The following is a 55,711-nucleotide window of genomic DNA, read 5'->3' as shown; positions in this document are numbered from 1 at the left end:
TGATGAACGAGATCCTCGAGGCCGTGGGCCCCACCGAGTTCCTCGGCTACACGAAGAACGACGCCGATGCGCGCGTGCTGGCGCTCGTGAAGGACGGCCAGCAGGTCGACGCGCTGGAGGCCGGCGACGAGGGTCGCATCGTGCTGGACGCCACGCCGTTCTACGCCGAGAAGGGCGGCCAGATCGGCGACACGGGCGCCATGACGAAGGACGACGCCGCCGTGCGCGTGCTGGACACGAAGGAGCCCGAGAAGGGCCTGATCGCCCATACCGTGCAGGTGGAGAACGGGCGCGTGAGCGTGGGCGACACCGTGCACGCCGCCATCGACGTGCCGCGCCGCGAGCGCATCCGCCGCAACCACACGGCCACGCACATCCTGCACTGGGCGCTGCGCCAGGTGCTGGGCGACCACGTGAAGCAGGCCGGCAGCTACGTCGCCGACAGCCGTCTGCGCTTCGACTTCACGCACTTCGAGGCCATGACGGCCGAGCAGATCGCCGAGGTGGAGCGCCTGGCGAACGAGAAGATCATGGAGAACCATCCCGTGCGCGCCTACGAGACGTCGCTCGCGTCGGCGCGCGAAGCCGGCGTCATGGCGCTGTTCGGCGAGAAGTACGGCGAGTTCGTGCGCGTGCTCGACATCGAAGGGTTCTCGCAGGAGCTGTGCGGCGGCACCCACGTGTCGGCCACGAGCGAGATCGGCTTCGTGAAGATCACGTCCGAGACGAGCGTGGGCGCGAACCTGCGCCGCGTGGAGGCGGTGACCAGCTTCGACGCGCTGGCGTACATGAACCGCGTGGAAGCGGAGCTCAAGGAGACGGCCGAGGAGCTGCGCGTGCCGCTGTTCGACGTGAGCGAGCGCACCGGTGCGAACGTGAAGCAGCTCAAGGAGCTGCAGACGAAGATGAAGCGCAACCGCCAGACCATCGCCGACGACGGCATCAGCACGCTGCTCGAGGGCGCCGCGACGAGTGCAGCGGGCTACCCGGTGGTGTTCGGCCGTCTGCCCGAGGCCGACGCGGGGCAGATGCGCAACGCGTGGGACGTGCTGCGCGCGCGTCTCGACAAGCCGGGCGCGGCCGTGCTGGCCACCGAGAAGGAAGGCAAGCCCACGCTGCTCGCTGCCGGCACGCCGGAAGCGGTGGAGGCGGGCTTCGACGCCGGCGCCATCATCAAGGCGATCTCCCCGAACATCAAGGGCGGCGGCGGCGGAAAGGCCGCCATGGCGCAGGCCGGCGGCAAGGACGCCTCGGGCATCGACGCGGCGCTTCAGGCCGCGCGCGAACTGCTGCTGTAGGGCTGCCGGCTGGACCCGGGCGAAGGGGGTCCGCTGCTCAGACAGTCCTGGCTCGCACAAACAGCCCGCTGGGCTGTTTGGCTCGTGCGGAACTCGCCTCGGACCCCCTTCGCCCGGGTCCGAGGCGCGTCTTCCGCGGGTTGCGCCGGCTCTGCGAGCGGCGCTTCAACCTGCGGGGGCGTCCTTTTCGACGGCTTCCCCGTGAATCGGAGAAGCCCTTTTTTTCATCCTGGGGGAGTGATCGTACTGCCGCGCCTGCCGCCTCGGGACGTGTGTGGCCGTCTTGTCGTCTTCGTCAACCTGGGGTGTGCGAAACGGGTCGAGAAATCCTATTCGGTCGTTTGGCGAGCTGATTTTGGCAAGAATTTCGAGGTAGGTAAAAATTACATACATCTAACTTGACCAAAAGCGAGCGTGTGAGAAAACCGACCAGGTGTTTTGCGTGCAAGCTACGATGCAAAGACGGTCTTCTAGCGTTCCGCATTTACCTAGCTCAAAATTTTTGCCGTATTCTCGCACCTCGACGACAAGCCGCTGTGTATCGACCATGCGATTTCCTCAAAAGAGGTTGCGAGCATGCTTGCGCTCTTCGCCAGGTTGCCGCACTGACGTACAATAGGCTGAAAGCGGAAAGCCGCGTGTATCCGCCGGTAACATGAAAGGGCTCATCATGCGAATCATGGCTTTGGACATTGGCGAGACGCGCGTGGGGGTGGCGGTGAGCGACCCGGGCGAGCGGGTGGCGTCGCCGGTGGTGGTGCTCCCTTCTGCGGAAGTGCTCTCGTGCGCGAAGCCGTTTCAGCGTGTGCTCGAGGATTGGGAGCCGGAATTGCTGCTGTGCGGGCTTCCCTACACGATGGCGGGCGCGGAGGGGCCGCAGGCCGTGCGCATACGAGCTGCGGCGAAGACCATTTCCGACGCGTGCGGCATCCCCCACGAGTTCGTCGACGAGCGCCTGAGCTCGCAGGAGGCCAAACGGAGTTTGCGTGAAAAGGGCCTGAACGAGCGGGCCATGCGGGGCAAAATAGATATGATAGCCGCGAGTTTGTTTTTACAGGCGTGGCTTGATGCGCGCCGCGAGGCTTGGTGAAAGAAGAGGACAGTCCATGCCCCAGCACAGGAAGCAAGTCACCTATTCCCAGCGTCCGAACCACGCAGCACGCTCGGTTCACGCTCGCGGTGAGCGTCAGTTCCGCACGTACGATACCAGCTACATCCGCCCCAAGAAGAGCAAGGGGCCGGTCATCTTCGCGGCCATCCTGGCCGTCGTCGTGCTCGGAGGCCTGGCGTGGGGCGCGCTCACCCTGTTCAACAGCTGCTCCGCGCAGCCGGTCGAGCTTCTGGCCGAGGGCCAGGAAGCCACCATCGTGGTGGCCGAAGGCGCCGGCGCCAAGGCCATCGGCGAGGACTTGCAGGAGGCCCGTCTGGTCACCAGCGCATCCGACTTCACGAAACGCGTGAACGAGATGGGCGTCGACTCCCAGCTCAAGCCCGGCACCTACACCTTCGCGGGCGGCATCACGCTCGACCAGATCATCAACGAGCTGCAGGCCGGCCCCGCATCGAACGCGCTCACCATCCCCGAGGGCAGCACGCTCGCGGCTACCGCCCAAAGCGTCGCGAACTTCACCGAGAACCGCATCACGGCCGACGCGTTCACCGCCGCCGCGTCCGACGCCAGCGTGTACGCGGCCGACTACGCGTTTTTGGCCGACGCGGGCACGAACAGCCTCGAGGGCTTCCTGTTCCCGAAGACGTACGAGATCGGCGAGGACGCCACGGTCGACTCGGTCGTGCGCATGATGCTCGACCAGTTCCAAACCGAGACGGCGGGCCTCGACTGGTCCTACCCGCAGAGCCAGGGCCTCACCATCTACGACGCGGTGAACCTCGCGTCCATCGTGGAGCGCGAGTCGTCGGGCGACGAGCAGATCCGCGCCCAGGTGGCGTCCGTGTTCTACAACCGCCTGAACAACTTCGGCGATCCGAACTACGGTTTCCTGCAAAGCGATGCGACCACGGCCTACGAGCTGGGCAAAGACCCCACTCCCGAGGACATCCAGAACGACACGCCGTTCAACACGTACACGAAACAGGGCTTGCCGCCCACGCCCATCTGCTCGCCGGGCCTCGACTGCCTGCAGGCCGTGTGCAGCCCTGCGCAGACGAACTACTACTTCTTCTACTTCGCGCCCGACGAGAGCGGTACGATGCAGTACTACTTCAGCGAGACGTACGAAGAGCACCAGCAGACGTTCTCGTAGGACGCAAGCGACAACGACATGGCCTTTCTCGAACCCGACCGCTATTTCGCGCGCATCTCGCGCATCGACATCGACCGCGACCTGCTGGCGCTGGGCTACCGCAACGTGCTTTTGGACGTTGACAACACCATCCTCACGCGCGACACCCACGAGGTGCCCCGCGACGTGGGGTTCTGGCTGGCGAAAGCGCGCGATGCGGGCATCTCGTTCTGCCTCGTGTCCAACAACTGGCACGAGGGCGTGTACCAGCTGGCGAACCGGCTGTCGCTGCCCATCGTGGCGAAGGCCGTCAAACCGCTGCCGCCCGCATTCCTCATGGCGCTGAGCAAGCTGGGCGCGAAGCGCGCCGAGACGGTGGTGGTGGGCGACCAGCTGGTCACCGACGTCATGGGCGCGCACTTCCTCGGCATGAAGGCCTACCTGCTGGCGCCGCTCGTGGAGCAGGACCTGCCCCACACGCTGCTGCTGCGCAACTTCGAGCGCGCCGTCATGGGCGAGCGGAAGCCGGAAGGCGCCACCACGGCGTCGCAGAACGCGGTTCCCTGCGAGGAGGACGAAGCCGAATCGCACATCGCGTCCGATCTGAACGAGCGAGCGGAAGGATCATCATGACGGAGCACCTCTACCTGCTGGGCCATCCCATCGCGCACTCGCTGTCGCCGGCGATGTACAACGCCGTGTACGAGCGCCTTGGGCTGCCGTGGCGCTACGACCTGGCCGACTGCGCAACCGAGGAGGAGGCGCAGTCGTTCGTCGACGCGCGCGACTTCCTGTCCATCAACATCACCACGCCCTACAAGCCGCTCGCGTATCAAGCGGCCACGGCGAAGGCGGCCACGGCGAAGCTCGCCCAGGGCGCCAACGTGCTGGTGAAGAAGGGCGAGGCGCTCATCGGCTTCAACACCGACGGCCAAGGCTGCGTGACGTACCTGGAGCGCACGGGCTTCAGCTTCGCGGGCAAGCGCGTGGCCGTGTGCGGAACGGGCCCCACGGCGCTGTCCATCCTGCACGCGTGCGCCATCGCGGGCGCCGACGTGGTCATGCTCGTCGGTCGCGACAAAGAGCGCTCGCGCAAGGTGCTCGAAGGCTACGTCGAGCGGTTCGGCCTGCTGGCGAACGCCACGGTCGATCTGCCGGCCGCGCAGGCGCACCATCGCAGCTTCCGCACGGCCTACGAGCGCACCACCTTCAAGTTCGGCAGCTACACCACGTCCACGAAAGCCTTGGCGGCGGCCGACCTCGTGGTGAACGCGACGCCGCTCGGCATGAACGAGGGCGACGCCGCGCCGCTCGACGCCGCGCTGCTGCGTGCGGGGCAAACCGTGTTCGACGCGGTGTACGGCCACGGCGAGACGGCGCTCGTGCGCGCGGCGCGCGAGGCGGGATGCGCGGCGTACGACGGTGCCGGCATGCTCGTGGCGCAGGCGGTGGCCACGGTGCGCATCGTGGCCGACCTCGCCGAGGCGGACGTCGCCCTCTCGGACGACGAGCTGTTCGATCTCATGGCCGAGGCTGCGGGGTTCGACTGCTAGCGTGATCTGGATGCGCCGCTTCTCGTGATGCTTCTCGCGATCTGCAGGGGAGCGGTGGGGTACAATACCGTATGAACATGCTCGGGATTGTCTCGGAAAGCGACGGACTATGCGATACCTCACAGCAGGCGAAAGCCACGGCCCGTGCCTCACGGCCATCGTTGATGGCGTCCCCGCGGGCTTGAAGATCTCCGAATCGCAGATCAACACCGATCTCGCGCGCCGCCAGTCCGGTTACGGGCGCGGCGGGCGCCAGCGCATCGAGCGCGACACCGTGGAGGTCACCTCCGGCGTGCGCTTCGGCCGCACGCTGGGAACCCCCATCGCGCTCGTGGTGCGCAATCGCGACTGGGAGAACTGGACCGACCGCATGGCCGCGTTCGGCGATGCCCCGTCCGACCTCGTACGGGAGGTCACGCCGCGCCCCGGCCACGCCGACCTCGTGGGCGCGCTCAAAACCGATACGTCCGACTGCCGCAACATCCTCGAGCGCGCGAGCGCCCGCGAGACGGCGGCGCGCGTGGCGGCGGCCGGCATCGCGCGCGAGTTCCTGGCCGACCTGGGCGTGGAGGTGTTCTCGTACGTCACGTCCATCGGCGGCGCCTCCTTCGACGAGGACGACGCGCTCATGAACGCTCCCGACTACAAGCCGCTCGCCATCGAGACGAGCGAGGTGCGCTGCCCCGACGAGCAGGCCACGGAGGCTATGAAGGCCGAGATCGACCGCGCGAAAGACGCGGGCGAGAGCCTGGGCGGCACGTTCCGCGTCGTGGTGACGGGGCTCGTGCCCGGCGTGGGCGGCTACGCTTCGGCGGGCGATCGCCTGACCTCGCGCTTGGGTGCGGCGCTGTTCTCCATCCCCGCCATCAAGGGCGTCGAGTTCGGCATGGGCTTCGAGGCGGCGCGCCGTCCGGGATCCGAGGTGCACGACCCCATCGCGCTCGACAAGAAGGTCGGCTTCGTGCGCGCGTCGAACAACGCGGGCGGCCTCGAAGGCGGCATGACCACGGGCATGCCCCTCATCGTGAGCGCGGCCATGAAGCCCATCCCCACGCTCATGACGCCGCTCGAGACGGTGAACCTCGACACGCTCGAGGTGGAGGAGGCGTCCAAGGAGCGCAGCGACACGTGCGCCGTGCCCGCCTGCGCCGTGGTGGCCGAGAGCGAGGTGGCGTTCGTGCTGGCCGAGGCGTACCTCGAGAAGTTCGGGCGCGACAACATGGCCGACATCAAAGCGGCCGTGAAGGCCTACCGCCAACGGCTCAGGACGATGGCGCGATGAGGCATGAGGCTTCGAGGCGACCCCGCGTGGTGGGGGAGCTTGCGCGCCCCGTGTTCTTCGTGGGATTCATGGGCGCCGGGAAAACCTCGGTCGCGCGCCGGCTGGCGCGTACCTGCGGCGTGGCCTCGGTGGACATGGACACGTACCTCGAGCGCCGCGAGGGCAAGCGCGTGAAGGAGATCTTCGCGCAGGCGGGCGAGGACGGCTTCCGCGCCATCGAGACGGACGTGCTGCGCGAGCTGGCCGGCAAGGAGCCGCTGCTCGTGTCGTGCGGTGGCGGCGTGGTGAAGCGCGACGAGAACCGCGCCATCCTGCGCGAGGCCGGGTTCGTCGTGTACCTGCAGGTGACGGCCGACGAGGCGAAGTCGCGCATCAGCGACACCTCCACGCGCCCCCTGTTCCAGGATCTCGACGCCGCGCGCAAGACGTCCGAGGAGCGCCTGCCCCTGTACGCCGAGGTGGCCGATCTCACCGTCGACACCGCCGGCAAGAACGTGGCAACCATCGCGCGCGAGGTGCAAAGCGCGCTTGAGAAGGAGGGCATCCTGTGCCTGCAACGAAAGTAGTCGTCACCATCCCGGGCGAGGAAACCTACGACGTGCGCATCGGCGGCGGCGTGCTGGCGAACCTGGGCGCGCACCTGCGCCGTGTGCCCGCGCTTGCCGCGACCGAACGCGCCCTCGTCATCACCGACGAGCACGTGGCGCCGCTCTATCGCGCCGACGCGAAGGACGCGCTGGCGCAGGCCGGGTTCCGCGTGAGCGACATCGCCGTGCCCGCGGGCGAGGGGTCGAAGTCCATCGAGGTGGCCGGCGAGATTTGGGAAGCCATGGCCGGCCTCGCGCTCGGGCGCGACTGCGTGGTGGTGGCGCTCGGCGGCGGCGTGGTGGGCGACCTCGCCGGGTTCGTGGCCGCGTGCTACATGCGCGGCGTGCCGGTGGTACAGGTGCCCACGACGCTGCTGTCGATGGTGGACTCGTCGGTGGGCGGCAAGACCGGCGTCAACTTGGCGGCCGGCAAGAACCTCGTGGGCGCGTTCAAGCAGCCGTCGTACGTGTGCGCCGACACGGCCACGCTCGCCACGCTCGATGCGCGCGAATGGGCGTGCGGCTGCGCGGAAATCGCGAAGTCCGCGGTCATCGACTCCGACGAGTTCTTCTTCTGGCTCGTCGACGCGGCCGGCGCGCTGGCCGCGCGCGACGAAGTGGTGGTCGAGGAGGCCATCGCGCGCTCGGTGGTGTTCAAAGCCGACGTGGTGGCCGCCGACAAGTCCGAGAGCAAGGGCGTGCGCGAGTGCCTGAACTACGGTCACACGCTGGGGCACGCCGTGGAGTCGCTGGCGGGGTACGGCACGTTCTCGCACGGCGCGGCCGTGGCCGAGGGCATGCGGTTCGCCGCGCGCATGGCCGTGTCGCTGGTCGACGCGCCGCTCGATCTGGTGGAAGCGCAGGACCGCCTGCTCGACGAGCTGGGCCTGCCTGCGCTCGACTGGTCGGCCGAGCCGGAGGCCATGCTGGAGGCGATGAAGCGCGACAAGAAGGCCCGCCACGGCCAGGTGCGCTTCGTGCTGCCGCGCGACGTGGGCTCCTGGCAGCTGGCCGACGTCGACGACGACACCATCCTCGAGCACCTCGCCGCCTGGCGCCGCTCGAAGGAATAGACGAACGTGCGAGGGAAGCGGAGCATGATGAAGAACATCCTGGTGCTGAACGGGCCGAACCTCAATCTGCTGGGGGTGCGCGAGCCCGACGTGTACGGCACGGTGACGCTCGCCGACATCGAGCGCGAAGTGGCGGCGTACGCGGCCGAGCGCGGCGTGCGCGTCGACTGCTTCCAGAGCAACCACGAAGGCGCGCTCATCGACAAGCTGCACGAGGCGCGCGGCATGTACGACGGGATTGTCTACAACCCCGGCGCGCACACGCATTACTCCTACGCGCTGCGCGACGCCGTCTCGTCCATCGACGTCCCCACGGTGGAGGTGCACCTGTCCGACATCTCCACGCGCGAGGAGTTCCGCCATCTCTCGGTCATCGAGCCGGTGTGCGTGGCCCAGATCAAGGGGAAGGGCAAGGAAGGGTACAAGGAGGCCGTGGACGTGCTCTTGTCCCTCGCGCCGGCCGAGCGCCTCGTGGGCTCCGTTCCCCCAGCGCCCGCGCAAGAGGTGGAGCCCTCGGTTCGCGCGCTCGCTGCCCCGCGCCTCAACCGCCTGCGCGCCGCCTGCGCCGAGGCGGGCATCCGCTCGTTCTTTGCGCGCGACACGTCGAACATCACCTGGCTCACCGCGTTCGACGGCGTGTTCGACGACGAGGACGCCCATGCGCTGCTGGTCACCCCGCACGACGCCGTGCTGCACACCGACTCGCGCTACAGCGAGGCCGCGCGCGCGGCAGCCGCCGATGAGGGCGCCATCGCGGTCGACGACGCCCGCGTCACGCACGCCGCGTTCGTGGCTTCTGCGTTCGGCGCGCGCCACGGCGAGCAGGCGGCGACCGAGGCCGAAGCCGTCGTGCTCGGCATCGAGGACTCCCTGACGCTCGGATCCTACCGCGCGCTCGAAGCGGCTTTCGCCGACGCGCCCGCGCGGCCGCAGCTGCGCGAGACGTCCGACTTCGTCCTCGACCTGCGCGCCGTGAAGGAGCCGCAGGAGATCGCCCGCATGAAGGCGGCCCAGGCCATCACCGACGCCGCGTTCGCGCACATCGTCGCGTTCATGCGTCCCGGTATGACCGAGCGCGCGGTGCAGATCGAGCTCGAGGATTTCATGCGCCGCCACGGCGCCGACGGCCTCGCGTTCCCCTCCATCGTCGCGACGGGCGCGAACGGCGCGAGCCCCCACGCCATCCCCGGGCAGACGGTGCTCGAGGCGGGGCAGTGCGTCGTGCTCGACTTCGGCGCGCGGGCGCTCGGCTACTGCTCGGACATGACGCGCACCGTGTTCCTCGGCGCGCCGTCCCCGCGGATGCGCGACGCCTACGCGGCCATCCGCAATGCGAACGAGCAGGTGGAGGCCGCGCTCAGGCCCGGCGTCACCGGCAAGGCCATGCACGAGCTGGCCGAGCGGGCGCTTGCGGACGGCGGCTTCGCCGGCAAGATGGGCCACAGCCTGGGCCACGGCGTGGGCATCGACATCCACGAGCAGCCCGTGCTGTCGCCGCGCAACGAGTCTGTGCTGGTGGCGGGCAACGTGGTGACGGTCGAGCCGGGCGTGTACCTGTCGGGCGAGTTCGGCATGCGCCTGGAGGACTGCGGCGTGATCACGGCCGACGGCTTCGAGGTGTTCACCCAGTCGACCCACGACCTGGTGGTGCTGTAGCGGGCAGGCTCGCATCGCCGTTCTTACGCGCGTGCGCCTTCCCAGAGGTTCTCTAACAACTGCTCGCGCAGCTCAAGGTGCTTGCGGGTGAACGCGGGGTCGTGGTAGCGCAGCCGCTTGCCTGTGAGCTTCGCCACCTGCCGCGCAAGGCGATTGAAGGTGCCGCTATCCGTGATGTGGCCGGGGAAAACCGTTACCACGGTGAATCCGAGCGCGATGAGCGTGCTGCGCCGTCGCGCATCGCTGCTTTGGCGGCCCGACTCGGAATGATGGAGTCGCGAGTCGTATTCTACTGCGAGGTTTGCTTCCGGCCAGCAGAGGTCGCAGAGGCAATAGCTGCGGTCGGCAAGTTCGCGCAAGCTGGCCGGTACGTCGACGCGGTAGTTGAGCTTCGGCTTCTTCAACCCGTAACCGCCCAGGTTGTTCGGCAAATACAGCAGCAGGGCGAGCAAGGTTTCCATAGCAGAGGCCGAGCCGTCCAACAGGTAACGCGTTGCGCGCAACGCCGTGGCTCGCCCGGGTGCGCCCGCTGCGGCTTCGATGAAGGCTCTCAGCTTGGCGGCTGTCGTGAGCGGGGCCTCGCGCGAGATCGCGGGTCCGTTTTCGGCCAATGCGTACGTTCCGCATAGTTCGAGTCCAAGCTGCACGAGTTGGGCGACGGTCATCTCGCGGGCCATTTGCAGGAAGCAGAACTCCGGCGTGCTGACAAGAAATCCCTGTCCTGCATCGACAAAGGAGCTTGCCGGCAGGCTCGTCCACTTATGGCTGACCAGGCTCGCTGTTGTCGTTCTGGCTTCGGTTGTGCCGACGATCGCGCGAACGGGAAGCTTGCATCCGGCCGGTCGGCGGTTTCCTTGCGCGAGCCGCGGCTTTGAGGGGCACGACAACGCTTTCGTCGCGCGGCGCGTTGCAGTCCTGCGTTCTTGATATCCGCACAGGAAACCAGGACCGACCAATCGCCAGTATTCAAGAGCGGAGCGATATCCGATAAGTATATCCATGTCGGCCACTATAGAAGAATCTGGCAGAAAAATCGAGGTAGGTAAATGGAACAGCAAGGAATGACCCTTCGCGTATCGGGGGCAAGGGCAAAATGCCAGGTCGCGACTTCAACAAGCTGTCTTTGAGAGCGGTTGCCCGTATGGAAATTTACCTACCTCGATTTTTTTGCCGTAATCGGGGATGCCGGCGACCGCGTGCGCAGGTTGGCGACCGCGTGAACAGGTGGGAGACGGCGTGCGCGTGCATCGTCGAGGTCGCCCTGCCCTGATTTTTTTCTGATACCCTTGATGTGCGAGGATCGCGCCTGCCCTTCATGAGTATAATGGAACGGTTTGAACGCTGATCGGGCCCCGCGGCACGCAGCGGACCGCCCGTGAACGAAAGGATTACCCAGTATGGCTATCTCTACCGCCGATTTCAAGAACGGCATGTGCATCGAGTTTAACGGCAAACTGTGCACCATCGTCGAGTTCCAGCATGTGAAGCCCGGCAAGGGCAGCGCCTTCGTCCGCACGAAGCTGCGCGACATCAAGACGGGCCGCGTCATCGACAACACGTTCAACGCCGGTGTCAAGGTCGAGTCCGTGCGTCTCGAGACGAAGAAGCTGCAGTACCTCTACAACGACGGTGCCGACTTCAACTTCATGGACAACGACACCTTCGAGCAGATGGCCATCCCGGCCGACACCGTGGGCGAGGCGGCGAAGTGGCTCAAGGAGAACGACGAGGCGTCGCTGCTGTACGCCGGCGACGAGCTGATCAGCATCGAGCCCCAGATGTTCGTCGAGCTCGAGGTCACGCACACCGAGCCCGGCTTCAAGGGCGACACGGCCACCAACACGACGAAGCCCGCCACGCTGGAAACCGGCGTCGAGGTGCAGGTTCCCACGTTCGTCGAAATGGGCGACATCCTGCAGATCGACACCCGCGACGGCCGCTTCATCAAGCGCGTCTAACGCGTCGCACCAAGCGAGCACGTACGTAACGAGGGCGCCCTGCAGGGCGCCCTCGTTCGTTCGGCTACAATCGCGCGTGGTTGTCGGGCGGGGGGAGGGGGTAGTCCTCCAGCTTGTAGGCGGCGAGGTCGAGCAGCGTGCCGGGGTCCACGTCGAGCGCGCGGGCCAGCTTGACGATGTCGGAGATCCGCACGTCCACGAGGCCGCCTTCGAGGTTGCTGATACGCGGGTGTTTCGTGCCCACCATCTCGGCCAGCTTGGTCTGGGGGAGCCCTTCGGAGGTGCGCACGTCGAGAAGCCGGCTGCCCAAGTCAGCGGACAGGCGCTGGACAAGGGGATCCTTGCGCGCCATCTTCTCGTTTTTGCTCATCTCGCTCATGCAGAAAGCGTAACGGCGCGCAAAACCCAACCCGTCATCCAGCGGTTACAATGCTGCGTCTTTTTGATGAGCGCACCGCACACGTATGCGCGCATGAACCTCCCGCCGCTCAAAATCTGTTGCTTGTCGGTGAATTTGTCCCGTTGTGGCTCATGCGGCGTGGGGTTACTCTATAATTCTTGTTTCGATCTTTGACTAACTGCAAACCGAAGGGGGTGTGAGTTCATGCCAAGGCTTCAGATCATGGATACCACCATCCGTGACGGCCAGCAAAGCCTCTGGGCCACGCGTATGCAGATCGGCGATATGCTGCCGATCCTGCCTAAAATGGACCGTGTCGGGTACTGGGCCATCGAGGCGTGGGGCGGTGCAACGTTCGACACGTGCATGCGCTTCCTCGACGAGAACCCGTGGGAGCGACTGCGATCCATCAAGGCGCAAACGCCGAACACGCCGCTCGCTATGCTGTCCCGCGGTCAGAACCTGGTGGGATACAAGCACTATTCGCGTGACATCTGCAATCACTTCATCAAGGCTTCCAAGCGCAACGGCATTCATGTCTTCCGCGTATTCGACGCGCTCAACGACATCCGCAACGTCGTCGACAACGCCGAAGCCATCAAGGAATGCGGCGGCCACTTCGAGGGCGCCATCTCCTACACGATGTCGCCGGTGCACACGCTCGACAGCTTCCTCGACTACGGTCAGAAGCTCAAGGACCTCGGTGCCGACTCCATCTGCATCAAGGACATGGCGGGCATGCTCACGCCGTACCGCACCGAGCGCATGGTGAAGGCCTTCAACGCCGAAATCGGTTTGCCGCTGCACATCCACTGCCACTACGTCGGCGGCATGGCGCCCGCCAACATCCTCAAGGCCGCCGAAGCCGGCGCCGCCATCGCCGACACGGCCCACGCGCCGCTGGCGTTCGGCAACTCGCATCCGGCCGTCGAGATGATCGTCGCCGCCCTCCAGGAGAGCCGTTACGACACCGGCCTCGACCTCGACCTGCTGTTCGAGATCGCCGAATACTGGGAGGGCGTGCGCAAGCGCGGCCACTACAAGCGCGGCGTCTCGTCGCTCACGCACATGCAGGTGTACTCGCACCAGGTGCCGGGCGGCATGATGTCGAACCTCGTGTCGCAGCTGGAAATCCAGAACGCGGCCGACCGCCTGCCCGAGGTCATGAAGGAGATCCCGAAGGTGCGCGCCGAGGTGGGCTATCCGCCGCTCGTGACGCCGATGTCGCAGATCGTGGGCACGCAGGCCGTGTTCAACGTGCTCACCGGCAAGCGCTGGAGCGTCGTGTCCAAGGAGATGAAGGACTACATCTGCGGTTACTACGGCAAGGCGCCGGGTCGCATGGACAAGGACATCGTGGCGAAGGTCGTGGGCAACTCCGAGATGCTGCCGCCCGATGTGGCGCCCGGCTCGCTCGTCACCACCACCTACGCGCAGGTCGAAGAAGAGATCGGCGACCTCGCGAAGAGCGAGGAAGACGTGCTCATGTACGCCTTGTTCCCGAACGAGGCGCGCACGTTCCTCAGCAAGCACCGCACATCGGAGAAGGTCGACTTCCTCATGGAGCAGGAGTCGAGCCACACCAAGGAGGACGATTACGTGGACATCAATCAGATTCGCGAGTTGGTTCGCGTCGCCGAGGAAAGCGGCGTCGGCGAGATCGTAGTTGAGGAAGAGGGCACCCGCATCGCCGTGCGCATGCCGGGCACCCTGTCCTCCGAAGCCGCCGCCGTCGCTGCGGCCGCCGCTCCGGTTGCCGCCGTGGCCCCGGCCCCTGCCGCCGCCGCTCCGGCCGCCGCTGACGACGACGTCGAGCGCCCCTCCGACTGGTATGCCGTCACGGCTCCCATGGTGGGCACGTTCTACTCGTCCCCCGCGCCGGGCGAGCCTCCGTTCGTGCAGGTGGGCGATGAGGTTGCCGCCAACCAGACGCTGTGCATCGTCGAGGCCATGAAGCTGATGAACGAGATCACCGCCGAGGAGATGGGCACCGTCCGCGAGGTGTGCCTCGAGGACGCGTCCCCCGTCGAGTTCGGCACGGTGCTGTTCTACGTCGAGCCGCACGGCGCGCCGGCCCCGGCCCCGGAGACGGCGTAATGTTTAAGAAGATCCTGATCGCCAACCGTGGCGAGGTCGCCCTGCGCGTGATGCGCGCCTGCAAGGAGCTGGGCGTGAAGACGGTCGCGGTCTACTCGACCGAGGACGCCAACACCTATCCCGTGCAGTACGCCGACGAGGCCGTGTGCATCGGCCCTGCTCAGGCGAACAAGAGCTACCTCATCATACCGAACATCATCGCGGCGGCGAAGACCACCGGTGCGGAGGCCGTGCATCCCGGCTACGGCTTCCTCGCCGAGAACGCCGACTTCGCCCGCGCCTGCGCCGACAACGACCTCGTGTTCATCGGGCCCAGCCCCGAGTGCATCGAGCGCATGGGCGACAAGAGCTCCGCGCGCGAGACCATGAAGGCGTGCGGCGTGCCCACCGTTCCGGGCTCCGACGGCTGCATCGACACGGCGGCCGAGGCCAAGGCGTTCGCCGACACCGTCGGCTACCCCGTGCTCATCAAGGCCACGGCGGGCGGCGGCGGCAAGGGCATGCGCGAAGTGCACGACCCGGCCGACCTCGAGGCGCAGTACGCGGCGGCCCGCAACGAGGCCGGCGCCGCGTTCGGCAACGACGGCGTGTACCTGGAGAAGCTCGTGCTGCGCCCGCGCCACGTGGAGATCCAGGTGCTGGCCGACGACTTCGGCAACAACATCGCCCTGTGCGAGCGCGACTGCTCCGTGCAGCGGCGCCACCAGAAGCTCATCGAGGAAGCGCCCTCGCCGGCGCTGACCGAGGACCTGCGCCGCGCCATGGGCGTGGCGGCCATCAAGGCCGTGCGCGCCACGAACTACAAGAACGCCGGCACCATCGAGTTCCTGCTCGACGAGCGCGGGTCGTTCTACTTCATGGAGATGAACACGCGCGTGCAGGTGGAGCACCCGGTGACCGAGCAGATCACCGGCACCGATATCATCAAGGAGCAGCTGCGCATCGCCTCCGGCGAGCCCATGAGCTGCGCCGATCGCGCGCCGTTCTCGCCTGCGGGCCATGCGATGGAATTCCGCATCAACGCGGAGGACCCCCAGCACGGCTTCCGCCCGTGCCCCGGCACCATCACGAAGTTCGAGGCCCCGGCCGGCCCCGGCGTGCGCGTGGAAAGCTACGTGCGCACGGGCTCGCGCATCTCGCCGTACTATGACTCGCTCGTGGCGAAGCTCGTGGTGTACGGCCAGGATCGCGAAGAGGTGCTCGCGCGCGGTCGCCGCGCCCTCGACGAGTTCGTGATCGAGGGCATCGAAACCACGATCGCGTTCCATCGCCGCGTGCTCGACAACGCGGTGTTCTGCTCGGGCGACGTGACCACCGACTTCATCGAAACCCAGATGGGAGACGTACTATGACAGAGCTCAACGTCGACGGCATGGCGCTTGCGCCGGGCGTCGTCGAAACCATCGTGTCCATTGCGGCCAACGACGTGGAGGGCGTGGCCTGCATCGGCCCGTCCAGCACGAGCGGCCTGCGCTCCGTGTTCGGCAGCAAGCCGACCACGCAGGGCATCGAGATCACCGTGGGAGAGGACGACAAGCTGCAGATTTCCATTCGCGTGGACGTGTACTACGGCTTCGTGCTCCCCGACCTCGCCGCCAGCATTCGCCAGGCTATCTCCGATGCGGTGACCAGCCAGGTGGGCATTCCCGTGGGTGCCGTGGACGTGTACATCGACGGCATGCAGTTCGCCCGCTAAACGCCTGGAGGCTTTAAGAATCTATATGGCTGCCAAACGACATGAACGAACCAGTGCGCGCCGTGCCGCGCTCCAAGTGCTCTACACGAGCGAGATAACCGACGAGTCGCCTGCGGCGATCGCCGAGGGCAACAGCCGCCTCGATGAGGAAGGTCCGCTGCCCGAATACGCGCTCAAGCTCGTGCTGGGCGTGGAATCCCATCGCTGCGCCATCGACAACCACCTTGCGGCCACGTCCGAGAACTGGTCGCTGGCCCGCATGCCCATCGTCGACCGCTCCATCCTGCGGTTGGCCACGTTCGAGATGATGTACATCGACGACGTGCCCACCTCGGTCACCATCAACGAGGCGGTGGAGCTGGCGAAGGACTTCGGCGGCGAAGACGAGTCGCACCGTTTCGTCAACGGCATCCTCGGCCGCATCGCCAAGATGCTGGAGGGGGAGGAAGACGAAGGGACGGCATCGGAGGGCGACCCCGAGATGCCCGCCGATGGCGACGCCGCTTCCGACGACCCCTCCCAGGGCGCTGCGGATAACGAGCGCGACCAGGAGAAGCCCCTCGCGGCGCAGAACGACGAGTCGCCGGAAGGAGAGCCTTCCCATGGCGCTTGAGTCGTATGATAGCTTCGAGGCGGTGAAAACCCGCCTCGACGAGATCGTCGACGCGGTGAGCGACGACGAGCTGGCGCTCGACGATGCGCTCGCCCTGTACGAAGAGGCGGTAGGACTCGGGCTGCGCGCCAGCGACCTGCTCGAGGAGAATATCGAAACGCAACAGAGCGTCGAGGAAGCGGACGGGGAGTCGGACGAGCCGTCCGACGACGCGCCCGCACAGGAGACGGGTGCGCCGGTTTCGGCGTAGCCCCTGGTAAGGATGCATATGGATAAGCGTATTCTCGATATGGTGTCGTCCCCTGCCGACCTGAAGCTGCTCACGAACGAGGAGCTGTCCATCCTGGCGCAGGAGGTGCGCGAGGAGATCGTCACGACGGCGTCCCAAACCGGCGGCCACGTGGCCTCGTCGCTCGGCGCGGTGGAGATCATCCTCGCCACGCACAGCATGCTCGACTGCCCCCATGACAAGATCGTGTTCGACGTGGGCCACCAGGCCTACGCGCACAAGCTGATCACCGGTCGCCTCGACGATTTCAGCACGCTGCGCACGTACGGCGGCCTGTCCGGGTTCCCGAAGCCCGACGAGAGCCCCTACGACGTGCACCCGTCCGGCCACGCGTCCGACTCGCTGTCGGTGGCGCTCGGCCTGGCGCAGGCGCGCGAGCTGTCGGGCGGCGACGAGAAGATCGTGGCCGTCATCGGCGACGCGGCGCTGTCGGGCGGCATGGCGTTCGAGGCGCTCAACCACATCGGCCAGGCGCAGACGCCCATGGTGATCATCCTCAACGACAACGAGATGTCCATCTCGCGCAACGTCGGCGCGCTCATGAAGCACCTCGGCTACATGCGCGCCACCCCGCAGTACCGCCAGACGCGCGATTCTCTGCAGGAGGCGCTCGAGAGCAGCGGAGCGCTCGGCAACGCGCTCGCGAACTTCGGGCGCAACATGAAGGAGTCGATGAAGCAGTTCGTCATCCCGCGCTCGATGATCTTCGAGCAGCTGGGCATCCTGTGCACGGCGCCCATCGACGGACACGACATCGGCCTGCTCAAGGAAACGCTGGCCACCGTGCTGCACACCGACGTGCCCGTGCTCGTGCACGTGGTCACGCGCAAGGGTGCCGGCTACGCGCCGGCGGTTCAGAACCCCGAGAAGTTCCACGGCGTCGCGCCGTTCGACATCGCCACGGGCGACGTGAAGAAGAAGCCCGCGTCGGCGCCGTCGTACACAAGCGTGTTCGGCAAGGCGCTTGCCGCCGAGGCGCGTCGCGACGAGCGCATCGTGGCCATCACGGCCGCCATGAAGGGCGGCACGGGCCTCGACGCGTACGCCGAGGAGTTCCCCGACCGCTTCGTGGACGCCGGCATCGCCGAGGAACACGCGGTGGGCCTGGCCAGCGGCTTGGCGTTGGGCGGCAAGAAGCCGGTCGTGGCGATCTACTCAACGTTCCTCCAGCGCGCCATCGACCAGGTCATTATCAACAACGCCCTGCCGAATCTCGACGTGGTGTTCGCCATCGACCGTGCCGGCATCGTGGGCGAGGACGGCCCCACGCACCACGGCATGTTCGATCTCGCGTACATGCGCATGATCCCGCACATGCGGGTGCTGGCCCCCTCCGACGAGGCCGAACTCGTGCATGCGCTGCACACGGCGCTCGAGCTGGGCGGCCCCTTCGCCATCCGCTACCCGCGCGGGGCGGCTGAAGGCGTCGCGCTGCCCGACGAGCCGCAGGTGCTGGAGGAGGGGAAGGCGCGCGTGGTTCGCGAGGGCGACGACGTGGCCATCCTCGCGTTCGGGCGCATGGTGTCGCGGGCCAAGGCGGCAGCGGCCCTGCTGGCCGTGCGCGGCATCGACGCGCGCGTGGTGGACATGCGTTGGGCCAAGCCCCTCGACGTGGACGAAATCGCCCGCGCGGCGAAGACGAAGCTCGTCGTGACGGTGGAGGGCGGCATCATCTCCGGAGGCGTGGGCGAGGGCGTGCTGAACGAGCTGGCCCGCCAAGGCGCCGCCGTCCCCGCGCTGACGCTGGGCATCCCCGACACGTTCGTGCCCCAGGGTTCGTCGAACCAGCTGCTGCACGATCTGGGCCTCGATGCCGAGGGCATCGCCGAGTCCGTGGAGCAGCGTCTCGCTCGTTGAGGCTGCATTCCGCTCGACCTTCGAGCGCCGCCCGCACCGCGCGGGCGGCGCTTTTCTTTACATTCACCCAGGAGGTTTTGGGCGTTCGACGAGCGATTTTACCTAAACTTGATCTTTCCGTTGCCCAATCCTGACAATTTATCACTATCATTGCTCCGAGTGCTTTGTCCTGAACGATCGGGTGTGGAGGAAACCGGCATGAGCTATGATTTAGGGGCGTTCGTCGGGGCGCTCATGGGCGATCCGGTACTCGCCCTCATCGTTGTTCTGACGCTCGGCGCGACCGTGGTGAACGGCGCGACCGACGCTCCCAACGCGATCGCCACCGTGGTGGGGACGAAGGCCATGAGGCCGGGTCCCGCCATCGCGATGGCGGCGGTGTGCAACTTCGTGGGACTCGCCGCCATCACCGCCGTGTCGTCGGCCGTGGCGCTGACCATCTTCAAGATGGTCGATTTCGGCGGCGATAACCATGCGGCGCTCATCGCGCTGGGCGCCGCCATGGTTGCCATCATCGTCTGGGGCGTTACGGCATGGTATTTCGGCATCCCCACGTCGCAGAGCCATTCGCTCATCGCCGGTATCACCGGAGCGGCCATCGCCTTGCAGGGCGGCCTGGCCGGCGTGAACGGCGACGAGTGGGTGAAGGTCATCTACGGCCTGGTCATCTCCACGTTTTTGGGCTTCGGCACCGGATGGCTGTTCACCCGGCTCATCAAGAAGCTCTGCTGGCAAGCAAACCGTGCGAAGGCGAACTCGTTCTTCAAGTGGGCGCAGATCATCTCGGGTGCGGGCGTGGCCGTGCTCCACGGCGCGCAGGACGGCCAAAAGTTCCTGTCGCTGTGCATGCTGGGCATCATGATCGGCATGAGCGGCGCGGTGGACTCGAACGTGGAATTCCCGTTCTGGCTGATCATCCTCGTGTCGGCCACGATGGCGCTGGGCACGGCCGTGGGCGGCAAGAAGATCATCAAGTCCGTGGGCATGAACATGGTGAAGATGGAGCAGTACCAGGGCTTCGCGGCGTGCCTGTCGGCCTGCTTCTGCATCGGCCTGGCCACGTTCACCGGCATGCCCGTGTCCACCACGCACACGAAGACCACGGCCATCATGGGCGTGGGCGCCGAGAAGAGCATCCGCACGGTGAAATGGGGGCTGGCCGGCAGGATGGTGCTCACCTGGATCCTCACGTTCCCCGGCTGCGGCCTCCTGGCCTTCGCGTTCACACACTTGTTCCTGATGCTGTTCTAGAACGGGCGCGCCCGAAAACGCGCACGCCGCGCCCGTTCGCGACGGACGCGGCGTGCGAAGTGCGCGGCCGACGACGCTCGTATCCTCGAGCCTCTGCCGCGCCAAGCGATCTCGGACGTGCTCGCTAGTCCTCTTCTACCACGTTGGCTTCGGGGGCGTTCTTCTTGACGCTCTCGATGCCCTTCTTGCAAGATTCCTTCGTCGTGTACACCTGCGACGTGGCGATGATCTCGCCGTTGTCGGCCTTCAGCACGAAGTGGCATCCTGCATCGGTGGTCCTGATCACGAACTTTCCCATACGACTGCACCTTTCTCGAATGTTGAGCGGGTGCGTCGATCATACACCGCTCGGCGAGCGCGGTTCGACCTGCTCAGGCGATTAAACCAAGGGTTGAGGTTTGAGGCGTTTTTCCATGATGAAGTCGTCCATGACGAAGCCGTTGCCGATGTCGGTCTCAACCGCGTCGACGGTTTCGAATCCCTTGCCGAGATAGGCGCGAATACCCAGGTCGTTCTGCTTGTTCACCGTGAGGTACATCGCCTCGAGGCCGCGCTCGCCGCAGAGCCGTTCGTAGAACGCGATGGCCTGCGAGGCGAAGCCCTTGCCGCGTTCCTCGGCCCGCAGGTACACCTTCGAGATGAAGTAGCGGTTCGTCTCGGGCTCCACGCGGCCCCCCGTGTACCCCACGATGCGCCCGTCGTCCTCGGCGCGCAGGAACCAGTACTCGTAGGCGTGCTCGCGCATGTCGCGCTCGATGGCGCCGAGGCTTTGGAAGTTCTCCACCATGTAGTCGGTTTGCGCGTCGCCGATGAGGGCGGGCCAGTACTCGTGCCAGATCTCGTCGGCCAGCGCGGCGAGGCGCTGTCGATCGTCGGCGGTTCGAACGGCGTCGAATGCGATGCTCATGGAAGGCAACCTTTCGCGGGTGGGGCGGTCGTGCATGTTTCCCTATTGTAACGCGGCCGCTTCGTGTTTGTTACAAGACGTTTCCCGGCGTGTTAACAGTGGCAGATGCGGCTCAACACCAGGTCAAAGCGTGGGATCATCGAGGCGTAACCGATGGGACGTGCGATTTTCAAGGAGGTAGATGCATATGTTCGACACAGGGTCGACGGGCTTCATGATCGTTTGCGCGATGCTCGTCCTGCTGATGACGCCGGGTTTGGCGTTCTTCTACGGGGGCTTGAGCCGCCGCAAGAACGTCGTGAACACGATGATCATGTCGTTCGCGGTGCTCGGCATCGTCGGCATCACGTGGACGGTGTGCGGCTGGTCGTTCGCGTACGGCGGCGACGGCTCGATTCCGTTCTTCGGGGGCTTCGATCAGATCGGTCTGCAAGGGCTCGTGGCCGACATCACGAGCGAGGCGCCCGAAGCGCTGAGTCACGACGCGTATCCCGCGATGGCCGACGTGGTGTTTCAGCTGGCGTTCTGCATGATCACCACGGCCATCATCACGGGCGCGGTGGCCGGTCGCGTGAAGTTCGGCGCGGTGTGCGCGTTCGTGGTCGTGTGGACCGTGGTGGTGTACCCGCCGCTCGCGCACATGGTGTGGGGCGGCGAGGGCAGCCTCGTGGGCGACACCATCGGGGCGCTCGATTTCGCGGGCGGCGACGTGGTGCACATCTCGTCCGGCCTCACGGGCCTCATCCTCTGCCTGATCGCAGGCAAGCGGCGCGGGTTCGGCATGGTGAGCTACCGTCCCCACAACGTGCCGTTCGTCGCGTTGGGCGCCACGCTGCTGTGGTTCGGCTGGTTCGGCTTCAACGCAGGTTCCGAGTTCGCCCCCGACGGCGTGGCGGCGCTTGCGCTGGTGAACACCGTGGTGGCGTCGGGCGCGGCGCTCGTGTCGTGGATGCTCATCGAACGTGTGCGCGCGGGCAAGCCCACGCTCGTGGGCGCGGCGACGGGGCTGGTGGCCGGCCTCGTGGTCATCACGCCGGCGGCGGGCTTCGTGGAGCTGTGGGCCGCGGTGGTCATGGGCCTCGTCGTGTCGCCCGTGTGCTACTTCGCCGTCTCGTTCCTCAAGCGGAAGCTCGGCTACGACGACGCGCTCGACGCGTTCGGCATCCATGCCATCGGCGGCGTCACGGGTGGCGTGCTGACCGGGCTGTTCTGCGTGCCCGAGCTTTCGTGGACCGAATTCGGCGGTCTGTTCTACACGGGCGATCCCTCGCTGCTGGGCGCGCAGGTGCTCGGCATCCTCGTGACGGTCGTGTTCGTGGGCGTGCTCGACGTGGTGTTGGGCTTCATCATCAAGGCGTGCTTCAGGGGCAGCCTGCGCGTGAGCGAGGCCGAGGAAGCGCAGGGCCTCGACGTGGCCGCCCACGGCGAGAGCGCCTACCCGGCCTACGTGGGCCTCGATTAGGAAAGGAGCGCGAACATGAAGAAGATCACGGCTATCGTGCGGCCCGAGAAGCTCGAATCGCTCAAGGAGGCGCTGTTCGCCGCGCAGGTGTCGGGCATGACCATCTCACAGGTGCAGGGCTGCGGCAAGCAGCACGGCTGGAAGGAGTACTACCGCGGCACCGAGGTCATGTTGAACATGATTCCCAAGGTGAAATTCGAGCTCGTGGTGGACGACGCGGAGGTGGGCCCGCTCGTCGACCTCATCCGCGCCACGGCGCGCACCGGCGAGGTGGGGGACGGCAAGATCTTCATCTTCCCGGTGGAAGACGTCGTTCGCATCCGCACCGGCGAGCACGGCCCGGAAGCGCTGTAAGCGACGCGGGGGAGGGGGCGTCCTCGGCGTCGCCCTCTCCCGCGCGTCCCTCTCGTGCGCGGGAGCGCATGTGAAGGGCGCGTTTCGCAACGCGCGTGCGGGGCTGTTGGTTGTGGTCGTTCGCGGGAGGGTGGGGGCCGTTTATCCTGGGCGCTTTCCATCGCCATGCTAATGATATATAATCCTAATTGATCAATAGTATGGTTAGGTATGCGAACGACAGGATTACCATGGCTACGGAAACTGCAGAGCGCGCGACCACGCGCAACACCATTCAGCGAGCGCTCGTCCTGGAGGCGGTGCAATCGCTGCACAACCACCCGACCTCGGCCGACGTGTACGAAGTGGTGCGCGAGCGCCACCCCAACATCTCGCGCGCCACGGTGTACCGCAACCTCGGCGTGCTGGCGAATCGCGGCGAGGTCCTGCGCGTGGAGGTTCCCAACGGCGCCGACCGCTACGACTTCCTCAACAAGCCGCACTATCACGCAAAGTGCCGCGTGTGCGGCGGCGTGTTCGACATCGACATGCCCTATCAGGACGACATCGTGTCGCACGTGTCCGACGCGCACGGCTTCACCATCGAGCACCACGAGATCATCTTCGACGGCGTGTGCGCTGCATGCCAGGCGAAGGGGTAGCGCCTCGGAAATTATCGTGAGGGTTCGCTAAAAAGAGCGCAGACCTCAGGTGCCGCTGTGCTATACTACTATGGCTTATAATGCACAAGCTGTAAGCGTATAGTAATGTAGGCCCCCGAGACATGTTTGTTACACCGCTGCACGGGCAAGTTTCTTGCACAAGCGAACATGGTGAAGTAGCAAGTAATCATGACGAAGGGTCCCCGATTGGCAGGAATTTGAAAGGGGTCCGTTTTGACCGAAATCAAAAACACGTCCGTCATCGACTTCGAGGACATCTCCGATGAGCAGATGAACGCGATGATCGACGGCACGCTGACCGAGTTCGACGAGGGCGACCTGGTCGACGGTACGGTCGTCAAGATCGAGCACGACGAGGTGCTCGTCGACATCGGCTTCAAGAGCGAGGGCGTCATCCCGTCGCGCGAGCTGTCCATCCGCAAGGATGCCGACCCGTCCGACATCGTCGAGCTGGGCGAGAAGATCGAAGCCCTCGTGCTCCAGAAGGAAGACAAGGACGGTCGCCTGATCCTCTCCAAGAAGCGTGCCGAGTACGAGCGTGCTTGGATTCGCGTCGAAGAGAAGTTCAAGGCCGGCGAAGTGGTTACGGGCGAGGTCATCGAAGTCGTCAAGGGCGGCCTCATCCTCGACATCGGCCTGCGCGGCTTCCTGCCGGCGTCGCTGGTCGACCTCCGTCGCGTCAAGGACCTCGACATGTACCTGGGCACCGAGATCGAAGCCCGCGTCATCGAGATGGACCGCAACCGCAACAACGTCGTGCTGTCCCGCCGCGTGCTGCTCGAGGAAGGCCGCAAGAACGAGCGTGCCGAGATCCTCGCGAAGCTCTCGAAGGGCATGCGCCTCAAGGGCACCGTTTCCTCGATCGTCGACTTCGGCGCGTTCGTCGACCTCGGCGGCATCGACGGCCTGGTGCACATCTCCGAGCTGTCTTGGAACCACGTCAACCATCCGTCCGAGGTCGTCAAGGTGGGCGACGAGGTCGAGGTCGAGGTTCTGGATGTCGATCTGCAGCGCGAGCGCATCTCGCTCGGCCTCAAGCAGACGACGGAGGATCCGTGGGTCAAGCTCGTCGAGAGCTACCCGGTGGGCACCATCGTCGACGGCAAGGTGACGAAGATCGTGCCGTTCGGCGCGTTCATCGAGCTCGGCCAGTCCATCGAGGGCCTCGTGCACATCTCCGAGATGGCCATGCGCCACATCGACACCCCGGCTCAGGTCGTGAAGGCCGGCGACGAGGTGAAGGTGAAGGTCATGGAGATCAACCCCGAGCGTCGCCGCATCTCCCTGTCCATGAAGGCCGCCGCGGCCGACCTGGGCTTCGAGATCGAAGTGGACGAGTCCATCCAGGTTGAGGAGAAGCCGGCCAAGAAGAAGGTCGAGAAGGCCGACGCTCCCGCCGAGGAAGCTGCCGCTCCCGAGGCTGCGGAGTAACTTCTCGCTTCATACCACGCACGAATAAGAGGGCCGGTCGTAAGACCGGCCCTCTTTGCGTTGCCGGGCCGTCGCGTTCGCGCGCGACGGCCCCTGTTTTGCGTGCGTTGCCCCTACGCGAAGACGAACGAGGCGAGGAAGGCGAGCGCAGCCACCCACATGAGGGGCTTCACGTCGCGAACCTTGCCCTGCGCGGTCTTGATGATGCAGTAGGAGATGAAGCCGAGGCCGATGCCGTTGGCGATGGAGTACGTCATGGGGATGCCGACGATGGTGAGGAACGCCGGGAACGCCGACGAGATGTCGCTCCAGTCGATCTCGCCGATCTCGGTCATCATGAGGTAGCCCACCACGACGAGCGCGCCGCAGGTGGCCGAGCTCGTCACCATGCCGATGACGGGCGCGAGGAACGCGCATACGACGAACGCGATGCCGATGACGATGTTCGACAGGCCGGTGCGCGCACCCGCCGCCGCGCCGGAGACGGACTCCACGAACGACGTGATGGAGCTCGCGCCGATGAAGCCGCCGGCGGCCGCTGCGGCTGAGTCGACGATGAGGATGGGCTGCACGTCCTCGACGTCGCCCTTCTTGTCCACGAAGCCTGCGCGGCTGCCCACGGCCACCACGGTGCCCATCGTGTCGAAGAAGTCGCTCATGAGCAGGCTGAACACGAACAACAGCAGCACGGGCTGCACGATGACCTGCGCGATGGCCAGCATGCCGTCGGGCGTAGTCTGGAACGGCGCCGCGAAGGCGGAGAAGTCGGGCGCGAACGAGAAATCGGTGATGGGAGGCGTCACGCCCATCGGGATGCCGACGATGGTGGCCGCCACGATGGAGATGAGCAGCGCGCCTTTGAGGTTGATGGCGGTGAGCACCACGGCCACGATGATGGAGATGGCGGCCACGATGGCGGCCGGGCTCGTGAGGTCGCCCAGTGCGAGGAACGTCGACTCGTCCGCGGCGATGAACCCGCCGCCCTTCAACCCGATGAACGCGATGAACAGGCCGATGCCGATGCCGATGGCGCGCCTGAGCGATACGGGGATCGCGTCCATGACGGCCTTGCGCAGGCCGCACAGCACGAGCAGCAGGATCAGGATGCCCTCGAGGAAGACGACGGCCATGGCCACGCGCCAATCGACGCCCAGGCCAAGGCACAGCGAGTACGCGACGATGGCGTTGATGCCCATTCCTGAAGCGAGCGCGATGGGACGGTTTGCGAACAGGCCCATCGCGACCGTCATGATGGCGGCGCCGAAGCAGGTCGCGGTCAGCGCGGCGTTGAACGGGATGCCCGCCGCCTCCATCATCGCCGGGTTGACCGCGATGATGTACGACATGGCGAGAAACGTCGTCAAGCCGCCGATGATCTCAGTGGAGACGGTGCTCCCTCTCGCTGAAATCTTGAAGAACTTGTCCAGCATGAATAAACCCCCTCGTGATTCGTGTGGGCCTGCTTAGCAGGAAATCCCCCTTTGTACACTGCCACTTTCGCATTGTACAGGGCCGATTACGAAACGGAAAGGGTTTCCGCATTCTATTGGGGAGGTTGGACGGGTCGGACGGTCGTCGCCGTTGCGCTACTGCTGGGGTTGGGGTGCCATGCCCTTCGCCGCGCTGGCGACGAGGGCATGCACGGCGTCGGACGCGGCCTTCTGCGCGTCTTCGGAGGCCAGCTCCAGCGGCGACTTGACCACCGCGGCCTCGTCGCTTTCGGCGTGTTCGGGCAGCAGCGGCTCCACGGTGTCGTGGATGAGCCCGATGTAGGCCTGCGCGCCCTCCTCGGTGAGGTGTGTGCCGTCGCCGTCGAAGTATTCGTCGTGATCGGCGCTTGCGGTGTACCAGTCGATCACGTGCACGTTGTCGTGGCGGTCGGTCGCATCGAACATGGCGCCGTTGGTCTGCCCGACCCACGATTGCGGGCTGCGCGTGTTCACGAAGAACACCTGACGATCGGGGCCGGCCGCCGCGATGAGCTCGTCGAGCTGCTCGTCGCTCGCCGCGCCGTTCGTGCCGAGGGCGAACACCACCACGCCGCCCACGATGTTCTGCTCGTTGTAGAAGTCGAACGTTTCCTGGCCGGCGTACAGCTGGCGGTTCACGGCGGCATCGAGGGCGCCGTAGGGGAACGCCTCCTCGAACTGCGGGATGGCGCGCACCGATACCGAGTCGCCGATCATGAGCACGTCGAGCTTGGGCGGCTCGGCCGCCGTGTCGTCGACGGGCAGCTCGGGCATCTGCGAAGTGTGGGCCTGGTCGTCCTTCAGCAGGTCGGCGGCACCGATGGCCGAGGTGGGAGGCACGACGATAAGGCCGACGACGGCCACGATGACGACCAGGGCGCCGGCACCGTACAGCAGCGCATGGCGGGTCATCCAGTCTCGCAGGTCGATGGTGTGCTCGCGCACGCCCTTCACGAACGTGCCGATGGCGCCCTTGCGCAGGGGGTTCTCCACGAAGCGGTACGAGAATGCGGCGCAGGCGAACACGACGGCCACCTGCACGAGGTACATCCACCACGGCGTTTCGCCCGTGAAGTTGCGCGGGTTCATGAGCAGGAACAACGGGAAGTGCCACAGGTAGATGCCGTACGAGCGCAGGCCGATCCACACGAGCGGCTTCACTCCGGCGATGCGTCCGAGGAGGCTGGCGGGATGCACCATCACCGCGATGACGATGGCGGTGAGGATGGAGGCCAGCAGGATGCCGCCGCGGTAGAGGAACGGCGAGAAGCCGTCCACGAACACGATGAGGCCCAGAAGCGCCACGAGCGCGGCGAGCCCCACGCCGTCGAGGATGCTGCGCACCTGCTTCGTGAGGTGCACGCCCTCCTGAGCGCCCAGCAGGTGCGAAGGCCACACGAATGCGAGCCATGCGCCGATGAGCAGCGAGAACGCGCGCGTGTCGGTGCCGTAGTACACGCGGCTCGGGTCGTCCAGCGGGTTGTACAGCAGCGCCATCTCGAGCGCGGACAGCAAGGCCACCGCGAGGGTGACGTTGCGCATGGTGGTGCGCTTCACGCCCAGCTTGTGGGCGACGAGCAGCACGACGGGCCAGATGAGGTAGAACTGCTCCTCGATGGCGAGCGACCAGAAGTGGGTGAGCGGCGACGGGGCGCCCAGCGCGTCGAAGTACGACACGTCCTGGAAGATGTACCACCAGTTCGTCACCCAGAGCAGCGCGGCCCACATGTCCTCGCGCAGTTTCGTGAGCAGGCTGTGATCGAGCAGCACGCACAGCGCGGCCGTGCACACGATGACCAGCACGATGGCCGGCATAAGCCGCCGCACGCGACGCAGCCAGAACTGCGGCAGGTTGATGGTGTCGGTGTTGTCCCATTCGATGAGCAGCAGGCTGGTGATGAGATAGCCCGACAGCACGAAGAACACCGTGACGCCCAACAGGCCGCCCGGGGCCCATTGCATGCCCAGGTGGTAGGCGATGACGGCGAGGACGGCGAATGCGCGCAATCCGTCGAGCGCAGGAATGTAGCGTGATTTCGTCCCCGGCATCTTTAGTATGACCCTCCTGCATAGCAGCTCTCAGCGCGTAAGGCGCAAGTTTTCAGTATAGCAATGTTTGCACAACGGGACGGCGCTGTAGCGGTAATGGATCGCGAAGACAGGTCTTTCCACGAAATATTGAAACATCGGTTTCGCCGTCGGCTTTTCGGCTCGGCAACGGCGTGCGAGTTTGCGCGTCTCCCTTCGCGCCGGGCGCGTGGCGCGCCTGTGCCAAAGGGAGGCTTCGTCCCCAAGAACTCCCCGCTTCCTTTATACTGGGGGCGAACCAGGCGAACGCGGGCGCGTGCGAGGCGTCCGCGCGACGGGAAAGGACGTGCCGCGTGTCGGACGATCGAGGGAACGGGCGCATCGCGCTCGGGATGAGCGGCGGGGTGGACAGCGCGGTGTCGGCGGCGCTGCTCATGCGCGCCGGGTACGAAGTGGTGGGCGTCACGTGCCGCTTCCGCGACAACGCCGCCACCGAGCGCGCGGTGGCCGACGCGGCAACCGTGTGCTCCCAACTGGGCATTCCCCACGTGGTGCCGTCGTGCGTCGACGCCTTCGAGCGTTGCGTGGTGGAGCCTTTCGTCTCGTCGTATGCGGACGGCCTCACGCCCAGCCCGTGCGTGGGCTGCAACGCGCGCTGCAAGATGCCCACGCTGCTGCGCGCCGCTGACGAGTGCGGATGCGAGCGCATCGCCACCGGCCACTATGCGCGCATTGCCCGCCTTGCCGACTCGGGCCGATTCGTGGTGAAGACGGCCCTCGACGCCCGTAAGGATCAAAGCTACATGCTGTCGTTGCTGAGCCAGGAGCAGCTGGCGCGCCTCGTGCTGCCGCTTGGCGCCATGACGAAGGCGGAGGTGCGCGTGATCGCGGCCGACCTGGGCCTCGTCGTGGCTGAGAAGGCCGAGAGCCAGGACAACTGCTTCATCGAGGGCGACTACCGGCCGTTCTTGCGCGCGCATGGCGTGGAAGACGCGCCTGGCGCGATCGTGGACCGCGCGGGGACGGTGCTCGGCCGCCACGACGGTTTGTCGAATTACACGGTGGGGCAGCGCAAGGGCATCGGCGTGGCCGGTCCCGAGCCGTATTACGTGGTGGAGAAGCGTCCCTCGACCGGCGAGCTCGTGGTGGGGTTCGTCGACGACACGCTCATCGACGGCGTGGTGGTGGGCGCCATGAACTGGCAGGCTTTTCCAACGCTCGGCGACCCGTATGACGCGATGGTGAAACTTCGCTACCGGAGCCGTCCCTGTGCGTGTATCATAGAGCCGGAAGACAACCAGCGCGTATCGATCGCGCTGCGGAGTCCGCAGCCAACCACGGCGCCGGGCCAATACGCCGTACTCTACGACGGCGATACCGTATTGGGAGGCGGCATGATTGAGGAGGTAGTGCACGCATGAAGAAGCTGTTCATCATCGGCGGCATGGGAGCCGGCAAGTCCACGGCCCGCAAGGTGCTCGTCGAGCAGGGTTTGCCGAACATTGATCTCGACCAGGTAGGCCACGACGTCCTCACGTGGGATACGGTGAAGGCCGAGCTCGTCGAGACGTTCGGCGAGGATATCCTGGGAGCCGACGGCGAGATCGATCGCCGCGCGTTGGCCGCCAAGGCGTTCGTGAGCCCCGCGGAAACGCGCAAGCTCAACCGCATCACGCTGCCGCGCATCGAAGAAGCGTTCACCGACCGCATCGCCGAGCTGGAGACCGAGGGCCACAAGGCCGTGGTGGTGGAGCACTCGGTGTTCAAGAACCGCCAAACTTCGCTCGCCTACGATGCCGACGTGGTGATCGCCGTGCTCGCGCCCATCGACCTGCGCATCGAGCGCGCCGTGAAGAGCGGCTGGGACGAGACCGACGTGCGTCGCCGCATCGCCCAGCAGATCACCGACGCCGACCGCATCGAGGCGTCCGACGTGGTGTTCAACAACGACGGCACCCCCGACGAGATGCGCAACAAGGTGCTCGCCTGGTGGGGAGACTACTCGAAGGACCTGTAAGAGCGTAGCGCTACGTGTGGGAGGGGCCCCGGTTCGGACGAACCGGGGCCCTTTTTTGTCTGGGCCGTGCCGCGACCCTCCCGGCTTTCCGGCGGGTTACCAGAGGCCCAGGACGTGCTGCATGCCGAGGCTGACGGCGGTGATGGCGATCCAGCAGCACAGGCCCATGAGGATGGGCTTACCGCCCGTCTTCACGAGGTGCACGATGTCGGTGTTCAGGCCGATGGCGGCCATGGCCATGACGATGCAGAACTTCGACAGCGTCTTGAGCGGCTCGAACAGCGCGACGTCGATGCCTGCGGCCACGGCGACGGTGGTGATCACGGACGCGGCCAGGAACAGCACGATGAACACGGGCAGCGCGCGGCGCAGGCTGAAGCCGCCGAGCTTGCCGGTGGGTTTGACCACGCTGCGGGCCTGCGCTTCGAGCGCAGCGGGATCGCGGCTCTCGCGGCGCGCCACCCAGATACCCAGCACGAGCGTGATGGGGATGATGGCCAGCGTGCGGGTGAGCTTGACGATGGTGGCCTGGTCGAGCGCGTTCGAGCCGGGGTGCATGCCGTCCCACGCCGCTGCTGCGGCCGTCACCGAGGACGTGTCGTTCACGGCGGTGCCGGCGAACAGGCCGAAGCCCTCGTTGGACATGCCCAGCGCGTTGCCGAGCGACGGGAAGATGAGGGCGGCCAGCACGTTGAACAGGAAGATGACCGAGATGGCCTGAGCCACATCCTTGTCGTGCGCTTTGATGACGGGCGCGGTGGCGGCGATGGCCGAGCCGCCGCAGATGGACGATCCGACGCCGATGAGCGTCGAGATCTCGGAGGGCATGTGCAACACCTTGTGCAGCACGAACGCCGTGATGAGCGCCGTGGCGATGGTGGATCCGATGATGGGCAGCGACATCATGCCCACCTGAGCGATCTGCGCGAGGTTCAACCCGAAGCCCAGCAGCACGACGGCGGCCTGCAGCACCTTCTTGCCCGCGAACGCGATGCCCGTCTGCACGGGTCCGCGCGTGGGCTGCTTCCAGAACACGGCGATGGCCATGCCGGCCAGGATGGCGAACACGGGCCCGCCGATGATGGGGAGCAGCTGTCCGACGAACCAGCACGGAACGGCGATGGCCACGCATACCGCCAGCCCGGGAAGATTCTTCAGCGCGTTGGTCACGATCAGTCCTTCTATCACGAACGGGGCTCGCGCCCCGTATCCGTCATTAACGGCGAGAGAGTATATCACTGCCGCCATAGCGCCGCCAATTCTGAGTCCACCTCGTTTTCTTTTATTCACGAACAAATGTATGTATTTATGTGCTATACTGCTAGTACAAGAAAAAGAGCCAGTGCAAGCGCCTTCGAATCACTTGAATGGTCGGATGTCCATAGATGGCGACGGTGTTCCGCGTCGCCCGTACCACGCTTGCAAGATCCGCGAGATCCTCTCAGATTTCGGAACGCCTTAGAGAGGTGCATGCTCCATGCCTGATCGCGAGAAGATCAATGCTCGAGGTATCGAAGTTACGTTCTACACGAGGGAATCTCATGCCGACTATGTGTCGCTTACCGATATCGCACGATATAAAAGTGCCGTACCGAAGGACGTTATTAAGAACTGGTTGAGGACGCATGACGTCATCGAATTCCTCGGTCTTTGGGAAAAGCTGCACAACCCGCGTTTTAAAGGGGTCGAATTCGATTCCTTTAAAGATCGGTCGGGAAGCAATTCTTTCACACTCTCTCCAAGCCAGTGGATCGAACGGACCGATGCCGTCGGCATAGTGCCGCGCCCAGGGCGTGGAGGAGAACCTCGTTCCCAGCGAGGTAGACGAAGCTCAGCTCATCGTCCTGTCGAACCTGGAAAGCTACAACGCCGAGATGGTCAAGAGAGGGCTCGACCAGGGGTGTCGGCTGGAAGCGCTCAACCGAGCAGCTCTCGCTGTTGCTCCGCTCCGGTGCGGCCGAGGGGCTGGAAAGCGGCAGGATGAGTTCGGAGCACGGACTACCTCCTGTTTCGTAACCATTTACTAACGAACATATGTTCATATCGAAGGGGCTGTGCTACACTGGTTCCCTTGTGAGATTTTTCGTCGCGCGGCCCGACACGTCGGCGCTCCGCTGTTATTCGGAAGGAGCAGCATGGCTCATCTTTCCAATATCGAAGGCATCGAAATGGAGGGCAAGCTGCCCGAGGTTCGCCTTGCCGCCACGCCCTTCGAGGTGGTTTCGCCGTACGAGCCAGCAGGCGACCAGCCGCAGGCTATCGAGAAGCTGGCGAAGGGCATCGAGGATGGCCTGCGCTATCAGAACCTGCTGGGCGTCACCGGCTCCGGCAAGACGTTCACGATGGCGAAGGTGATCGAGGCCGTGCAGAAGCCCACGCTCGTCATGGCGCCGAACAAGACGCTTGCGGCGCAGCTGGCAAGCGAGCTCAAGGAATTCTTCCCCGAAAACGCCGTGGTGTACTTCGTGTCGTACTACGATTACTACCAGCCTGAGGCGTACGTGCCCTCGTCCGACACGTTCATCGAGAAGGACGCGTCCATCAACGAAGAGGTGGAGAAGCTGCGTCATGCGGCCACGTCGGCGCTGCTGTCGCGGCGCGACTGTATCGTGGTGGCGTCGGTGTCGTGCATCTACGGCATCGGCTCGCCGATGGACTACGCCGGCATGGCCGTGTTCGTGGACAAGCAGAAGGACATGGATCGCGACCAGGTCATCCACGAGCTCATCGACATCCAATACGACCGCAATGACTACGAGCAGAAGCGCGGCACGTTCCGCGTGCGCGGCGATGCGCTCGACGTGTTCCCGCCTTATGCCGACCATCCTATCCGCATCGAGTTCTGGGGCGACGAGATCGAGTCCATCACCGAGATCGACAACGTGACGGGCGAGGTGCTCAACGAGTTCGAAGCGCTGCCCATCTGGCCTGCCTCGCACTACGTGACCGCGCGTCCGAAGATGGACCGCGCGCTGGGCACCATCCGCGACGAGCTGCGCGAGCGTTTGCAGCAGTTCAAGGAGGAAGGCAAGCTGCTGGAAGCGCAGCGCCTCGAGATGCGCGTGAACTACGACCTGGAGATGCTGGAGACGATGAACTTCTGCTCCGGCATCGAGAACTACTCGCGCCACATGGACGGACGCGAGCCGGGCGAGCCGCCCTACACGCTGATCGACTACTTCCCGAAGGACTTCTTCTGCATCATCGACGAGAGCCATGTGACGGTGCCGCAGATCCGCGGCATGCACGAAGGCGACCGCTCGCGCAAGATCACGCTGGCGGAGCACGGGTTCCGCCTGCCCAGCTGCCTGGACAACCGCCCGCTGCGCTTCGACGAGTTCGAGGATCGCATCCCCCAGTTCGTGTACGTCTCGGCCACGCCGGGCGATTACGAGCAGAAGGTGTCGCAGCAGCAGGTGGAGCAGATCATCCGCCCGACCGGCTTGCTGGATCCCGAGATCATCGTGCGCGGCTCGGCGTCGCAGATCGACGACATCATCGACGAGTCGAAGGAGCGTGCTGCGCGCAACGAGCGCGTGCTCATCACCACGCTCACGAAGAAGATGGCCGAGGACCTGACCGACCACCTGCTGGACCAAGGCGTGAAGGCGCGCTACATGCACTCCGACATCGCGACGCTCGAGCGCGTGGAGATCCTGCGCGACCTGCGCCGTGGCGAGTTCGACGTGCTCGTGGGCATCAACCTGCTGCGCGAGGGCCTTGACCTGCCGGAAGTGTCGCTCGTGGCCATCCTCGACGCCGACAAGGAAGGCTTCCTGCGCAACCACCGCTCGCTCATCCAGACGATCGGGCGTGCGGCCCGCAACGTGTCGGGCCAGGTGATCATGTACGCCGATAAGATGACGGATTCCATGGCGCTGGCCATCGACGAGACGAAGCGCCGTCGCGCTATCCAGATGAAGTACAACGAGGAGCACGGCATCGAGCCACAGACCATCCGCAAGGCCATCAACGACATCATGAGCTACGTCACCGACGAGATGGGCACCACCACGGCCGAGCAGGTGAACAAAGAGCTGGCCGAGCTGTCGTGCGAGGAGGTGCTGCGCATCATCCAGTCGATGGAAGACGACATGGCCTCGGCGTCGAAGAGCATGGACTTCGAGGAAGCCGCACGCCTTCGCGACCAGGTGGTCAAGCTGCGCGTCCAGGTGGAGGGCGGCAGCGAGGACGACGTGCTGAAGGACCTCAAGAAGAACGCCCGCAAGGGCAGCGCCTACGGCAATCGCAAGAACGCCGCCTACGGCAGCGCCCGGAGGTCGTAGGGATCGCGTCGCACGCGGCAGCGTGAGGGGCGAGCGCCTCGTGCCGCAGCGTCGTCTCGCACGGCGAGCGCCCCGCGCCGCAGCGTCGTCTCGCACGGCGCGGCGGCGCGCGTGGGGCTTCAGCTTCGGTCGCGTCGCTTCTCGTCGGCGCGCCTGCCTGCGCGCTTGCCGATGCGCGCGAGCAGGCGGTCGATGCCCACGTACGCGTAGCCCAGGGCGATGAACGCGGCCAGCAGAACCGCCGCGGTGACGGCAACCGTACCCGCACCGTTCGCGTCGATGTCGATGAACGGGTAGGGGTAGCGTGACGCGCCGTCGTAGCCCATGTTCGCTCCGAACAGGTTGACCAGGGCTATCGCATAGGCGAAGTACGCTAACGGGAACACCATCCACACCAGCGGCCCCGTCTTGCTCATGCGGCCCTTCTCGTCGAACAGCAGCCAGTCGAGGACGCAGCCGATGGGCACGAGGTAGTGCAAGGCGAGCACCGCGAAGCTGAAGCTCCCGTCGGGCAGTCGCACCCCGCCTCCCAGCAAAAACGTCGCCACCAGGCAGGTGACGGTCACGGCCATCAGGGCGGCGTACTTGAGCCGCGGCGCCCACGCGGCGCCGTCGCCGGGATGCCACACGAGGTGAACGATCGCGCCGATGAAATAGGCGACGGCAACCGCGTTGCTGAGGTTCGTGAAGTAGAAGAAGAACCGGGGATTGAACGACCCCTCGAAAAGGCCCAGCTGATCGAGCAAGCCTACGGCTCCTACCAGGACGATCAGGCACTTGAACGCGATGGACGCCACGCGGCTTCTCAATCTCATGAACGCTCCCCTCGGGTTGCCGTATCTCCGATGGTAGCGCGATTCGGCGCGGGGACGCGGGTAGAATCGGGCCTCATCTCCGCGTTGAAGGTGATTCGTAAGGCGCGTGCCGCAGGGGTCGCACCGCGCGCGGCGTCCCGCAAGAAGCGCGCGTGCGCTAGAATGTCGACGAGATCGGAAGGTCGAGAAGCGACAAAGGGGAGGGAGGGGCCGTGGGCGGATTCTCGGTCGTGGTCATGCTGTCCGTGCTGGGCGCGGTTGCGTTCGTCATCTTGGGCGCGGTCGCGGTCGCGTTCGGGCTGTTCGTGGCCGCTACCGTCGTGAGCATCGTGTTCGCGTGCCGTACGAAGACGCGGCGCGAGCGAGGCAAACGACTGGGCGGGCTCGTCGCCGTGCCCATCGCGCTGTACGCGGTGAGCGTGCCCGTGCTCGTATGGTTCGTGCTCGTGTGGGTGGTTCCGATCGCCGGCGATGGGGAGGGCGACGAGTTCTCCGACTTCTCCCAGGCCATCACCCGACACGAGCCGGAAGCGTTGCAGGCGTGTTTCGACGCCGATGCGTTCTCCTTCCCGTCGGAGGGGCCCGAATCGCTCGCTTCGCTGCTGGAGGTGGCCATCGCCTACGGCGAGGCCCCGTGCGCTCAGACGGTGCTCGCGGCCGCCGAGAAGCGGGGAGCGCCCCTCGACGTGAACGAGCCACTGCCGTCGTACACGGCGAGCGGCGACCCGTACGGTGCCGAACGCCCGCTCGCGCGCGCCGCGGGCAGCGACTACAGCTCCGCCCGCATGCTGTCCGTGCTGCTGGAGGCAGGCGCCGACCCGAACGCTGCGAGCCTGCTCGATGTCGAAGGAGGGCGCCCGCTGCATCTGGTGTGCGACAACGTGGGATGGACAAGCATGTCGGCCGAGGATCAGGAGCGGGCGCTTGCCGACTCGGGGGAGTCCATCGACCTCTTGGCGGCGTACGGCGCCGACCCCGCCGCCGTCGATGCGGCGGGCCTCACGGCGGGGGATCGCTTGACCGGTCGTCTGGATTCCCTGGTGGAGGGCGACGCGCTTACGCGCGAGCAGGCCAACCGGTTCGTCGCCGAGCACGCTGAGAGCCTCGGCCTCGCCTACAGCTCCGCGCGCACCGCTTTGAGGGCCGTCGCGTAGGCTTCGGGCTGCTCGAACATGGGGCTGTGCCCGGCGCGCGGGATGATCGTCAGGGCCTTGCGCTGCGCGCGCAGCTCGTCGAAGTACGCGCCGGCGAGGTCGGTGGGCGTGGTCGAGTCGTTCATGCCGAGGAGGTAGTGCACGGGGCAGGCGTAGCGGCATCCGTGGGCGCGCAAGTCGAAATCGACGAGCTCGCGCAGCAGGGCGGCGTTGGCGCTCGACGCGCGGACGAGGCTGCCGAGGTCGCGCAGCGTGAACACGCGATCGGCCAGCGTCTTCACGAGCAGGGTGCCGATGCCGGGTCCCTGCTCGTACGCATCCTGCACCTTGCGCACCTTGGGCAGCGCGCGGAGGAACTCGTCGGCGTCGGCGGGCGGGTAGTCGCCCACCTGCTCGAGGAGGGCGAGGCTCTTGCGGTCGTCCGCCGCCTGCGCCTGGCGTTTCACCTCCTCGAACCCCACGCGTTCATTCTCGCGCAGGCTCACCACCTGGCCGCTGCCGATATAGGCGGCAACGTTCTCGGGGCGGCGCAGCGCGTACAAACTGCCGAGCGCGCTCCCCCAGGAATGCCCGAGGAGCACCACCTTCGGCACCTCGTAGCTGCGCTTGAGGTGCTCGACGATGCCGTGCAGGTCATCGACCATCTGGTCGATGGAGCGCGGATGCGCGTCGCGCCCGTTGCGCGCCAGCGTCATGCCCGCTCCGCGCTGATCCCAGTGCACCTGCGTGAACATGCCCTGCCACGCGCGCTCGAGCTGCAAGGCGAAGAAGTGCTCGGGGTATCCCGGCCCCCCGTGCAAGAACAGCAGGACCGGGGCGCCGCGGTGCTCGGGGCCGTGCAGCAGGAAGTGCTCGATTCCCTGGACGGGCACGTATTCGGGGGTGAAGTCTTTTCTCATGGCGATGCTCCTTGCTCGGGCGCTGTCTGCATGGTTCCATCGTGGGGTTGCGGCTGCGAGCGCGCCACCTATTCTGGTTGGCAACCGTCGCAACCTTGAGGTGCGCGTGTGGCGCGCAGGCCGTTCGGCGCGCGAACCACGCCGCTTGATGTGTGCGTTTCGAGAGGCGAAACCGCTGGCCGAACACGTCCTCGAACTCTCGGAGCGCGAGATTTCGCCCTTGGTCGACCGCGCTACCATACGTCCCAGACGGTGCAGTCGAATCGAAGGAGTCGAGCATGGACATGGGTTTGAAGGACAAGGTGGTGCTGATCACCGGCGGCGGTGGCGGCATCGCGCGCGGCATCGAGCGGGCGTTTGCGACCGAGGGTGCCAAGTTCATCCTCACCGACCTGTTCCCCGGCGGCATGGAGGCGGCGAAGGAGGAACTCGAGCGCGACTTCGGCTCCGAGGTGTTCACGGTCATCGCCGACGGCGCGAACGAAGACGAGGTGAAAGCCGCCATCGACGCGGGCGCCGCGCATTTCGGCGGGCGTGTGGACGTGCTGATCAACAACGCGCAGGCGTCGGCTTCGGGCCTGACGCTCGTGCAGCACTCCAAGGAGGACTTCGACCTGGCCGTGCAATCGGGCCTGTACGCGACGTTCTTCTACATGAAGCACGCGTACCCCTATCTCAAGGAGGCCGGCGGATCCGTCATCAACTTCGCGTCGGGCGCGGGCATCGGGGGCAACCCGGGGCAGAGCTCCTACGCGGCGGCGAAGGAGGGCATCCGCGGCATGAGCCGCGTGGCCGCCTCGGAGTGGGGCCCCGACAACATCAACGTGAACATCGTGTGCCCCATCGTCATGACGAAGGCGCTCGAAGAATGGCGCGAGCGCGAACCCGAGATGTACGAGAAGAACATGAAGGCCATCCCGCTCGGCCGCTTCGGCGATGCGGAGAAGGACGTGGGGCGCGTGTGCGTGTTCCTGGCCAGCCCCGACGCCTCGTTCGTGACGGGCGACACCATCATGGTGCAGGGCGGATCGGGCATGAAGCCGTAGGGCTCGCACCTACTCGAACCGCGATCTCCCGTATTCGTGGATGGCGGTGAGCAGGTCGCCTGCCACCTCGGCAACCGTTTGAGAATCGTCTTCGTAGCGCGGCAGCAGGTTCAGGATGCCCGTCAGCATGAACGTGGTCATCATGCTGCCGCGCTTGTCGTCGACGACCGGCTTGAACTCGCTCAGGCGCGCATGTGTGGCGCTGGCGAACGCATCGAGATAGGAATGCATGATCCCGTTGCGTCCGAACACCAAGCCTTCTTCCTTGTTGGCTTCGAAGTCCGCCACCAGATGGGCCGCGAATGAACGAGGATCGTCGAAGTACTCGTCGAGGTACTCCATGCCGTCCACGCGCGCTTGCGCGACGTGGCGGACGTACGCTTCGGCAAGGTCGTAGATGTCCCGATAGTGCAGGTAGAAGGTCGCCTTGTTGATGTCCGCCGCCGCGGCCAGCGACGTGACGGTGATCTTGTCGAGCGGACGCTCGTTCAGCGCCGCTCCGAATGCCTCGAGCAGGTAGCGCTCGGTGCGTCGGTACCGGAGGTCGGTGTTCGCCATCTCTCCATCCTTTTCTTGACGATTTCCCCGGATTGGTCGCGTAAGCGACGCCTCGCGAAGATCGTCGCTTGTTGCCATGCTAGAAATAGTAGACGATAGTCAAGTAATTGACAAGCGACGAAAAGAGGATGCATATGGGTGACGAGGTTCGGGGGCAGCGCGGGATGACGAAACAGGCGGGCGGCACGGGTCGCCCGCCGCAAGCGGGAGCGGCGCCGGAGCACGGCGAGATTATCAGCAAGCGCTCGCTCATCGCCGTGTTCGCCGGACTCATGCTGGCCATGTTCGTGAGCTCGCTCGACCAGACGATCGTGTCCACCGCTCTGCCCACCATCGTGGGCGAACTCGGGGGCGTGGACCACATGCTGTGGGTGACCACGGCGTACGTGCTGGCATCCACCTGCATGATGCCCGTCTATGGGAAGCTGGGCGACCTCTTCGGGCGCAAGCCGCTGTTCATCGGCGCGTTGGTGCTGTTCACCCTGGGATCGGTTATCTGCGGCACCGGCGGTAGCATGTTCTCGCTCATCGCCGGGCGCGCGGTGCAGGGCTTGGGCGGCGGCGGGCTCATGATCCTGTCGCAGGCCATCATCGCCGATGTGGTGCCTCCGCGCCAGCGCGGCAAGTACATGGGCGTGATGGGCTCCGTGTTCGCCGTGTCGACGATCGTGGGGCCGCTGCTGGGCGGCTGGTTCACCGAAGTGGTGGGATGGCGCTACATCTTCTGGCTCAACGTGCCCATCGCGCTCGCCGCCATCGTGCTGGCGGTCGTGTTCCTGCCGCGGGCGAAGCGGGCGGCGACGTCGTTCAGCCTCGATGTTGTGGGCACGGCGTTGCTCATGGGCGGGACGGTCTGCCTCGTGATGTTCACGGTCGTGGGCGGCGGCAGCGCCGGATGGGCCTCTCCCGAAGCGCTGGCGCTGGCGGTTGCGTGCGTTGCGTGCTTCGCGCTGTTCGTGCTGGCTGAGCGCCGCGCGGAAGAGCCCGTCATGCCGCTCGGCTTGTTCAAGAACAAGAACTTCGTCGTGACGTCGTTGGCGGGGCTGCTCATCATGGTGGCCATGATGGGGACGGTGTCCTACCTGCCCACGTACCTGCAGATCGTGAACGGCGCATCGGCCACCGAATCGGGCTACATGATGCTGCCCACCATGATCGGCATGATGCTGATGTCCGTGGTGTCGGGCTTCCTCGCCTCGAAGACGGGCCGGTACAAGTGGATGCCCGTGACGAGCTGCCTCGTCGCGGCGCTCGCGCTCGCGCTCCTGTCCACCATCGCGGTGGATTCCAGCGTGGTCCTGCTGTTCGGGTACCTGTTCGTCCTGGGCTTCGGCATGGGGCTGGGCCAGCAGATCCTCGTGCTCATCGTGCAGAACGAGTTCCCCCAGGCCATGGTGGGGACGGCCACGTCGGCGAACAACTACATCCGCGAGGTGGGCGCCACGCTGGGCGCGTCGGTCATCGGCGCGCTGTTCACGTCGCGCCTCGCCGGGCAGCTTGCCGGTGCGGGCGAGGCGCTGGCGGGTTCGGGGCTCGATGCGAACTCCATCACGCCGGCGCTCGTGGCCCAGCTGCCGGCCGACGTGCAGCTGCTCGTGCAGAACGCCTACCATGACGCGCTCGTGCCCATCTTCCTGTACCTGGCACCGTTCTTGCTGGTGGGGGCCGTGCTGTTGCTGTTCTTGAAGGAGAATCCGCTCAAGGAGAGCAACGAGGAGCCGTCCGAAGCGCCTTCCGGGGCCGCCGAGGGCGCCGCGTCGGCCGAGGGTGCGAACGGTGCGTCCCGGTTGACGGGACGCACCGCGCCGAACGAAAGCTAGCGGGGGTCGGAGTCGGCTTCGGGGGCGCTGCCGACCACGGCGCGCGGATCGTCGTGGTCGAGCGCCCGCACGCTCTTGAACAGGTACACCGTCAGCCCCAGCACGATGCACACGAAGCCGTCCACCACGAAGAACGCGGCCACGCCCATGGTCTCGGCGGCCACGCCGCCGATGGCGATGCCGATGGGGGAGGCGAGGCCCATCGCCGCCATGGCCAGGCCCAGCGCGCGGCCCGTCTTCTCCTCGGGAACGTTGCGCTGGATGAGCGTGATGAGCGGCCCGTTGAACCAGGCGCAGGCCAGGGCCATGACGGCGCACAGCACCACGAACGTCCAGAACATGGTGGGCGCGAGGAACCCGCACGCTGTGGTGGTGACGCCCACGATGAGTGCCGCCACCGCGATGAGCCCGGCCAGGCGCTTGCCGCCGCCCCAGGCCATGAGGACGATCGAGCCCGCGATCATCCCCACGCCGAACGCCGCTTCAACGATGGACGCCATGTAGCCGTCGCCGCCGAAGTGGTCGTACGTCATGAGCGGGAAAATGGCGCCCAACGGGGCGAACGCCATCATGCCGATGGTGATGCCCACGATGAGGATGACGAGCCCGCGGCTTGCCGACAGCGCCTTCCAGCCGTCGCGGAGGTTCGCCAGCACGTGCTGGTTCTCGGTGGTCTCGTCGGTCACCGTGGGGATCTTCGCCAGCGCGAGGCCCGCCACGGCCACGAGCGCGCCCGCGAAGTCGAGGAACATGACGGAGTGGAACCCGATGGTGGTGTACAGGAAGATGCCGAACGCCGGCGCGCCGATGGACGCGACGGACATGAGCAGCTGGTCGAGCGTGTTGATGCGCAGCAGGTGCTTCTCGGGCACGAGCAGCGGCATGGCGGCCATCATGGCGGGACCGTGGAACGCCTGCCCGATGCTGCGCACGATGACGAGCACCATGAGCAGCGGGAACGACACCTGCCCGAACAGGATGACGATGCCCAGCCCCAGCGACACGATGCCCACCGAGAGGTCGGCCACGATCATGACGGTTTTGCGGTTGTACTTGTCGGCGATGACCCCGCCGAAGGGCGAGAGCAGCCCCTGCGGCAGATAGGCGCAGATGGCAGCCGCGGCCAGCATGAGGGCGCTGCCCGTGGTCTCGGTGATGTACCACACCACGGCGTATCCCGCGGCGTAGCTGGTGATCATGGACACGGCTTGGCCGCCCCAGATGGTTGCGATGATGGCGAGCCAGCGCTTCGGCAGCTCGCGACCGGCTGCGCTCAGGGGCGCGGTCGATGCAGTCATGGAAAACTCCTTGAGGACGAGATGATCAACTGAACATCAGTGTGCGGTAGCGAACGCGGTTGCGCTACCTATTCTGGATGGAAGATGCCGCTCAGAGGGCAACTATGCGTTGCACGGGCGTGCAGTGCGGGGTGAACGTGCGAAATCGCGCAGGCGATTTAGAGATAGAGTTGTCCAGCCATCGGTCAGGCTCCTCGTTGATCGAGCGAAAAGTGAAGGCCAGTGTAGCACGTATGGATTCGAGAACCAACCCCCGCAGGCTCGGGAAGCGCGCATGGCGTATACTGACGGAAACGCATCGCGCAAGGGAGGGGCGATCATGGCGGAAGGCACCGTGCAGGTTCTCGATCGAGCTTTCGACCTGTTGGAGGCGCTCGCGCGCGGCCACGGCCCCCTCGGGCTGAGCGAGATCGCCCAGCGGACGGGCATGAGCAAGTCCACGGTGTTCCGCATCCTGCAGACGATGGTCGCGCGCGGCTACGTGGAGAAGACGCTCGAAGGCGCCTACACCATCGGCCCCAAGATGTTCGACACGCTGAGCTACCACATTAACTCGCTGGAATTGCAGACCGAGGCGAAGCCGTACCTGGCCGTGTTGAAGCGGTCGTTGGGCCTGAGCGCCCACCTGGGCATCCTCGACGGCGCGTTCGTCTCGTACATCGAGAAGGAGTCCACCGATTGGGGCGACGAGCGCTACACGGAAGTGGGCTACCGGTCGCCGGCCTACTGCTCGTCGATGGGGAAGTGCCTGCTCGCCTGCCTTTCGAGCGGCGAGCTGGAAGAGGTGCTGTACGGCTACGACTTCAAGGCGTACACGGCCAACACCTTCACGAGCAAAAGCGAGTTCGTCCGCTACCTGCACCAGGTGCGCAAGCAGGGATGGGCGATGGACAACGAGGAGTACGAGCTGGGGCACTGCTGTGTGGCCGCCCCCGTGTTCAACTACCGCGGCGACGCCATCGCCGCGGTGGGCGTGAGCGGCACGCCCGAGAGCATCCCGCAGGAGCGCGTCGACGACGTGGCCCAGCAGGTGAAGCTGGCCGCGCAGCGCATATCGGAGCGCATGGGCTACGTCGAGTAGGCGAAGCGGGCGGTTCGGGGCCGCCCGCTTCGATGGAGGGCCTAGGCGACGGCGGCGGCCGATTTGCCGGCGATGCGGCCCCAGTTGAGCGCGCCCTGCAGGCAGGTGCCGCTTCCGGGGTAGTAGGGGCCGATCCAGCCGGCGGTGTTCACGCCGGCGCCGAACAGGTGGGGGATGGGCTCGCCCTCGGTGTCGAGGATGGCCGCGTCGGTGTTGATCAGCAGGCCGCCGATGGAGCCGATGTTCGTGTTCTGCGTCTTCCAGGCGTAGAACGGCGCGGCGTCGAGCGCGGTCAGCTGCACCGTGCGCCCATAGGCGGCGTCCGTCCCGGCTGCGCAGGCCGCGTTCCAGGCGTCCACCGTGGCCTGCAGGTTGCCGGCATCCATGCCGAGCGCCGCCGCCAGCTCGTCGATCGTGTCGGCCTGCACCATGCTGCCATCGGCAAGCGCCGCCTCGCGGGCCTTCGCGCCGCCCTCGGCATTGTCCGACCAGGCGCACTTCGCGTCCGACGAGGTCATCTTGGAGTCCATGAGCATGTAGGTGGCGCCATCCATGCCGCCCTGCGCCATGGCCGCGTTGAACATGGCGCGGCAGTGGAACGCGTAGGTGGTGTCCTCGCGCACGAAGCGGTTGCCGCGCTGGTCGACGAGGATGTAGGGGATCTCGGGGTTCTGGTTGTTCGTGTAGCTCCACGTTTGCAGGATGAGGTCGACCGCGCCGTGGAACGCGGAGTCGGCGCCGTGGGCCATGCCGATGCGGATGCCGTCGCCCGTGTCGGTGGCCGCCGTGGCCACGGCCTGCGTCTTGAGGTCCCAATAGTGCTGCTGGTTGTACTTGAACGCCATGTCCTCGTTGTGGTCGATGGAGGCCATGGCCAGCACCACGCCCTTCTTCGCCTGGTAGTTCTTGCCGTCGGCGCAGGCCACGCCCACGACCGTGCCGGAATCGTCCTGGTAGATGTCGGTGACCTCGGTTTTCGTCTCGATCTGGCCGCCCTTCTCCTCGACGGCCTTCTGGGCGTTCGTCGTCCATACGGCGCCGCCGGTCTTCGTCTCGTCGGCCGCGTCGGTGATGAGGTGGATGCGGTCGCGCAGGTACTCGTCCTTCATGTAGGGCGTGGGGTAGCAGCCGAACACGTTGGAGAACGTGATGCCGAAGCTGTCGGCCATCCATTGCAGGTTGTCGGCGGCGTTGTCGGCCATGCATGCGACGAGGTCTTCCTTCACGAGGCCCTCGGCGTCGGTCATCCAGAACTGCTTGTGCAGCTCAGGGCTGTCGTCGGTGACGCCGGCGATCTCCTTCTGCCACGTCGTGCCGGACGCCTGCACCGCGCCCTCGGCGAGCGCCGTCGTGCCGCCGCACATCGTGCCCTTCTCCAGCACGAGCACCTTCTCGGCGCCGTTCTCCAGCGCGGAGTACGCCGCGGTCAGGCCGCTGCCGCCACCTCCGCACACGATGACGTCGTACTCGCCGTCCCACTGGACGCCGGCCGCGTTGCCCGACGCCCCGCCCGCCTCTTGGCCGTCCGCGGAGGTCGCCTTCGGCGCGCAGCCTGCCAACCCGCCCACGGCGAGCGCGCTCAGCCCGAGCGCGGCTCCGCCGATGAAGTTGCGGCGCGACATACCCTGCTTGACGATGGATTCCTTCATGAGTGCCCCTTCCCTCGCTGCTTCCCAAATCGTCATGACCTGGTGTTGCCTGGGATTATAGGGAGCGGTCGAGAAGGCCGCCATGCCCGGAATCCGCTCTGCGAACCACTCGTTCCACGATGCGGAACAGGGGAGCGCGGAGGGGGGATTGCGAACGAGGGGGCGCGTGCCGCGCCGATTCGTGACGGGTGCGGCGTGCGGTCGGCGCGGGGAGGGACGCGCGGTTCCCGAAGCCTCTGTCGCGCCATGGGGGTGGGGGGAGCGCGGAGGCCGCCTTACTCGATGGGCGGCAGGAGCAGGTTGAGGTCGACGGCGGTGGCGATGCCGGCCACGGTGCCGCCGTTGGTGTACTGCCAGATGGCGAAGTCGAACTGCGCGTGGGGTTCGGCGCTGTCGTACTCGGCGAACCAGACGGGGCGCTCGCCCAGCTCGGCGCGATCGTAGCGCGCCATGTCGCCGCTGTTGCCGTAGATCATCGTGTCGTAGCCGCCCTGCTCGAGGCGTTCGCAGAACGCGCGGGCGCAGGCGGTGAGCGTCTCGCGGTCCACGTTGTTCGCGCGTCCCGCCGCGTCCGCGACGGGCTCGTGGTCGTACGCCACGGGCATCGCCAGATAGCGGCCGGCCAGCAGCTGCAACACGAAGTCGGCCTCCTCGCGCGCCTCTTCGACGCTTGTGGCCTGCGAGAAGAAGTACGCGCCCACCTCGAGGCCGGCGCTCGTCGCGTTATCGATGTTCTCGGCATAGCGGGCGTCGGCGTACAGCGCGCCCTCGGTGTAGCCGCGGTTGCCCACGCGCACGAAGGCGAAGTCGACGCCGTCGCCCGCCACGGCGTTCCAGTCGATGGCGCCCTGGTGGTCGGACACGTCCACGCCCAGCTGGGAGCGCACTTCGCCGTCCACGCGGTAGGCGAGGCGATCGCCCTGCGCGCCGGAGCGCTCGAGGGCGCTCCAATCGTAGGGGCTCACGTAGGCCTGCTCGGCGGGTTCGGTTGCATCGCCGCCGCTGCACGCCGTCATGAGGCCGAGCGATCCCAGCAAGGCGATGGCGGCCAGCGCGGCGGCCACGGTGGTTTTGAGTCGTTTCATGCGGCCTATCCTACCAAAGCTCCCGGCGTTCGCGCCCGCGAACCGCCCGTCGCTACGACGACTACAGAACCCGCGCGCGGCCGCGTGCCGACAACCGTCCGCGGCACATCACGCGGCCTGCGCGCGCAGGTTGCCCAGGATGTGCTGGGCCGCGCTCTGGTCGAGGTAGTCGTAGGATACGAGCTTGCGCAGCACCTCCTGCTGGCGCTCGCGCGCGAGGTCGGGGTTCTGGGACAGCGCGTAGACGCTCGGCGCGTTCGGGATGCCGGCCAGCAGCGTGCACTCGTCGGCGTCGAGCGCGCTCGGGGCCTTGCCGAAGTAGCCCTCGCTGGCGCTGCCGATGCCTTCGTAGCCGTCGCCGAAGTAGATGGAGTTCACGTACAGCTCGAGGATGGTGCGCTTCGAGAAGTGCTGTTCCATCGTGAACGCCATGAACACCTCGGCGATCTTGCGTTCGATGGTCTGCTCCTGGGTGAAGTACTGGTTCTTCGCCAGCTGTTGCGTGATGGTGCTGCCGCCCTCCACGATGGCGCCCGCCTTGAGGTCGTTCACGAGGGCGCGCGCCGTGGCGATGGCGTCGAAGCCCGGATGCGCGTAGAAGCGATGGTCCTCCACGGCCACGACGGCCTGCAGGTACAGGTCGGGCAGCTCGTCGATGGGGGTGTACGTCTCGCTGCTTTGGATGGCGGCGGCCATCTCGTTGAGGTCGGTTCCCTCGAGCGCTTCGCGGTACAGGTTGAACCCGCGCGCGAGGAAGTACACCTCCACGAGCACGATGAGGATGAGCGCCACGAGGGCGATGCGTCCGAGGAACGCGACGACGGGATGCGCCGCCGTAGTCCGATGCGCCGTTCCTTTCATGGTTCCGCCTTTCACTTCGAGGGTCTGTATACGTTATACCAAGCCGTCCTTAACGCTGCCTTACCGACCGCTTGCCCCATCCTTACATTCCTGCAAGAAAGGCGCGATCTATCAGGCAAATGATGGGCTATACTTGCGGAAACAGCATGAACGACGAAAGGGCGGGGCGGCGACCATGATGATTTCGACACGGGGACGTTATGCTTTGCGGCTCATGATCGACATCGCGCGGCAAGGGGAAGCGGGCGCGTTGGTCACCATGCGCCAAGCAGCCGAACGCGAAGACCTGTCCGTCAAGTACCTCGAACAGCTGGGCGGCGCGCTCGTGAAGGCGGGCGTGCTCAAAAGCGTGCGCGGCGTGAGCGGCGGCTACTTGCTGGCCCGGCCGGCCGACCAGATCACCGCAGGCGACGTGCTGCGCGCCACCGAGGGCAGCTGCGCGCCGGTGTCGTGCCTCGAAGACGGTGCGGAGGCGTGCCCGCGGCGCGCCGAGTGCGTGGCCGTCAACTTCTGGCGCGGTCTCGATCAGGCCATCGAGAACTACGTGGACAATGTGACGCTGGCCGACCTCGTGCGGATGGGCTAGAGGTCGCGCGTCGCGTACCCGCGCAGGGCCGCGCGCTCCGAGACGACGTACAGCGCGAGGGCCGCCGCCGTGACGCAGGCCGCGACGAGCAGCGATCCGCCCAGCGTCTGCGCGGTGGCGATGACCTGGCCGACGATCGGCAGGAACGCATCGAAGTCGATGCTGCGGAACAGGTAGATCCACCCCATGAGTGCGAGCATGAACGCGAAGGGGATGTAGCTGGCGAGCTTGCGGTAGCTGTTGGCGAACATGAAGGGCAGCACCGCGCTGAACATGGCGATGGTCAAGGCGAACGTTCCCGCTGCGAACGACACGGCTCCCGGTGCGTCGAACCCCCGGGTGAAATGATGCATGAGCGGCAGCCCCGGCACGATGGCGTTCAGGACGCATGCCGCCGTGTATGCCGCGATGCCGAGCGCCACGCAGCCGGCAACGATGACCGCGATGCTCGCGTAGCGGCCCCTCACCACGTCGGCGCGCGAGAGCGGCAGCGCCTGGCGAAACGCCATCCACTCGCGCCGCTGATCGCGCGTCAACAGGGGCATGAGCACCATGTGGGACATGGGGAAGCCGGTGAGCAGGATGATGGGGGTCGCGTTCCCGGCCACCAGGCAGACGCCCGTCGCAAGGAGCGCCCATAGCACCACGTTCTTCGGCAGCGATTTCGCCAAAGCGAGGAAATCGGCAAGCATCATGGTCTTCATCGGGCGCCCCTTCTATCCGCTCGCCTAGAGCTCACGCTTCTTGTACAGGCCCATGGAGATGATGGCCGAGACGACGTACACGACGGCGACGATCGCGAGGATGCCGGCGGCGACCGCGACGGTGCCGGCGGGGGTCTCCAGCAGGTTCAGCACGTCGAGCGCGAACGCGGGGGGAGGGCCGTCGCCGCTGAACGAGAACGCGATGAACACGCCGAAGATGATGAGCAATGGAATGTAACGCACGCCTTTCGTCATGCCGAATCGCGAGAACACCGGCATGGTGATGGACAGCATGACGAGGATGATGCTGATGCCGACGACCGACACCATGAGCAGGGCCTGCCAGGAGAAGTTCACCATGAGGTCGGCCAGCTGCGGCACGTTCGGGGCGACTTGCGCGGCGATGATCACCAGGAACGTGGTGAGCAGTCCCACCGCGATGCCGCACAGGGCGAGCAGCAGGAAGCTCGCGTAGCGTCCCTTGATCACGTCGGCGCGCGAGATGGGCAGCGCGAGGCGGAACTGCTGCCAGTTGGCGCGCTCGTCCAGCGAGAGGATCATGATGGTCAGCGAGAAGGGGATCATGACGCCCACCGCAGGGGGGACGACGTAGAGGTTCCCGATCATGATGCAGATGAAGATGCCCACGACGATGGCGATGCCCAGCTGCTGGAGCAGGTATTTCTTGGCGATCAGGAGGTCGGACATGATCATGGCTTTCATCGGACCTCTCCTTTCAGCATCAAGCCCATGTAGGCGTCGATATCCGCCTTGTCCAAGGCGATGTTCTTGAAGTTCTCGGCGAACGCGAAGCGGTCGGGCGCCAGCACGTCGATGCCGTAAGGGTGCCGCATGCTGCGCAGCTCGCCAGGGGCGAAGAAGCCGCTTTCGGCAATGCGCTCGTAGTCGGCCACGCGGCAGTGCGCGATGCCCGCCAGGTCGGTGATGGCGTCCTTCTCGACGGCGAACACGATGCGGCCGGCGTCGATGCACACGATGTAGTCGGCGATCTTCTCGAGGTCGCTCGTGATGTGGCTGGACATGAGGATGCCGTGGCGCTCGTCGCGCATGTAGACGCGCAGGATGTCGAGCGCCTCCTCGCGGGCGAGCGGGTCGAGCCCGGCGGTGGCCTCGTCGAGGATCAGCAGGTCGGGATCGTGCGCAAGCGCGCAGGCCAGCGACAGCTTCATGCTCATGCCGCGGGAGAGGTCCTGCACCGTCTTGCTCTTCGGCAGCTCGAATTGGGCCAAGCGCTGCTCGAAGTCGGCGGCGCTCCACGTGTTGTAGCTGTACTGCATGAGCTTGCCCACCGAGGCGATGGTCATCTCCTCGGGGAACGAGCAGGTGTCGAACACCACGCCCGTGCGCTGCTTGGCGTCCTTGACGGCCTTGCCGCTGGCGTGCTCGCCGACGTTCTGGCCGAACAGCTCGATGGAGCCGGCGTCGGGATATACGAGGCCGAGGATGGCCTTGATGGTGGTGGTCTTGCCGGCGCCGTTCGAGCCTATGAAGCCGACCACGCTGCCTTGCGGCACGGTGAGGTCGACGTTTTGCAGGTTGAACCCGTCGTAGTGCTTCGACAGGCTGCGTATGCGAAGGAGGTCGTTCATCAGTCGTCACTTTCTGCGATGAGGTCGAGCATGTTGTGGAGGTCGTGGACGTCGACGTTCGCGCCGTGCGCCTCGTCGACCGCTTGCGCGAGCAGCTCCTCGATGCGCCGGAGGCGTTCCTCGCGCAGAAGCTCGAGGTTGCCGCCGGCCACGAAGCTGCCCTTGCCGGGCACCGTCTCGATGAAGCCCTGCGCTTCCAGCTCGGCGTACGCGCGCTTCGTCGTGATGACGCTGATGCGCAGGTCGCCGGCCAGCGCCCGGATGGAGGGCAGCTGCTGCCCTTCGTCCAGCTCACCCGTCAGGATGAGGGCCTTCATCTGCGAGACGATCTGGTCGTAGATGGGCTTGTCGCTCGCGTTCGAGATGATGATGTCCAACTCAAGCTCCCTTTCGTGTTCCGTATCCGAACGCGCGGGCGTCCCCTGCGCTCGGGTGGCACGTCGCGGCGTCCCGCTTCGCGCCTGGAAGGGTTGCAAGCACGTTCCCTGCTCCCCCTCCGCTCGGGTAATGCCGCCCGTAACGTGTTGAGCGTATATACCCGATATGCACACTATAAACAATAGATACACACCCGTCAAGCGTGTTTGGCAAGCATATGGTGTCTCTTGCACGTAATACGGTATTACGATATATTGATGCCAACGAAAGGAGGCTGCTCATATGGCCGTCGTCAAAGAAAAGAAAGCTGCGCGGCAAACCGCTGGAAAAACTCAGGTAACGTGCACTGCCAAGAAGGAAGTTTCGGATAAGCCCGCCCGTGCGGATTCCATCGTGACGGCCCGCGTGCCTTCCGAGATCAAAGAGCAGGGGAACGCCGTGCTCAAGAAGATAGGCTTCACGCCTACCGAGCTGGTGAACGCCGCATACAAGTACGTGCTTGAGCACGAGGAGCTTCCGTCTACGTTTTCCTCGCTTGAGGATTTGAGGGGCCAGCATCGTACGCTCACGCCTGAGCAAAAGGAGAAGTTGCAGGAACGTATGCGCGCAATGACGCTCAAGGCGCCTGATGGATGGGGAGAGCGCCCATTCAAGGAGCTGCTCGACGAAGCGAGGGGGGAACGCTATGCGCGCTTTGCTTGATACGAATGTCATGATCGACCTGTTTACTTGTCGCCCTCCCGAGGGCGAGGCGGCTGTTAAGCTGCGCGTTATGCAAGAAATTGGCGATATCGAACTATGGGTGTCGGCAAAATCGTTCGCGGACATCTTCTATGTGATGCTCAAAGATAACAAGAGCGAGGATATCCAACAGACGCTTCTGCAAAGCTTGGAGTACCTTGACGTGTGCTCCGTCGATGCCGCCGATATTCGCGAAGCCTGCGAGCGGAGTTGGCCCGACTTCGAGGATTGCTTGGTCGATGTATGCGCCGAGAAGGTGAAAGCAGACTATCTCCTCACGCGCGACCGCAAAGGCTTCGCGAAGTCGCGTCAGGCCGTGTTTTCTCCGAAAGAGCTGTTCGATAGCCTGGAGACGGAACTCGGCTTGACGTATGAGGTCATCGACTGGTAGTGCGGCTCAGGCGCGCCGGGGGGCTTTTGCGAGGACGGGGTTGACGTAGCGGCCGCGGCGTTCGGTTTTCGAGCCGTATTGGATGGCGTTCACGGGGCAGCGATGCAGGCAGGCGAGGCACTGCGTGCAGCCGAGCTCGGCCCAGCGGGGCGTGCCCTCGATGAGCGTGATGGTGTTCGTGGGGCACAAATCGGCGCATTGACCGCAGCTGATGCAGGTGGGAAGCGCGAAGAACTCGGCCGTGGAGCGCGGCTTCTCGTCCTTCTCGGTGAGCTTCGACAGGATCACGCCGGCAGGGTTGCGGTGTTCGGCGCGCACGTGCTCGCGGGCGACGATGCGCTCGGCCACCGTGCGGGTGGCGAGTTCCGCGGCGGCCAGCAGGCGCTCGCGCTTCTCTCCCTGGGCGGGCGCGTACAGATAGGTGCAGTTGCCCACCGACTTCACGCTGAACGAGGCGTCGAGGTTGATGCCCTGCGCTTCGAGCAGGCGGTCGCCGAAGATGCGCGCGGCGTTGCCGACGAACGCGCCGCAGCTGAGCACGGCGAAGCAGTAGCCGGGCGTGAACGTCTCCTTGTTGCCCGTGCGGAACTGCGCGCGCTTGACGAACGCGTCGACGATGGGCGGGGTGGTCCAGGCGTAGGTGGGGAAGACGAAACCGAGCTGCTCGTTTTGCGCGAGCGTGAAATCGAAGTCCTTGTACTTGTACGCCGCGCCGATGTCGACGAGCAGGTCGTCCGTCGCGCGTGCGATGGTCTGCGCCGCGGCGAGCGAGTTGCCGGTGCCGGTGAAGTAGAAGATCATGAGAGGCCTTTCCGTCTGGATGCTCCCAGTATAGCAAGGTGCGTCCCCGCGCGCTCGTTTCGCTACTCGGCCGTATCCCGCAGCCGCTCGAATCAAGACGTGCAAGTGTCCTTGCTCCCTATTCTGCGTGTCAGCCCCGGTGCATCTCCGTCCCCGCCGGGTGCGTCGCCCTGCGGGCACCCCCCCCGTGCATCCTCCCGACGCTGAAAGGGCGAAAACCACCGGATTGGGGTGTTCGCGACCCGCCTTCGGGCGGGGTGCTCCGGGCAGGTTTGGCTGTCGCGCGCCGTGAGCCGAATAGGAAGCACGAACGAATGTTTCACGTGAAACATTCCACCGCCGCGGTGCGCGGGCTCGCGCACGTTCGTCCGCTTCACGGTTGTGGGCGCCGCTCTGGTATGATGGGCGGCATGCGAAAAGATGCGAACCGAGGAGGAACCATGGCGGACGTGCTGTTCATCGAGTACCCGAAGTGCTCCACCTGCAAGAAGGCGAAGGCGTGGCTCGACGCGCACGGCGTGGCGTACGTCGATCGCCACATCGTGGAAGACAACCCGACGGCCGACGAGCTGGCCGCGTGGCACGCGAGAAGCGGGCTGCCGCTGCGCCGCTTCTTCAACACGAGCGGCATGCTGTACCGCGAGCGCAACGTGAAGGCCCTGCTCGATGCCGGCATGAGCGATGCGGAGGCCTACGCGCTCTTGGCCGAGAACGGCATGATGGTGAAGCGCCCGCTCGTGGTGGGCGACGATTTCGTGCTCGTGGGCTTCAAGGAAGCCGCGTGGGAGCACGCGCTGCTCTAGCGCAAGCGCGCTAGAGCATGCTGGGGATGCGCTACAGCGCGTCGGTATCGAGCCACAGCGTGAACGGGCCGTCGTTGACCAGGCTCACGTCCATGTAGGCGCCGAAGCGTCCCGTCTCCACGCGGCGCGCATCGCGGCGCGCCCGTTCGACGAACCGCTCGTACAGGCGATTCGCCTCGTCGGGCGCGCCCGCCTCGGTGAACGAGGGGCGGTTGCCCCGCCTGCAGTTCGCGAACAGGGTGAACTGCGACACGACGAGCACCTCGCCGCCCACGTCGGCCAGCGAGAGGTTCGTCTTGCCGTCGGCATCTTCGAAGATGCGCAGGCGGGAGATCTTGCTCCAAAGGCGTTCAACCTGGTCATCGGTGTCATCGTGGCCCACGCCCAGCAGGATGAGCAGCCCTCGCTCGATCTCGCCGACCGTCTCCCCGGCGATGTCTACCCGCGCGCTCGACACGCGCTGCACCACGGCCCTCATCGGCCGCCCGCAGCTTCCTGCTCGCGACGATAGGCGGCTTTCACCTCGTCGATGGGCTTGCCGCCGATGCCGATGTTCTCGTCGGGCAGCTCCTTGATGGTGACGAGGAAGAACTCGGCCGGCACGTGCATGATGGCGGACGCGGTGGCGGTGAGCTCTTCGATGAGCGCCTTCTTGCTGGGGGCGTCGAGCGGTCCGCCCTCGACGGTGATGTAAGGCATGCGGCGTCCTTTCTCGCGGTCATGGGGCCATTATCGCATACGTGGGAGGGGCGGGGCGATGCAACGGTTTGTTGCGTGGGGCGGCCGTGCTGATCGTGTGCGACCTGTTTACGATGCAGGTGGGCGGGTGTATAACGGTCGAAACGACAGAGGGCGCGCGATGCGCGCCGCGCACGAGGGAGGACGCCCATGACCTACGCGATCGTGTACGAGAGCAGCACCGGCAACACCGAGCAGCTGGCGCAGGCGGTGGCCGCCGCGCTGCCGAGCGGGGAGTGCCGGGCGTTCGGACGGGTGGACGAAGTCGACCGCGCCGCCGTCGCGCAGGTCGACCGCGTGTACGCGGGGTTTTGGACGAATCGCGGCGACTGCGGCGACGAGCTGGCCGAGGTGCTGGCGACGCTCGCGGACAAGGACGTGTTCCTGTTCGGCACGGCCGGGTTCGGCGCCGACGCGACGTACTTCGCCGGCGTGATGTCGCGCGTGGCGGTGCACCTGCCCGCTTCGGCGCAGGTCGTCGGTTCGTTCATGTGCCAAGGCCGTATGCCCGCAAGCGTCCGCGCGCGTTACGCGCAGACGGCCGCCGCCAAACCCGAGCAGGCTGCGCGCATGCAGCAGCTCATCGACAACTTCGACGAGGCCGCCAACCATCCCAACGACGACGACCTCGCGCGTCTGCGCGCGGCGGTCGAGGAGGCGAACTAGCATGGCGAACACGGCGAAGCTGACCGACCTTCCCAACATCGGCCCCCATGCCGCGCAGCAGCTGGCCGAGGTGGGCATCGCCGCGCCCGAGGACTTGCTGGCCATCGGCGCCGAGCAGGCGTGGCTCAAGCTGCAGACCATCGATCCGGGCGTGTGCGTCATGCAGCTGTACGATCTGGAGGGCGCGGTGCAGGGCGTCCCGAAAAAGCTCCTCGACCCGGCGCGCAAGCAGGAGCTCAAGGAGTTCGCCCGCGCGAACCAGCCCGCAGCCGAGTAGGCCTCGGAACGCTACGCTTCGGCGGGCTCCTCCAGGCGCGACCTGAGCAGCTGGAGCCCGCCCACCACGGCGCCGCCGACGATGAAGAACACGATGCTGAACGTGTCGATGCCCATAGCGGGCTGCGGCTCGCTCAGCGTGAGCGGCCCCTGCGTGATGGAGAACAGCGAGCCCAGCATCATGCCGATGATGGCGTAGATGGTCTGCGAGCGGAAGCGCTCGAGGCACATCCTGATGAGGCGCACGAACACGAGCACGCCGCACGCCACGCCCGCCGCGAACACGAGCAGGACGGGCAGGTAGGCCATGTCGAGCCCCATCACCGCGCGCACCGCGCCCATGATGGGCACGTACAGGCCGAAGATCAGCAGCAGCGTGGAGCCCGAGATGCCGGGCAGCACCATCGCGGAGATGGCCACCATCGCCGCCAGGAACACGTACACCACGAGGCCGACGTCGAGATTCCCCACCGCCACGTCGATGCCGGTGCCCGACACGGGGCTCAGCAGGGTCACGGCCACCACGAACGCGATGCCCGCGACGGCGAACGCGAGGTTCGGCAGGCGCCCCCGCAGCGCGCCCAGCTCCTCGCGCACGACGATGGGGATGGCGAACACGATGAATCCCATGAACAGCGAGCTGACCTCGTAGATGTGCGAGTCGAAGAAGCTGGTCAGCACGAGCGCCGACAGTCCGAAGCCGATCACCCAGCCCACGCCCAGCTTCAGCAGGAAGCGCACGGCCGCGAGGCGCGCGGCCTTCGTGCCGTGGAACAAGTCGTCGAGCGAGCCGATGAAGCGGTCGTAGAAGCCCAGCAGGAAGGCGACGGTTCCGCCCGACACGCCGGGCACGCTGTCGGCCAGGGCCATGCAAAACCCGCGGACGGAGTTGACGATGAGTTCGGTAGCGCCCTTCATAGATGGCTCCTTTTCGGTTTCCGATGGCACCAGCATGGCGGACAGATGAAGAAAAACCCAGGTCGTACGCCGATCGACGGAGGATATTCAGATCGCTTAAGAATCGGTAAAGCCTGTGTAAAGGGACGGTAAAGCCGCCGCGCCCTCCGCCGCATTGCGCGCGATGCCTCGACCTGCGGCGCAAAAAAGCCCGGGGCCGCGGGGCGGCCTCGGGCTTGGGGACGAGCAAGCGCGGAGCGAGCGGGCGCTAGATATGGATGTTCCCGAACGTGATGACCGAGTAGACGAGGCCGGCGATGCCGAGCGCCAGCACCACGGCCAGGATGATCTTGTCGGACCTCTTCTCGAACAGCTTCCCCTTCGG

Annotated in this window: 57 protein-coding genes and 1 pseudogene (2 of these 58 running past the window's edge); 35 read left to right on the top strand and 23 right to left on the bottom strand. The window is 65.9% G+C overall.

Features of this window, described 5'->3' with window-relative positions; translation table 11 throughout:
- The 10 genes and pseudogenes from alaS to GS424_RS14680 all read left to right on the top strand — a co-directional run.
- Positions 1–1,298 carry the 3' end of an alanine--tRNA ligase gene (alaS, locus tag GS424_RS14725; protein ID WP_160941225.1) on the top strand. The gene continues 1,339 nt to the left of window position 1, outside the view, so 1,298 of the gene's 2,637 nt are visible here — the last part of the coding sequence; the start codon falls outside the window, past its left edge; its stop codon occupies positions 1,296–1,298.
- 670 nt (positions 1,299–1,968) lie between these two features.
- Positions 1,969–2,388, top strand: a complete 420-nt coding sequence (gene ruvX, locus GS424_RS14720; RefSeq protein WP_154333037.1) for a Holliday junction resolvase RuvX — start codon at positions 1,969–1,971, stop codon at positions 2,386–2,388.
- A gap of 16 nt (positions 2,389–2,404) precedes the next feature.
- Entirely contained in the window at positions 2,405–3,562 is a 1,158-nt protein-coding gene (gene mltG, locus GS424_RS14715) for an endolytic transglycosylase MltG (protein ID WP_160941224.1), read from the top strand.
- A gap of 18 nt (positions 3,563–3,580) precedes the next feature.
- Positions 3,581–4,174 carry a YqeG family HAD IIIA-type phosphatase gene (locus GS424_RS14710; RefSeq protein WP_160941223.1) on the top strand — a complete coding sequence of 198 codons (594 nt, stop codon included), beginning with the start codon at positions 3,581–3,583 and terminating at the stop codon, positions 4,172–4,174.
- Complete coding sequence (locus tag GS424_RS14705; protein ID WP_160941222.1) at positions 4,171–5,094, top strand: shikimate dehydrogenase family protein; 924 nt, start codon at positions 4,171–4,173, stop codon at positions 5,092–5,094. Before GS424_RS14710 ends, GS424_RS14705 begins: the two co-directional genes overlap by 4 nt.
- A 109-nt stretch (positions 5,095–5,203) precedes the next feature.
- Entirely contained in the window at positions 5,204–6,376 is a 1,173-nt protein-coding gene (gene aroC, locus GS424_RS14700; protein ID WP_160941221.1) for a chorismate synthase, read from the top strand.
- Between the two features lie 26 nt (positions 6,377–6,402).
- Complete coding sequence (locus GS424_RS14695; protein WP_160941220.1) at positions 6,403–6,942, top strand: shikimate kinase; 540 nt, start codon at positions 6,403–6,405, stop codon at positions 6,940–6,942.
- Positions 6,924–8,036: a 3-dehydroquinate synthase gene (gene aroB, locus GS424_RS14690; RefSeq protein ID WP_160941219.1), complete on the top strand. Its 1,113-nt coding sequence runs from the start codon at positions 6,924–6,926 to the stop codon at positions 8,034–8,036. The genes GS424_RS14695 and aroB overlap by 19 nt, the downstream gene beginning before the upstream one ends.
- A 24-nt stretch (positions 8,037–8,060) precedes the next feature.
- Positions 8,061–8,480 (top strand): annotated as a pseudogene (aroQ, locus tag GS424_RS14685) (type II 3-dehydroquinate dehydratase); the annotation flags it as partial.
- A gap of 60 nt (positions 8,481–8,540) precedes the next feature.
- Complete coding sequence (locus GS424_RS14680; protein ID WP_160941482.1) at positions 8,541–9,692, top strand: M24 family metallopeptidase; 1,152 nt, start codon at positions 8,541–8,543, stop codon at positions 9,690–9,692.
- 23 nt (positions 9,693–9,715) lie between these two features.
- Here the strand turns inward: GS424_RS14680 and GS424_RS18015 are convergent, their stop codons facing one another.
- Complete coding sequence (locus GS424_RS18015) at positions 9,716–10,750, bottom strand: hypothetical protein (RefSeq protein ID WP_244977572.1); 1,035 nt, start codon at positions 10,748–10,750, stop codon at positions 9,716–9,718.
- 339 nt (positions 10,751–11,089) lie between these two features.
- Between GS424_RS18015 and efp the strand changes: the two genes are divergently transcribed.
- Positions 11,090–11,650 (top strand): elongation factor P, encoded by a 561-nt coding sequence (gene efp, locus GS424_RS14670; RefSeq protein ID WP_154333043.1) that lies wholly within the window; start codon positions 11,090–11,092, stop codon positions 11,648–11,650.
- A gap of 64 nt (positions 11,651–11,714) precedes the next feature.
- Here the strand turns inward: efp and GS424_RS14665 are convergent, their stop codons facing one another.
- On the bottom strand, positions 11,715–12,020 hold the full coding sequence (locus GS424_RS14665) for a helix-turn-helix domain-containing protein (RefSeq protein ID WP_244977571.1): 306 nt from the start codon (positions 12,018–12,020) through the stop codon (positions 11,715–11,717).
- Positions 12,021–12,254: 234 nt separating this feature from the next.
- On the opposite strand from GS424_RS14665, the gene accB reads away from it, so the two are divergent.
- From accB to GS424_RS14630, 7 genes are all read left to right on the top strand, one after another.
- Positions 12,255–14,147 (top strand): acetyl-CoA carboxylase biotin carboxyl carrier protein, encoded by a 1,893-nt coding sequence (gene accB / locus GS424_RS14660; protein ID WP_160941217.1) that lies wholly within the window; start codon positions 12,255–12,257, stop codon positions 14,145–14,147.
- A complete protein-coding gene (gene accC / locus GS424_RS14655) occupies positions 14,147–15,499 on the top strand; it encodes an acetyl-CoA carboxylase biotin carboxylase subunit (RefSeq protein WP_160941216.1) in 1,353 nt (450 codons plus the stop codon). The genes accB and accC overlap by 1 nt, the downstream gene beginning before the upstream one ends.
- On the top strand, positions 15,496–15,843 hold the full coding sequence (locus tag GS424_RS14650) for an Asp23/Gls24 family envelope stress response protein (RefSeq protein WP_154333047.1): 348 nt from the start codon (positions 15,496–15,498) through the stop codon (positions 15,841–15,843). Before accC ends, GS424_RS14650 begins: the two co-directional genes overlap by 4 nt.
- Before the next feature lie 25 nt (positions 15,844–15,868).
- Positions 15,869–16,456: a transcription antitermination factor NusB gene (gene nusB / locus GS424_RS14645; RefSeq protein WP_160941215.1), complete on the top strand. Its 588-nt coding sequence runs from the start codon at positions 15,869–15,871 to the stop codon at positions 16,454–16,456.
- The gene (locus GS424_RS14640) at positions 16,446–16,706 is read left to right on the top strand and encodes an exodeoxyribonuclease VII small subunit (RefSeq protein ID WP_160941214.1); all 261 of its coding nucleotides are present in this window, start codon (positions 16,446–16,448) and stop codon (positions 16,704–16,706) included. The genes nusB and GS424_RS14640 overlap by 11 nt, the downstream gene beginning before the upstream one ends.
- Positions 16,707–16,724: 18 nt before the next feature.
- Positions 16,725–18,602, top strand: a complete 1,878-nt coding sequence (gene dxs / locus GS424_RS14635; RefSeq protein ID WP_160941213.1) for a 1-deoxy-D-xylulose-5-phosphate synthase — start codon at positions 16,725–16,727, stop codon at positions 18,600–18,602.
- 198 nt (positions 18,603–18,800) lie between these two features.
- Positions 18,801–19,853: an inorganic phosphate transporter gene (locus tag GS424_RS14630; RefSeq protein WP_160941212.1), complete on the top strand. Its 1,053-nt coding sequence runs from the start codon at positions 18,801–18,803 to the stop codon at positions 19,851–19,853.
- 124 nt (positions 19,854–19,977) lie between these two features.
- Here the strand turns inward: GS424_RS14630 and GS424_RS14625 are convergent, their stop codons facing one another.
- Positions 19,978–20,151: a YegP family protein gene (locus GS424_RS14625; protein WP_154333052.1), complete on the bottom strand. Its 174-nt coding sequence runs from the start codon at positions 20,149–20,151 to the stop codon at positions 19,978–19,980.
- Positions 20,152–20,232: 81 nt separating this feature from the next.
- Positions 20,233–20,760 (bottom strand): GNAT family N-acetyltransferase, encoded by a 528-nt coding sequence (locus GS424_RS14620; protein WP_160941211.1) that lies wholly within the window; start codon positions 20,758–20,760, stop codon positions 20,233–20,235.
- A gap of 181 nt (positions 20,761–20,941) precedes the next feature.
- On the opposite strand from GS424_RS14620, the gene GS424_RS14615 reads away from it, so the two are divergent.
- The 4 genes from GS424_RS14615 (at position 20,942) to rpsA (ending at position 24,669) form a co-directional block, all read left to right on the top strand.
- Positions 20,942–22,222 carry an ammonium transporter gene (locus tag GS424_RS14615; protein ID WP_244977570.1) on the top strand — a complete coding sequence of 427 codons (1,281 nt, stop codon included), beginning with the start codon at positions 20,942–20,944 and terminating at the stop codon, positions 22,220–22,222.
- 15 nt (positions 22,223–22,237) lie between these two features.
- Positions 22,238–22,576 (top strand): P-II family nitrogen regulator, encoded by a 339-nt coding sequence (locus tag GS424_RS14610; protein WP_160941210.1) that lies wholly within the window; start codon positions 22,238–22,240, stop codon positions 22,574–22,576.
- A gap of 230 nt (positions 22,577–22,806) precedes the next feature.
- Positions 22,807–23,217, top strand: coding sequence for a Fur family transcriptional regulator (locus GS424_RS14605; protein WP_160941209.1), 411 nt, complete (start codon positions 22,807–22,809; stop codon positions 23,215–23,217).
- 234 nt (positions 23,218–23,451) lie between these two features.
- Positions 23,452–24,669, top strand: coding sequence for a 30S ribosomal protein S1 (gene rpsA, locus GS424_RS14600; RefSeq protein ID WP_154333057.1), 1,218 nt, complete (start codon positions 23,452–23,454; stop codon positions 24,667–24,669).
- Between the two features lie 113 nt (positions 24,670–24,782).
- Here the strand turns inward: rpsA and GS424_RS14595 are convergent, their stop codons facing one another.
- Positions 24,783–26,099: an NCS2 family permease gene (locus tag GS424_RS14595; protein ID WP_160941208.1), complete on the bottom strand. Its 1,317-nt coding sequence runs from the start codon at positions 26,097–26,099 to the stop codon at positions 24,783–24,785.
- A 156-nt stretch (positions 26,100–26,255) separates the two neighbouring features.
- Positions 26,256–28,187 carry an acyltransferase family protein gene (locus tag GS424_RS14590; RefSeq protein ID WP_160941207.1) on the bottom strand — a complete coding sequence of 644 codons (1,932 nt, stop codon included), beginning with the start codon at positions 28,185–28,187 and terminating at the stop codon, positions 26,256–26,258.
- Positions 28,188–28,519: 332 nt separating this feature from the next.
- On the opposite strand from GS424_RS14590, the gene mnmA reads away from it, so the two are divergent.
- Positions 28,520–29,587, top strand: coding sequence for a tRNA 2-thiouridine(34) synthase MnmA (mnmA, locus tag GS424_RS14585; protein ID WP_244977569.1), 1,068 nt, complete (start codon positions 28,520–28,522; stop codon positions 29,585–29,587).
- Entirely contained in the window at positions 29,584–30,183 is a 600-nt protein-coding gene (gene coaE / locus GS424_RS14580) for a dephospho-CoA kinase (RefSeq protein ID WP_154333060.1), read from the top strand. Before mnmA ends, coaE begins: the two co-directional genes overlap by 4 nt.
- Positions 30,184–30,279: 96 nt before the next feature.
- On the opposite strand, the gene GS424_RS14575 is transcribed toward coaE, so the two are convergent.
- Entirely contained in the window at positions 30,280–31,353 is a 1,074-nt protein-coding gene (locus tag GS424_RS14575; RefSeq protein WP_160941206.1) for a YeiH family protein, read from the bottom strand.
- Positions 31,354–32,318: 965 nt separating this feature from the next.
- On the opposite strand from GS424_RS14575, the gene uvrB reads away from it, so the two are divergent.
- Complete coding sequence (gene uvrB, locus GS424_RS14565; RefSeq protein WP_160941205.1) at positions 32,319–34,469, top strand: excinuclease ABC subunit UvrB; 2,151 nt, start codon at positions 32,319–32,321, stop codon at positions 34,467–34,469.
- Between the two features lie 119 nt (positions 34,470–34,588).
- Here the strand turns inward: uvrB and GS424_RS14560 are convergent, their stop codons facing one another.
- The gene (locus GS424_RS14560) at positions 34,589–35,284 is read right to left on the bottom strand and encodes a Pr6Pr family membrane protein (RefSeq protein ID WP_160941204.1); all 696 of its coding nucleotides are present in this window, start codon (positions 35,282–35,284) and stop codon (positions 34,589–34,591) included.
- A 212-nt stretch (positions 35,285–35,496) separates the two neighbouring features.
- On the opposite strand from GS424_RS14560, the gene GS424_RS14555 reads away from it, so the two are divergent.
- Entirely contained in the window at positions 35,497–36,438 is a 942-nt protein-coding gene (locus tag GS424_RS14555; protein WP_160941203.1) for an ankyrin repeat domain-containing protein, read from the top strand.
- Here GS424_RS14555 and GS424_RS14550 read toward each other — a convergent pair.
- Entirely contained in the window at positions 36,399–37,337 is a 939-nt protein-coding gene (locus tag GS424_RS14550; RefSeq protein ID WP_160941202.1) for an alpha/beta fold hydrolase, read from the bottom strand. The two genes, GS424_RS14555 and GS424_RS14550, sit on opposite strands and share 40 nt — an antisense overlap.
- 278 nt (positions 37,338–37,615) lie before the next feature.
- On the opposite strand from GS424_RS14550, the gene GS424_RS14545 reads away from it, so the two are divergent.
- Positions 37,616–38,383, top strand: coding sequence for a 12alpha-hydroxysteroid dehydrogenase (locus tag GS424_RS14545; RefSeq protein WP_160941201.1), 768 nt, complete (start codon positions 37,616–37,618; stop codon positions 38,381–38,383).
- A 9-nt stretch (positions 38,384–38,392) separates the two neighbouring features.
- Here the strand turns inward: GS424_RS14545 and GS424_RS14540 are convergent, their stop codons facing one another.
- Positions 38,393–38,941 (bottom strand): TetR/AcrR family transcriptional regulator, encoded by a 549-nt coding sequence (locus GS424_RS14540; protein ID WP_160941200.1) that lies wholly within the window; start codon positions 38,939–38,941, stop codon positions 38,393–38,395.
- Positions 38,942–39,075: 134 nt separating this feature from the next.
- On the opposite strand from GS424_RS14540, the gene GS424_RS14535 reads away from it, so the two are divergent.
- Positions 39,076–40,761 (top strand): MDR family MFS transporter, encoded by a 1,686-nt coding sequence (locus GS424_RS14535; protein WP_160941199.1) that lies wholly within the window; start codon positions 39,076–39,078, stop codon positions 40,759–40,761.
- Here the strand turns inward: GS424_RS14535 and GS424_RS14530 are convergent.
- Positions 40,758–42,059: an MFS transporter gene (locus GS424_RS14530; protein ID WP_160941198.1), complete on the bottom strand. Its 1,302-nt coding sequence runs from the start codon at positions 42,057–42,059 to the stop codon at positions 40,758–40,760. The genes GS424_RS14535 and GS424_RS14530 overlap by 4 nt on opposite strands.
- 319 nt (positions 42,060–42,378) lie before the next feature.
- On the opposite strand from GS424_RS14530, the gene GS424_RS14525 reads away from it, so the two are divergent.
- Entirely contained in the window at positions 42,379–43,140 is a 762-nt protein-coding gene (locus tag GS424_RS14525; RefSeq protein WP_160941197.1) for an IclR family transcriptional regulator, read from the top strand.
- A 41-nt stretch (positions 43,141–43,181) separates the two neighbouring features.
- Here GS424_RS14525 and GS424_RS14520 read toward each other — a convergent pair whose 3' ends face one another.
- From GS424_RS14520 to GS424_RS14510, 3 genes are all read right to left on the bottom strand, one after another.
- Positions 43,182–44,789, bottom strand: a complete 1,608-nt coding sequence (locus tag GS424_RS14520; protein ID WP_160941196.1) for an FAD-dependent oxidoreductase — start codon at positions 44,787–44,789, stop codon at positions 43,182–43,184.
- A gap of 275 nt (positions 44,790–45,064) precedes the next feature.
- The gene (locus tag GS424_RS14515) at positions 45,065–45,874 is read right to left on the bottom strand and encodes a glycoside hydrolase family 25 protein (protein WP_160941195.1); all 810 of its coding nucleotides are present in this window, start codon (positions 45,872–45,874) and stop codon (positions 45,065–45,067) included.
- A 108-nt stretch (positions 45,875–45,982) separates the two neighbouring features.
- A complete protein-coding gene (locus GS424_RS14510; protein ID WP_160941194.1) occupies positions 45,983–46,735 on the bottom strand; it encodes a transglycosylase domain-containing protein in 753 nt (250 codons plus the stop codon).
- 175 nt (positions 46,736–46,910) lie between these two features.
- Here GS424_RS14510 and GS424_RS14505 point away from each other — a divergent pair, with 175 nt between their 5' ends.
- Entirely contained in the window at positions 46,911–47,321 is a 411-nt protein-coding gene (locus tag GS424_RS14505) for an RrF2 family transcriptional regulator (RefSeq protein WP_154333073.1), read from the top strand.
- Here GS424_RS14505 and GS424_RS14500 read toward each other — a convergent pair.
- The 4 genes from GS424_RS14500 to GS424_RS14485 are packed head-to-tail and all read right to left on the bottom strand — an operon-like array spanning position 47,318 to position 50,012.
- Positions 47,318–48,025, bottom strand: coding sequence for an ABC-2 transporter permease (locus GS424_RS14500; protein WP_160941193.1), 708 nt, complete (start codon positions 48,023–48,025; stop codon positions 47,318–47,320). The two genes, GS424_RS14505 and GS424_RS14500, sit on opposite strands and share 4 nt — an antisense overlap.
- 24 nt (positions 48,026–48,049) lie before the next feature.
- Positions 48,050–48,748 (bottom strand): ABC-2 transporter permease, encoded by a 699-nt coding sequence (locus GS424_RS14495; protein WP_160941192.1) that lies wholly within the window; start codon positions 48,746–48,748, stop codon positions 48,050–48,052.
- Entirely contained in the window at positions 48,745–49,635 is an 891-nt protein-coding gene (locus GS424_RS14490; protein WP_160941191.1) for an ABC transporter ATP-binding protein, read from the bottom strand. The genes GS424_RS14495 and GS424_RS14490 overlap by 4 nt, the downstream gene beginning before the upstream one ends.
- Complete coding sequence (locus GS424_RS14485) at positions 49,635–50,012, bottom strand: GntR family transcriptional regulator (RefSeq protein WP_160941190.1); 378 nt, start codon at positions 50,010–50,012, stop codon at positions 49,635–49,637. Before GS424_RS14485 ends, GS424_RS14490 begins: the two co-directional genes overlap by 1 nt.
- Positions 50,013–50,295: 283 nt before the next feature.
- On the opposite strand from GS424_RS14485, the gene GS424_RS14480 reads away from it, so the two are divergent.
- Positions 50,296–50,715, top strand: a complete 420-nt coding sequence (locus tag GS424_RS14480; RefSeq protein ID WP_160941189.1) for a type II toxin-antitoxin system RelB/DinJ family antitoxin — start codon at positions 50,296–50,298, stop codon at positions 50,713–50,715.
- Positions 50,699–51,145 carry a PIN domain-containing protein gene (locus GS424_RS14475; RefSeq protein ID WP_160941188.1) on the top strand — a complete coding sequence of 149 codons (447 nt, stop codon included), beginning with the start codon at positions 50,699–50,701 and terminating at the stop codon, positions 51,143–51,145. Before GS424_RS14480 ends, GS424_RS14475 begins: the two co-directional genes overlap by 17 nt.
- 6 nt (positions 51,146–51,151) lie before the next feature.
- Here GS424_RS14475 and GS424_RS14470 read toward each other — a convergent pair whose 3' ends face one another.
- Positions 51,152–51,946, bottom strand: a complete 795-nt coding sequence (locus GS424_RS14470; RefSeq protein WP_154333080.1) for an EFR1 family ferrodoxin — start codon at positions 51,944–51,946, stop codon at positions 51,152–51,154.
- Positions 51,947–52,386: 440 nt separating this feature from the next.
- On the opposite strand from GS424_RS14470, the gene GS424_RS14465 reads away from it, so the two are divergent.
- The gene (locus tag GS424_RS14465) at positions 52,387–52,749 is read left to right on the top strand and encodes an arsenate reductase family protein (protein WP_160941187.1); all 363 of its coding nucleotides are present in this window, start codon (positions 52,387–52,389) and stop codon (positions 52,747–52,749) included.
- Between the two features lie 31 nt (positions 52,750–52,780).
- Here the strand turns inward: GS424_RS14465 and dtd are convergent, their stop codons facing one another.
- A complete protein-coding gene (gene dtd, locus GS424_RS14460) occupies positions 52,781–53,227 on the bottom strand; it encodes a D-aminoacyl-tRNA deacylase (RefSeq protein WP_160941186.1) in 447 nt (148 codons plus the stop codon).
- Positions 53,224–53,448 carry a 4-oxalocrotonate tautomerase DmpI gene (gene dmpI, locus GS424_RS14455; protein ID WP_160941185.1) on the bottom strand — a complete coding sequence of 75 codons (225 nt, stop codon included), beginning with the start codon at positions 53,446–53,448 and terminating at the stop codon, positions 53,224–53,226. The genes dtd and dmpI overlap by 4 nt, the downstream gene beginning before the upstream one ends.
- A 189-nt stretch (positions 53,449–53,637) precedes the next feature.
- Here dmpI and bilS point away from each other — a divergent pair, with 189 nt between their 5' ends.
- Entirely contained in the window at positions 53,638–54,153 is a 516-nt protein-coding gene (gene bilS / locus GS424_RS14450) for a flavodoxin family protein BilS (protein ID WP_160941184.1), read from the top strand.
- A gap of 1 nt (position 54,154) precedes the next feature.
- On the top strand, positions 54,155–54,430 hold the full coding sequence (locus GS424_RS14445; protein ID WP_160941183.1) for a TfoX/Sxy family protein: 276 nt from the start codon (positions 54,155–54,157) through the stop codon (positions 54,428–54,430).
- A gap of 11 nt (positions 54,431–54,441) precedes the next feature.
- Here the strand turns inward: GS424_RS14445 and GS424_RS14440 are convergent, their stop codons facing one another.
- Positions 54,442–55,347: a DUF368 domain-containing protein gene (locus tag GS424_RS14440; RefSeq protein ID WP_160941182.1), complete on the bottom strand. Its 906-nt coding sequence runs from the start codon at positions 55,345–55,347 to the stop codon at positions 54,442–54,444.
- A 247-nt stretch (positions 55,348–55,594) separates the two neighbouring features.
- Positions 55,595–55,711, bottom strand: partial view of a basic amino acid/polyamine antiporter gene (locus tag GS424_RS14435; RefSeq protein WP_160941181.1) — the end only. Its footprint extends 1,383 nt past the window's final position; 117 of the gene's 1,500 nt are visible here — the last part of the coding sequence; its start codon lies off the right edge, out of view — the gene reads right to left on this strand; it ends in the stop codon at positions 55,595–55,597.

Source organism: Eggerthella guodeyinii, from assembly GCF_009834925.2.
In the GTDB taxonomy this organism is placed as follows: Bacteria; Actinomycetota; Coriobacteriia; order Coriobacteriales; family Eggerthellaceae; genus Eggerthella; species Eggerthella guodeyinii.
This window is presented reverse-complemented; position numbering and strand designations above follow the sequence as displayed.

Coding starts and splice junctions, on each gene's coding strand:
- efp (WP_154333043.1), top strand. CDS start 11,090: ATGGCTATCTCTACCGCCGATTTCAAGAACGGCATGTGCATCGAGTTT.
- GS424_RS14445 (WP_160941183.1), top strand. CDS start 54,155: ATGGCGAACACGGCGAAGCTGACCGACCTTCCCAACATCGGCCCCCAT.
- GS424_RS14475 (WP_160941188.1), top strand. CDS start 50,699: ATGCGCGCTTTGCTTGATACGAATGTCATGATCGACCTGTTTACTTGT.
- GS424_RS14480 (WP_160941189.1), top strand. CDS start 50,296: ATGGCCGTCGTCAAAGAAAAGAAAGCTGCGCGGCAAACCGCTGGAAAA.
- GS424_RS14510 (WP_160941194.1), bottom strand. CDS start 46,735: ATGAAAGGAACGGCGCATCGGACTACGGCGGCGCATCCCGTCGTCGCG.
- GS424_RS14595 (WP_160941208.1), bottom strand. CDS start 26,099: ATGCTGGACAAGTTCTTCAAGATTTCAGCGAGAGGGAGCACCGTCTCC.
- bilS (WP_160941184.1), top strand. CDS start 53,638: ATGACCTACGCGATCGTGTACGAGAGCAGCACCGGCAACACCGAGCAG.
- dxs (WP_160941213.1), top strand. CDS start 16,725: ATGGATAAGCGTATTCTCGATATGGTGTCGTCCCCTGCCGACCTGAAG.
- GS424_RS14515 (WP_160941195.1), bottom strand. CDS start 45,874: ATGAAACGACTCAAAACCACCGTGGCCGCCGCGCTGGCCGCCATCGCC.
- aroC (WP_160941221.1), top strand. CDS start 5,204: ATGCGATACCTCACAGCAGGCGAAAGCCACGGCCCGTGCCTCACGGCC.
- GS424_RS14490 (WP_160941191.1), bottom strand. CDS start 49,635: ATGAACGACCTCCTTCGCATACGCAGCCTGTCGAAGCACTACGACGGG.
- GS424_RS14650 (WP_154333047.1), top strand. CDS start 15,496: ATGACAGAGCTCAACGTCGACGGCATGGCGCTTGCGCCGGGCGTCGTC.
- GS424_RS14520 (WP_160941196.1), bottom strand. CDS start 44,789: ATGAAGGAATCCATCGTCAAGCAGGGTATGTCGCGCCGCAACTTCATC.
- accB (WP_160941217.1), top strand. CDS start 12,255: ATGCCAAGGCTTCAGATCATGGATACCACCATCCGTGACGGCCAGCAA.
- GS424_RS14590 (WP_160941207.1), bottom strand. CDS start 28,187: ATGCCGGGGACGAAATCACGCTACATTCCTGCGCTCGACGGATTGCGC.
- accC (WP_160941216.1), top strand. CDS start 14,147: ATGTTTAAGAAGATCCTGATCGCCAACCGTGGCGAGGTCGCCCTGCGC.
- GS424_RS14615 (WP_244977570.1), top strand. CDS start 20,942: ATGCATATGTTCGACACAGGGTCGACGGGCTTCATGATCGTTTGCGCG.
- GS424_RS14495 (WP_160941192.1), bottom strand. CDS start 48,748: ATGAAAGCCATGATCATGTCCGACCTCCTGATCGCCAAGAAATACCTG.
- coaE (WP_154333060.1), top strand. CDS start 29,584: ATGAAGAAGCTGTTCATCATCGGCGGCATGGGAGCCGGCAAGTCCACG.
- GS424_RS14440 (WP_160941182.1), bottom strand. CDS start 55,347: ATGAAGGGCGCTACCGAACTCATCGTCAACTCCGTCCGCGGGTTTTGC.
- GS424_RS14550 (WP_160941202.1), bottom strand. CDS start 37,337: ATGAGAAAAGACTTCACCCCCGAATACGTGCCCGTCCAGGGAATCGAG.
- GS424_RS14625 (WP_154333052.1), bottom strand. CDS start 20,151: ATGGGAAAGTTCGTGATCAGGACCACCGATGCAGGATGCCACTTCGTG.
- nusB (WP_160941215.1), top strand. CDS start 15,869: ATGGCTGCCAAACGACATGAACGAACCAGTGCGCGCCGTGCCGCGCTC.
- GS424_RS14540 (WP_160941200.1), bottom strand. CDS start 38,941: ATGGCGAACACCGACCTCCGGTACCGACGCACCGAGCGCTACCTGCTC.
- dtd (WP_160941186.1), bottom strand. CDS start 53,227: ATGAGGGCCGTGGTGCAGCGCGTGTCGAGCGCGCGGGTAGACATCGCC.
- GS424_RS14610 (WP_160941210.1), top strand. CDS start 22,238: ATGAAGAAGATCACGGCTATCGTGCGGCCCGAGAAGCTCGAATCGCTC.
- GS424_RS14535 (WP_160941199.1), top strand. CDS start 39,076: ATGGGTGACGAGGTTCGGGGGCAGCGCGGGATGACGAAACAGGCGGGC.
- ruvX (WP_154333037.1), top strand. CDS start 1,969: ATGCGAATCATGGCTTTGGACATTGGCGAGACGCGCGTGGGGGTGGCG.
- GS424_RS14640 (WP_160941214.1), top strand. CDS start 16,446: ATGGCGCTTGAGTCGTATGATAGCTTCGAGGCGGTGAAAACCCGCCTC.
- GS424_RS14630 (WP_160941212.1), top strand. CDS start 18,801: ATGAGCTATGATTTAGGGGCGTTCGTCGGGGCGCTCATGGGCGATCCG.
- GS424_RS14605 (WP_160941209.1), top strand. CDS start 22,807: ATGGCTACGGAAACTGCAGAGCGCGCGACCACGCGCAACACCATTCAG.
- GS424_RS14545 (WP_160941201.1), top strand. CDS start 37,616: ATGGACATGGGTTTGAAGGACAAGGTGGTGCTGATCACCGGCGGCGGT.
- uvrB (WP_160941205.1), top strand. CDS start 32,319: ATGGCTCATCTTTCCAATATCGAAGGCATCGAAATGGAGGGCAAGCTG.
- GS424_RS14705 (WP_160941222.1), top strand. CDS start 4,171: ATGACGGAGCACCTCTACCTGCTGGGCCATCCCATCGCGCACTCGCTG.
- GS424_RS14710 (WP_160941223.1), top strand. CDS start 3,581: ATGGCCTTTCTCGAACCCGACCGCTATTTCGCGCGCATCTCGCGCATC.
- GS424_RS14470 (WP_154333080.1), bottom strand. CDS start 51,946: ATGATCTTCTACTTCACCGGCACCGGCAACTCGCTCGCCGCGGCGCAG.
- mltG (WP_160941224.1), top strand. CDS start 2,405: ATGCCCCAGCACAGGAAGCAAGTCACCTATTCCCAGCGTCCGAACCAC.
- GS424_RS14530 (WP_160941198.1), bottom strand. CDS start 42,059: ATGACTGCATCGACCGCGCCCCTGAGCGCAGCCGGTCGCGAGCTGCCG.
- dmpI (WP_160941185.1), bottom strand. CDS start 53,448: ATGCCTTACATCACCGTCGAGGGCGGACCGCTCGACGCCCCCAGCAAG.
- GS424_RS14500 (WP_160941193.1), bottom strand. CDS start 48,025: ATGAAGACCATGATGCTTGCCGATTTCCTCGCTTTGGCGAAATCGCTG.
- GS424_RS14505 (WP_154333073.1), top strand. CDS start 46,911: ATGATGATTTCGACACGGGGACGTTATGCTTTGCGGCTCATGATCGAC.
- GS424_RS14620 (WP_160941211.1), bottom strand. CDS start 20,760: ATGAGCATCGCATTCGACGCCGTTCGAACCGCCGACGATCGACAGCGC.
- GS424_RS14665 (WP_244977571.1), bottom strand. CDS start 12,020: ATGAGCAAAAACGAGAAGATGGCGCGCAAGGATCCCCTTGTCCAGCGC.
- GS424_RS14525 (WP_160941197.1), top strand. CDS start 42,379: ATGGCGGAAGGCACCGTGCAGGTTCTCGATCGAGCTTTCGACCTGTTG.
- GS424_RS14560 (WP_160941204.1), bottom strand. CDS start 35,284: ATGAGATTGAGAAGCCGCGTGGCGTCCATCGCGTTCAAGTGCCTGATC.
- GS424_RS14465 (WP_160941187.1), top strand. CDS start 52,387: ATGGCGGACGTGCTGTTCATCGAGTACCCGAAGTGCTCCACCTGCAAG.